This window comes from Peribacillus sp. SIMBA_075, from assembly GCF_046534585.1.
Genome location: NZ_JAWRYN010000029.1, coordinates 1 through 56490 on the forward strand (window position 1 = coordinate 1; position 56490 = coordinate 56490).

At 41.0% G+C, this 56490-nt stretch carries 71 protein-coding genes, 1 pseudogene and 2 other annotated features (1 of these 74 only partly in view); of the genes and pseudogenes, 2 read left to right on the plus strand and 70 right to left on the minus strand.

Going from position 1 to position 56490, the window contains the following annotated elements; translation table 11 throughout:
- Positions 1-327: 327 nt before the first annotated feature.
- Entirely contained in the window at positions 328-564 is a 237-nt protein-coding gene (locus SB775_RS18505) for a hypothetical protein (RefSeq protein ID WP_061440405.1), read from the minus strand.
- A 131-nt stretch (positions 565-695) separates the two neighbouring features.
- Between SB775_RS18505 and pdaB the strand changes: the two genes are divergently transcribed.
- On the plus strand, positions 696-1448 hold the full coding sequence (gene pdaB / locus SB775_RS18510) for a polysaccharide deacetylase family sporulation protein PdaB (protein WP_061440404.1): 753 nt from the start codon (positions 696-698) through the stop codon (positions 1446-1448).
- 89 nt (positions 1449-1537) lie between these two features.
- Here the strand turns inward: pdaB and SB775_RS18515 are convergent, their stop codons facing one another.
- The gene (locus SB775_RS18515) at positions 1538-2218 is read right to left on the minus strand and encodes a KinB-signaling pathway activation protein (RefSeq protein ID WP_061440403.1); all 681 of its coding nucleotides are present in this window, start codon (positions 2216-2218) and stop codon (positions 1538-1540) included.
- A 137-nt stretch (positions 2219-2355) separates the two neighbouring features.
- On the opposite strand from SB775_RS18515, the gene gerD reads away from it, so the two are divergent.
- Complete coding sequence (gene gerD / locus SB775_RS18520; protein ID WP_061440402.1) at positions 2356-2931, plus strand: spore germination lipoprotein GerD; 576 nt, start codon at positions 2356-2358, stop codon at positions 2929-2931.
- Between the two features lie 36 nt (positions 2932-2967).
- Here the strand turns inward: gerD and SB775_RS18525 are convergent, their stop codons facing one another.
- The 68 genes and pseudogenes from SB775_RS18525 to clpC all read right to left on the minus strand — a co-directional run.
- A complete protein-coding gene (locus tag SB775_RS18525) occupies positions 2968-4026 on the minus strand; it encodes a P-loop NTPase (RefSeq protein WP_410862727.1) in 1059 nt (352 codons plus the stop codon).
- Between the two features lie 144 nt (positions 4027-4170).
- Positions 4171-4887, minus strand: a complete 717-nt coding sequence (cwlD, locus tag SB775_RS18530) for an N-acetylmuramoyl-L-alanine amidase CwlD (protein ID WP_061440400.1) — start codon at positions 4885-4887, stop codon at positions 4171-4173.
- 82 nt (positions 4888-4969) lie between these two features.
- On the minus strand, positions 4970-5395 hold the full coding sequence (locus SB775_RS18535; protein ID WP_061440399.1) for a DUF2521 family protein: 426 nt from the start codon (positions 5393-5395) through the stop codon (positions 4970-4972).
- 828 nt (positions 5396-6223) lie between these two features.
- Positions 6224-6751 (minus strand): ECF transporter S component, encoded by a 528-nt coding sequence (locus SB775_RS18540; protein WP_089364075.1) that lies wholly within the window; start codon positions 6749-6751, stop codon positions 6224-6226.
- Between the two features lie 466 nt (positions 6752-7217).
- On the minus strand, positions 7218-7610 hold the full coding sequence (gene rpsI, locus SB775_RS18545) for a 30S ribosomal protein S9 (RefSeq protein ID WP_034304957.1): 393 nt from the start codon (positions 7608-7610) through the stop codon (positions 7218-7220).
- 20 nt (positions 7611-7630) lie between these two features.
- Positions 7631-8068, minus strand: a complete 438-nt coding sequence (gene rplM / locus SB775_RS18550) for a 50S ribosomal protein L13 (protein ID WP_034304960.1) — start codon at positions 8066-8068, stop codon at positions 7631-7633.
- 267 nt (positions 8069-8335) lie between these two features.
- Positions 8336-9076 carry a tRNA pseudouridine(38-40) synthase TruA gene (gene truA / locus SB775_RS18555; RefSeq protein WP_284469081.1) on the minus strand — a complete coding sequence of 247 codons (741 nt, stop codon included), beginning with the start codon at positions 9074-9076 and terminating at the stop codon, positions 8336-8338.
- 14 nt (positions 9077-9090) lie between these two features.
- Entirely contained in the window at positions 9091-9888 is a 798-nt protein-coding gene (locus SB775_RS18560) for an energy-coupling factor transporter transmembrane component T family protein (protein WP_089364073.1), read from the minus strand.
- Positions 9888-10754: an energy-coupling factor ABC transporter ATP-binding protein gene (locus SB775_RS18565; RefSeq protein ID WP_089364072.1), complete on the minus strand. Its 867-nt coding sequence runs from the start codon at positions 10752-10754 to the stop codon at positions 9888-9890. The genes SB775_RS18560 and SB775_RS18565 overlap by 1 nt, the downstream gene beginning before the upstream one ends.
- Positions 10730-11569: an energy-coupling factor ABC transporter ATP-binding protein gene (locus SB775_RS18570; RefSeq protein ID WP_410862729.1), complete on the minus strand. Its 840-nt coding sequence runs from the start codon at positions 11567-11569 to the stop codon at positions 10730-10732. The genes SB775_RS18565 and SB775_RS18570 overlap by 25 nt, the downstream gene beginning before the upstream one ends.
- 367 nt (positions 11570-11936) lie before the next feature.
- Positions 11937-12299: a 50S ribosomal protein L17 gene (gene rplQ / locus SB775_RS18575; RefSeq protein ID WP_061440393.1), complete on the minus strand. Its 363-nt coding sequence runs from the start codon at positions 12297-12299 to the stop codon at positions 11937-11939.
- Between the two features lie 83 nt (positions 12300-12382).
- Positions 12383-13327 (minus strand): DNA-directed RNA polymerase subunit alpha, encoded by a 945-nt coding sequence (locus tag SB775_RS18580; RefSeq protein ID WP_053349049.1) that lies wholly within the window; start codon positions 13325-13327, stop codon positions 12383-12385.
- A gap of 177 nt (positions 13328-13504) precedes the next feature.
- Positions 13505-13894, minus strand: coding sequence for a 30S ribosomal protein S11 (gene rpsK, locus SB775_RS18585; protein ID WP_028390438.1), 390 nt, complete (start codon positions 13892-13894; stop codon positions 13505-13507).
- 22 nt (positions 13895-13916) lie between these two features.
- Complete coding sequence (rpsM, locus tag SB775_RS18590) at positions 13917-14282, minus strand: 30S ribosomal protein S13 (protein WP_057915228.1); 366 nt, start codon at positions 14280-14282, stop codon at positions 13917-13919.
- A gap of 22 nt (positions 14283-14304) precedes the next feature.
- Positions 14305-14418, minus strand: a complete 114-nt coding sequence (rpmJ, locus tag SB775_RS18595) for a 50S ribosomal protein L36 (RefSeq protein ID WP_003156543.1) — start codon at positions 14416-14418, stop codon at positions 14305-14307.
- Positions 14419-14458: 40 nt separating this feature from the next.
- A complete protein-coding gene (gene infA / locus SB775_RS18600; protein ID WP_028390440.1) occupies positions 14459-14677 on the minus strand; it encodes a translation initiation factor IF-1 in 219 nt (72 codons plus the stop codon).
- A 42-nt stretch (positions 14678-14719) separates the two neighbouring features.
- Positions 14720-15171, minus strand: a pseudogene (locus SB775_RS18605) (M24 family metallopeptidase); the annotation flags it as partial.
- Between the two features lie 71 nt (positions 15172-15242).
- Positions 15243-15896 (minus strand): adenylate kinase, encoded by a 654-nt coding sequence (locus SB775_RS18610; RefSeq protein ID WP_061440392.1) that lies wholly within the window; start codon positions 15894-15896, stop codon positions 15243-15245.
- Positions 15897-15954: 58 nt separating this feature from the next.
- The gene (gene secY, locus SB775_RS18615; protein WP_061440391.1) at positions 15955-17250 is read right to left on the minus strand and encodes a preprotein translocase subunit SecY; all 1296 of its coding nucleotides are present in this window, start codon (positions 17248-17250) and stop codon (positions 15955-15957) included.
- Entirely contained in the window at positions 17250-17690 is a 441-nt protein-coding gene (gene rplO, locus SB775_RS18620; RefSeq protein WP_034304982.1) for a 50S ribosomal protein L15, read from the minus strand. The genes secY and rplO overlap by 1 nt, the downstream gene beginning before the upstream one ends.
- A 32-nt stretch (positions 17691-17722) precedes the next feature.
- Positions 17723-17905, minus strand: a complete 183-nt coding sequence (gene rpmD / locus SB775_RS18625; RefSeq protein ID WP_057915223.1) for a 50S ribosomal protein L30 — start codon at positions 17903-17905, stop codon at positions 17723-17725.
- A 16-nt stretch (positions 17906-17921) separates the two neighbouring features.
- Positions 17922-18422, minus strand: a complete 501-nt coding sequence (gene rpsE, locus SB775_RS18630) for a 30S ribosomal protein S5 (protein ID WP_034304987.1) — start codon at positions 18420-18422, stop codon at positions 17922-17924.
- A 22-nt stretch (positions 18423-18444) separates the two neighbouring features.
- The gene (rplR, locus tag SB775_RS18635) at positions 18445-18807 is read right to left on the minus strand and encodes a 50S ribosomal protein L18 (RefSeq protein ID WP_061440390.1); all 363 of its coding nucleotides are present in this window, start codon (positions 18805-18807) and stop codon (positions 18445-18447) included.
- Between the two features lie 32 nt (positions 18808-18839).
- Complete coding sequence (gene rplF / locus SB775_RS18640) at positions 18840-19376, minus strand: 50S ribosomal protein L6 (RefSeq protein ID WP_061440389.1); 537 nt, start codon at positions 19374-19376, stop codon at positions 18840-18842.
- Between the two features lie 30 nt (positions 19377-19406).
- A complete protein-coding gene (gene rpsH, locus SB775_RS18645) occupies positions 19407-19805 on the minus strand; it encodes a 30S ribosomal protein S8 (protein WP_061440388.1) in 399 nt (132 codons plus the stop codon).
- A 30-nt stretch (positions 19806-19835) separates the two neighbouring features.
- Entirely contained in the window at positions 19836-20021 is a 186-nt protein-coding gene (locus SB775_RS18650) for a type Z 30S ribosomal protein S14 (protein ID WP_034304998.1), read from the minus strand.
- A gap of 25 nt (positions 20022-20046) precedes the next feature.
- Positions 20047-20586 carry a 50S ribosomal protein L5 gene (gene rplE, locus SB775_RS18655; RefSeq protein WP_048677889.1) on the minus strand — a complete coding sequence of 180 codons (540 nt, stop codon included), beginning with the start codon at positions 20584-20586 and terminating at the stop codon, positions 20047-20049.
- Positions 20587-20615: 29 nt separating this feature from the next.
- Positions 20616-20927, minus strand: a complete 312-nt coding sequence (rplX, locus tag SB775_RS18660; RefSeq protein WP_061440387.1) for a 50S ribosomal protein L24 — start codon at positions 20925-20927, stop codon at positions 20616-20618.
- Positions 20928-20970: 43 nt separating this feature from the next.
- Positions 20971-21339: a 50S ribosomal protein L14 gene (gene rplN / locus SB775_RS18665; RefSeq protein ID WP_061440386.1), complete on the minus strand. Its 369-nt coding sequence runs from the start codon at positions 21337-21339 to the stop codon at positions 20971-20973.
- Positions 21340-21380: 41 nt separating this feature from the next.
- A complete protein-coding gene (rpsQ, locus tag SB775_RS18670; RefSeq protein WP_034305007.1) occupies positions 21381-21644 on the minus strand; it encodes a 30S ribosomal protein S17 in 264 nt (87 codons plus the stop codon).
- A gap of 18 nt (positions 21645-21662) precedes the next feature.
- The gene (rpmC, locus tag SB775_RS18675; protein WP_034305010.1) at positions 21663-21866 is read right to left on the minus strand and encodes a 50S ribosomal protein L29; all 204 of its coding nucleotides are present in this window, start codon (positions 21864-21866) and stop codon (positions 21663-21665) included.
- On the minus strand, positions 21856-22290 hold the full coding sequence (gene rplP, locus SB775_RS18680) for a 50S ribosomal protein L16 (RefSeq protein ID WP_053349061.1): 435 nt from the start codon (positions 22288-22290) through the stop codon (positions 21856-21858). The genes rpmC and rplP overlap by 11 nt, the downstream gene beginning before the upstream one ends.
- 1 nt (position 22291) lies before the next feature.
- Positions 22292-22948 carry a 30S ribosomal protein S3 gene (gene rpsC / locus SB775_RS18685; protein ID WP_061440385.1) on the minus strand — a complete coding sequence of 219 codons (657 nt, stop codon included), beginning with the start codon at positions 22946-22948 and terminating at the stop codon, positions 22292-22294.
- A gap of 3 nt (positions 22949-22951) precedes the next feature.
- Positions 22952-23293, minus strand: a complete 342-nt coding sequence (gene rplV / locus SB775_RS18690; RefSeq protein WP_061440384.1) for a 50S ribosomal protein L22 — start codon at positions 23291-23293, stop codon at positions 22952-22954.
- Between the two features lie 17 nt (positions 23294-23310).
- Positions 23311-23589, minus strand: coding sequence for a 30S ribosomal protein S19 (gene rpsS, locus SB775_RS18695; RefSeq protein WP_034305018.1), 279 nt, complete (start codon positions 23587-23589; stop codon positions 23311-23313).
- A gap of 60 nt (positions 23590-23649) precedes the next feature.
- A complete protein-coding gene (rplB, locus tag SB775_RS18700) occupies positions 23650-24480 on the minus strand; it encodes a 50S ribosomal protein L2 (protein WP_061440383.1) in 831 nt (276 codons plus the stop codon).
- A 26-nt stretch (positions 24481-24506) separates the two neighbouring features.
- Complete coding sequence (rplW, locus tag SB775_RS18705) at positions 24507-24791, minus strand: 50S ribosomal protein L23 (protein ID WP_034305023.1); 285 nt, start codon at positions 24789-24791, stop codon at positions 24507-24509.
- Positions 24791-25414 carry a 50S ribosomal protein L4 gene (gene rplD, locus SB775_RS18710; protein ID WP_061141104.1) on the minus strand — a complete coding sequence of 208 codons (624 nt, stop codon included), beginning with the start codon at positions 25412-25414 and terminating at the stop codon, positions 24791-24793. Before rplD ends, rplW begins: the two co-directional genes overlap by 1 nt.
- Before the next feature lie 25 nt (positions 25415-25439).
- Positions 25440-26069 (minus strand): 50S ribosomal protein L3, encoded by a 630-nt coding sequence (gene rplC / locus SB775_RS18715; RefSeq protein WP_061440382.1) that lies wholly within the window; start codon positions 26067-26069, stop codon positions 25440-25442.
- Positions 26070-26109: 40 nt separating this feature from the next.
- Positions 26110-26418 carry a 30S ribosomal protein S10 gene (rpsJ, locus tag SB775_RS18720; RefSeq protein WP_019244375.1) on the minus strand — a complete coding sequence of 103 codons (309 nt, stop codon included), beginning with the start codon at positions 26416-26418 and terminating at the stop codon, positions 26110-26112.
- A gap of 419 nt (positions 26419-26837) precedes the next feature.
- Positions 26838-28025 (minus strand): elongation factor Tu, encoded by a 1188-nt coding sequence (gene tuf, locus SB775_RS18725; protein WP_061440381.1) that lies wholly within the window; start codon positions 28023-28025, stop codon positions 26838-26840.
- 120 nt (positions 28026-28145) lie between these two features.
- Positions 28146-30224, minus strand: a complete 2079-nt coding sequence (gene fusA / locus SB775_RS18730; RefSeq protein WP_061440380.1) for an elongation factor G — start codon at positions 30222-30224, stop codon at positions 28146-28148.
- A 44-nt stretch (positions 30225-30268) separates the two neighbouring features.
- The gene (gene rpsG / locus SB775_RS18735; RefSeq protein WP_048677878.1) at positions 30269-30739 is read right to left on the minus strand and encodes a 30S ribosomal protein S7; all 471 of its coding nucleotides are present in this window, start codon (positions 30737-30739) and stop codon (positions 30269-30271) included.
- Between the two features lie 41 nt (positions 30740-30780).
- Positions 30781-31203 carry a 30S ribosomal protein S12 gene (gene rpsL, locus SB775_RS18740; RefSeq protein ID WP_061440379.1) on the minus strand — a complete coding sequence of 141 codons (423 nt, stop codon included), beginning with the start codon at positions 31201-31203 and terminating at the stop codon, positions 30781-30783.
- Between the two features lie 104 nt (positions 31204-31307).
- The gene (locus tag SB775_RS18745; RefSeq protein WP_034305040.1) at positions 31308-31556 is read right to left on the minus strand and encodes a 50S ribosomal protein L7ae-like protein; all 249 of its coding nucleotides are present in this window, start codon (positions 31554-31556) and stop codon (positions 31308-31310) included.
- A 286-nt stretch (positions 31557-31842) separates the two neighbouring features.
- Positions 31843-35442, minus strand: coding sequence for a DNA-directed RNA polymerase subunit beta' (gene rpoC, locus SB775_RS18750; RefSeq protein WP_061440378.1), 3600 nt, complete (start codon positions 35440-35442; stop codon positions 31843-31845).
- A gap of 184 nt (positions 35443-35626) precedes the next feature.
- On the minus strand, positions 35627-39196 hold the full coding sequence (gene rpoB, locus SB775_RS18755) for a DNA-directed RNA polymerase subunit beta (RefSeq protein ID WP_061440377.1): 3570 nt from the start codon (positions 39194-39196) through the stop codon (positions 35627-35629).
- A 238-nt stretch (positions 39197-39434) separates the two neighbouring features.
- A complete protein-coding gene (locus tag SB775_RS18760; RefSeq protein ID WP_410862743.1) occupies positions 39435-40040 on the minus strand; it encodes a class I SAM-dependent methyltransferase in 606 nt (201 codons plus the stop codon).
- A 189-nt stretch (positions 40041-40229) separates the two neighbouring features.
- Positions 40230-40589, minus strand: coding sequence for a 50S ribosomal protein L7/L12 (gene rplL, locus SB775_RS18765; protein WP_053349071.1), 360 nt, complete (start codon positions 40587-40589; stop codon positions 40230-40232).
- 62 nt (positions 40590-40651) lie between these two features.
- Positions 40652-41152 (minus strand): 50S ribosomal protein L10, encoded by a 501-nt coding sequence (gene rplJ / locus SB775_RS18770; protein WP_061440376.1) that lies wholly within the window; start codon positions 41150-41152, stop codon positions 40652-40654.
- Between the two features lie 39 nt (positions 41153-41191).
- Positions 41192-41342: a sequence feature (ribosomal protein L10 leader region), on the minus strand.
- Positions 41343-41388: 46 nt separating this feature from the next.
- On the minus strand, positions 41389-42084 hold the full coding sequence (rplA, locus tag SB775_RS18775; protein ID WP_061440375.1) for a 50S ribosomal protein L1: 696 nt from the start codon (positions 42082-42084) through the stop codon (positions 41389-41391).
- Positions 42085-42188: 104 nt separating this feature from the next.
- On the minus strand, positions 42189-42614 hold the full coding sequence (rplK, locus tag SB775_RS18780; protein WP_034305057.1) for a 50S ribosomal protein L11: 426 nt from the start codon (positions 42612-42614) through the stop codon (positions 42189-42191).
- Between the two features lie 174 nt (positions 42615-42788).
- Positions 42789-43322, minus strand: coding sequence for a transcription termination/antitermination protein NusG (gene nusG, locus SB775_RS18785; protein ID WP_061440374.1), 534 nt, complete (start codon positions 43320-43322; stop codon positions 42789-42791).
- A 258-nt stretch (positions 43323-43580) separates the two neighbouring features.
- Positions 43581-43763 (minus strand): preprotein translocase subunit SecE, encoded by a 183-nt coding sequence (secE, locus tag SB775_RS18790; protein ID WP_061440373.1) that lies wholly within the window; start codon positions 43761-43763, stop codon positions 43581-43583.
- Positions 43764-43813: 50 nt separating this feature from the next.
- On the minus strand, positions 43814-43963 hold the full coding sequence (gene rpmG, locus SB775_RS18795) for a 50S ribosomal protein L33 (protein WP_081108654.1): 150 nt from the start codon (positions 43961-43963) through the stop codon (positions 43814-43816).
- A gap of 185 nt (positions 43964-44148) precedes the next feature.
- Complete coding sequence (sigH, locus tag SB775_RS18800) at positions 44149-44781, minus strand: RNA polymerase sporulation sigma factor SigH (protein ID WP_089364078.1); 633 nt, start codon at positions 44779-44781, stop codon at positions 44149-44151.
- Between the two features lie 85 nt (positions 44782-44866).
- Positions 44867-45376 carry an NYN domain-containing protein gene (locus SB775_RS18805; RefSeq protein ID WP_061440371.1) on the minus strand — a complete coding sequence of 170 codons (510 nt, stop codon included), beginning with the start codon at positions 45374-45376 and terminating at the stop codon, positions 44867-44869.
- Positions 45377-45380: 4 nt separating this feature from the next.
- The gene (rlmB, locus tag SB775_RS18810; RefSeq protein ID WP_061440370.1) at positions 45381-46124 is read right to left on the minus strand and encodes a 23S rRNA (guanosine(2251)-2'-O)-methyltransferase RlmB; all 744 of its coding nucleotides are present in this window, start codon (positions 46122-46124) and stop codon (positions 45381-45383) included.
- Positions 46121-46543, minus strand: coding sequence for a Mini-ribonuclease 3 (locus SB775_RS18815; RefSeq protein ID WP_034305071.1), 423 nt, complete (start codon positions 46541-46543; stop codon positions 46121-46123). Before SB775_RS18815 ends, rlmB begins: the two co-directional genes overlap by 4 nt.
- Before the next feature lie 3 nt (positions 46544-46546).
- On the minus strand, positions 46547-47944 hold the full coding sequence (gene cysS, locus SB775_RS18820; protein ID WP_089364071.1) for a cysteine--tRNA ligase: 1398 nt from the start codon (positions 47942-47944) through the stop codon (positions 46547-46549).
- A 1-nt stretch (position 47945) separates the two neighbouring features.
- The gene (gene cysE, locus SB775_RS18825; RefSeq protein ID WP_089364070.1) at positions 47946-48596 is read right to left on the minus strand and encodes a serine O-acetyltransferase; all 651 of its coding nucleotides are present in this window, start codon (positions 48594-48596) and stop codon (positions 47946-47948) included.
- A gap of 80 nt (positions 48597-48676) precedes the next feature.
- Positions 48677-48926: a binding site (T-box leader), on the minus strand.
- 42 nt (positions 48927-48968) lie between these two features.
- Positions 48969-50426, minus strand: coding sequence for a glutamate--tRNA ligase (gene gltX, locus SB775_RS18830; RefSeq protein WP_061440366.1), 1458 nt, complete (start codon positions 50424-50426; stop codon positions 48969-48971).
- A gap of 90 nt (positions 50427-50516) precedes the next feature.
- A complete protein-coding gene (gene ispF, locus SB775_RS18835; RefSeq protein ID WP_089364067.1) occupies positions 50517-50996 on the minus strand; it encodes a 2-C-methyl-D-erythritol 2,4-cyclodiphosphate synthase in 480 nt (159 codons plus the stop codon).
- A gap of 17 nt (positions 50997-51013) precedes the next feature.
- A complete protein-coding gene (gene ispD, locus SB775_RS18840; protein WP_410862740.1) occupies positions 51014-51697 on the minus strand; it encodes a 2-C-methyl-D-erythritol 4-phosphate cytidylyltransferase in 684 nt (227 codons plus the stop codon).
- A 21-nt stretch (positions 51698-51718) separates the two neighbouring features.
- On the minus strand, positions 51719-52798 hold the full coding sequence (locus SB775_RS18845) for a PIN/TRAM domain-containing protein (protein WP_061440363.1): 1080 nt from the start codon (positions 52796-52798) through the stop codon (positions 51719-51721).
- Positions 52799-53023: 225 nt separating this feature from the next.
- Positions 53024-54097, minus strand: a complete 1074-nt coding sequence (gene disA, locus SB775_RS18850; RefSeq protein ID WP_061440362.1) for a DNA integrity scanning diadenylate cyclase DisA — start codon at positions 54095-54097, stop codon at positions 53024-53026.
- A gap of 2 nt (positions 54098-54099) precedes the next feature.
- Complete coding sequence (gene radA / locus SB775_RS18855; protein ID WP_089364065.1) at positions 54100-55488, minus strand: DNA repair protein RadA; 1389 nt, start codon at positions 55486-55488, stop codon at positions 54100-54102.
- Positions 55489-55693: 205 nt separating this feature from the next.
- Positions 55694-56490, minus strand: the final stretch of a protein-coding gene (gene clpC / locus SB775_RS18860; RefSeq protein WP_061440358.1) for an ATP-dependent protease ATP-binding subunit ClpC. 1645 nt of this gene lie beyond the right edge of the window; the window shows 797 of its 2442 coding nt (coding positions 1646-2442); its start codon lies beyond the right edge, outside the window — the gene reads right to left on this strand; it ends in the stop codon at positions 55694-55696.

Genomic DNA, 56490 nt, shown 5'->3' on the forward strand with positions numbered 1-56490 from the left:
GGCACGCCGCCAGCGTTCGTCCTGAGCCAGGATCAAACTCTCCGAAGAAATGTTTGACTTGCTCATTTTGCTTTTTTGATAGTGTGTGCTCACTTAAAATTTAACGTTGGCGCTTTGTTTTGTTCAGTTTTCAAAGAGCAATTTTTTCGCTATATCTCTTAGCGACTTTAATATCTTAACATCTTATTACCGCTTCGTCAATAACTTTTTTTGAAAAGTTTTTTCACTCTTTTTCAAAAGCATTACTACGTTGCAGCAACTTTTATAATATACCAGTGTATAAATTAATAGTCAATAGGTTTTTTGAATATAATTCACTTTTATATATCATGACTGATTTCCCTTGGTTAAGTTCGTTTTCACCCTCATATACATTAGGCATTCCTCCTCAGTGCTCACCCTTTTAAACAGTCTGAAAAGGATGTTATATTTCTCGTTTATTGCCCTTTTTACTAAGTGATCAATTCTGTCATCTTGCAAATCGAAAAGTATTTCATCCATCTCTCTTTTTAACAGGTACTCCAATTCCATCTTTTCTTTGTCATTAATCAATAAACCGAGCATGATTCACACCTCCATCAGACATCTTTCCCCATTCACACCCTTTTTATGAATTTTCAACTGATTTTTTGCATAACAATAATCCTCGCGCATAAATTTGAAGACAAGAGTCTTTTGGACAAGGGGATGGATTAATGAAATTTTTCATGGTGCTTCATGCAAAAAAAATCAAGTATTATTCGTTAATTTTACTTACGGCACTTTTTACCGCATGGTTCCTTTTTGTGCAAAACATTCTTCAAGCCCCTGTTTTTTCTACAGAAGATGGGCCAAAAGCGGTTTATAAAGGGGAACAGAATGTCGCGATTACGTTCAATATTGGCTGGGGTGATGAGAAAGCCGCCCCGATAATAGAAACATTAAAAAGGGAACAGATTAAATCAGCCACTTTTTTCCTTTCGGGATCTTGGGCTGAGCGCCATCCGGACATAGTAGAGAAAATTAGGAAAGAAGGATATGAAATCGGTATGCTTGGTTACGATTATAAGGATTATTCCGAAATGGAAGATCAAGAAATCATCCGAGATATATCTAAAGCTCAAGAAGCATTTAAAAAACTGAATGTAAAGAATATAGAACTTTTACGGGCGCCCACCGGTCACTTTGATAAACGCCTCTTAAAGATCAGTGAGAACTTCGGATATACTGTAGTCCATTGGAGCATCGATTCAAAGGATTGGACCAATCCAGGTGTTGACCAGATCGTTCAGAACATCAGTAAGACCAAAAAGGGTGATATAATCTTATTACATGCTTCAGACTCAGCAAAACAAACTAATAAGGCTTTGCCACAGTTACTAGGGGAACTACAATCAAAAAATTTAAACTTTGTTAACGTTTCTGAAATGATTTCCAATTCATCGGCAAACAGTGAGGAAATCCGCTGACTGAAAAAACTGCGTACTGATGGTCCTCATGAACCTTAGTACGCAGTTTTTATGTTGACTTCCTTATGTATGGCCCGACTTACAGTAGATTAGCTGCTGCCTTTACCTAATTCGCCAGCTTTCATTTCCTTTGCTCGAGTTTGCTTCCGTGCTTTTTTACTGGCCAATTCCTTTTGTGATCGTTCAATCAATTTGCTTAGAACCAAGAGTTGATAAGCATTGCAGACTATCAAAGGAAGCAGCATGAAGTAAAGCCAGCTTTCATCATTGGTACTTAGGACAGGTAACCACTCCAAAACTGTGACTACGACCATGAAGAATAAGGCTGGGATAAACGATTGTCTATTCGTTTGTTTCATTTTGAAATAAGCTGTTATCAGTGCTGCAGCCAAAACAACCAATGCTAACACGATATAGGAACTAATCCCCTCGCCTGAACCAAAATTAAGATATCGCAGGTAAACCAGGTCAAAAACAACAAAAAGGATAAGTACAATTTGAACGGCATTCCATAAAGAAGCGCTTTTAAATACTCCCAGGCCAAAACGATGGATCGTTAAATAGGCAAAAAAGCCAGCTTGACTTATGACACTAAAAATTAACCCAACACCGAATAACCAAATAAACGTGGATAGGATGGCGCTGGCTTCAAAAGAAGAGAAATAAGCCTCAAACTCACTCCATCGAGCCAAAAACCCTACAACTCCGCCCGTTACACCACCGATAAGCAATGTTGTTAAAAACAATTTAACTAAATTACGGCTGTTCATTGTTTTCCTCCATACATTTCTATTTAATTCCCCTAATTGTACCAACCAAATTTGGAAAAATCCACTTATTCCACCAAGGAATAATATCGCCGTTTGGAACCATATTAACAATAAGAAGGATGAAAGGGGCCCTGCGTATGAGAGTGGGAGTTGCTTTGCTTTTCACGTCATTCTTACTCGTTTGTTCCGGTTGTGCTCAAAATGGAGCAGGCGCAGATAAAATGGAGTATGAAGAGACAAAGAAAATGGTCGTCGATATCTTGAAGACAGATGATGGAAAAAAAGCCATCCAGGATATCATTTCCGATGATAAAACGAAAGCTGAACTTATAATGGACTCGGATGTCATTAAGAAATCCATTGAAGATATGGTCACTTCAGATAAAGGAAAGGAATTTTGGAAAAAGACATTTAATGATCCTGAATTCGCTTCCGCTTATGCTAAAGCTTTAGAAGACGAACATAAAAAGGTATTGAAGGATTTAACTGCTGATCCTCAGTATCGTGGAATGATCATGGATATATTGAAAGAACCGGATATGGAAAAAGAAATGAATAAATTATTAAAAACAAAGGAAATGCGTTCCGTCTATAAAGAGCTGATCATAGAAACCATGGAGAGTCCTCTCGTTCAAGCGAAAATGCAGGAGAGATTGGATAAAGCAGCTACTAAAGCGGTAGAGAAGGAAAATAAGGATAAAAAGGCAAAATAATAAAAAAAGGCTGATTCCATTGGAATCAGCCTTTTTTTATTGTAGCTTTTCAATGACCTTTTTAGCAATATCCTCGTAAATCCTACCGAGCCTATGATCTGCTGCGTAAATGGATGGAGCAAAGTCCTCTTCGTTCCAATCTGGCTGTTGTAACGGGAGTTGACCTAAGACTTCTGTTCGAAGCTCTTCTGCAAGCTTCGCTCCGCCGCCTTTTCCGAAAACATATTCTTTTTCACCGGTCGTTTTACTTTCGAAGAATGACATATTCTCAATAACACCAATGACTTCATGTTCTGTCTTGATGGCCATGGCACCAGCTCTTGCAGCAACGAAGGCAGCAGTCGGATGCGGTGTCGTAACGATGATTTCTTTACATGAAGGGAGCATCGTATGCACGTCCAATGCAACATCGCCTGTACCTGGTGGTAAGTCAAGGACTAAATAGTCCAATTCTCCCCATTCCACTTCATTAAAGAAACTGTTAAGCATTTTTCCCAGCATCGGCCCTCTCCAGATGATAGGCGCGTTATCTTCCACAAAAAAGCCCATTGAGATAACCTGAACGCCAAACCGTTCTACAGGAATGATTTTTTCCCCGCGGACGACTGGTCTTTTTGTTATCCCCATCATATCAGGTACACTGAATCCATAAATATCAGCGTCAACCAATCCGACCTTTTTACCCAAGCGAGCAAGTGAAGTGGCGAAATTCACTGAAATCGTAGATTTTCCCACTCCCCCTTTACCACTCGCAATCGCAATGAATTGTGTCTTGCTGTTAGGTCCAAGCAAGCCTTGGTCCGCTTCATCCTGCGGAATGCCTTCCCGGTGCTTGGCTAACTCATCTTCAGAAAGCTCCGTGAAACGAATCCCTACAGATTCCGCTCCGTTCGTTTTCAGCAAGTCCACCACTTCCGATTGCATTTGCATTTGCTCGGCAGTCCCCGTTTTCGCAATGGCAAGTTTAACGCTTATATGATTCTTTTCAGGTTTTATTTTGATTTCTATAATCCCATTTGTCTCTTCAAGGCTTTTATGTAGAAAAGGGTCTTTAAGATCCTTTAATAAATTCAGTACTTTCTCTTCTGTTAACAAGTCGAGCACCCCTTTGAATTCGTTTTATTTTCCCATTTTTCAGTATAACATATTACTGAAATAAAGCTTATTATCTGCCCTGTACGCGAAACCTGATTACTTCCCCATAGTAAAAAGGGCCTTGTACGTTACAAGACCCAGAAATCACTCTTCTTGCGTTAGTTTTTCCTCTGTAAAGTAACGTAAAATACCCATATAAATCGAACTGGCCACCTTTTCTTGATACCGATCACTGACTAGGCGCTCCCTTTCCTCCTTATTGGAAAGAAAACCAATTTCCACAAGAGCTCCCGGTTTCTTAGCACGATTCATCAAATATACATGATTTATTGTTTTTGCATCACGCTTTGTATTTTCAAGGTTTCTAATGATTTCAGTCTGAATGAATTTTGCTACCTGTTCATTTTCCTCAAACCTGTTTGTATAAAAGGTCTGGGCTCCTTTCGATGACGCTGAAGGAAAAGAATTCAAATGAATACTTAAGAATAAGTCCGCTTCCGAATCATTGATCATTTCAACCCGGTTCCGTAAGTCTTCCTGTTTTCGCTGGCGGATCCCTTTTGTCTTTCCCTGTGCCAAATCCTCATCCTTCTCACGGGTCATGATGACAAGGGCACCCTGTTCCTGTAAATAGTCCCGAACCTTTAATGAAACGGAAAGGGCAATTTCCTTCTCCATTACCTCTTGTACATTTGCCCCGCCGTCCATTCCCCCATGACCGGCATCCAGCACGATTACCTTACCTGCCAACGGAAGGTTCCAGGAGTCCCAAGAATCATCTTCAACAAATTTAAAAGTTACAATTAAAAAAAGGACAAACAATCCCATAGCGATTCCTGTATATTTCAGCTTTCTACGCATGACCGTTCCCCTTCCATGATTCCTATACTAAAAGGTATGGGACAAACCATGGAATTAGAACAAGGTATGGGATTTTTGCCTTCTAATGCAGTTTCATTTTATATCGTTTTTCACCAGTCTTAAAGCCGTCCTGCCACCACTCTCCCACAAACCCTTCACAGCAATAAAACAACCCTTCATCGAAAGCGTTATTCGCTGTAACTTCTCTCCAATACAAAATAAAGTTAAAAAGAGTATCGGTCAAAAACTTCTCTTCCTTCCAACACCTGGCCCTTACATCTTCTTCTGACTCACCGTAATAGCCAAACTTACTATAGTTCGCTCCTAATAAATAAGCCTCGATGGCAACATCGAAGTAGCCTTCCTCCAAGACATCCATGAAATCCTGTCCAAAGTAACGCTGAATCCTTCCCTTCATATCGTCGATAGAAAGATCCCTGAGCAATCTACGTTCGAACTTCAATTGCCTTTCCCTTTGCATCTCCTGTAAACCTAATATCACAGCCATATTTCACCTCCGGGGCAATTCCCCATTTCCCAAATTATTTCCTAAGACATAATTTAGTTTTTGCGTTCTATTTTGAACCATTCATTTATTCTATTGGCAAAATATAATGAGAATAAGTTCATCAGCCGTAGCATGGGTGAATGGAAGTAAATGAAGAAGGCACATGGAACTCGATTTAATATAGAGTCTCTTCTTTAAGAAACGTTGTTAAAAGGCAGAACGCATATTCGAGTGATAAAAGTCTGTTTACAAGGACTTGGAATAAAGATAAACCTTTGAGGAGGATCCAGTTGTTTTTTAAAAATGAATCGCTACGCGATCCTACGAACGCACCGCTTGAGTAAACAGGAATATGATTGCATCTTCGGAGGTTTACTCGTTGTTTTCCCCACTTACATGCCAATCATTTGGACCTAAGAAACTTGGAATTATCCCCCGATAACTCGCCACTCAGGCTGCTACCCGAGGCTGTCCGTGCCGACTCGGGCAGCTCACCACGCATGCCTCTTCAGGACATTGATTCAATATGTAAATATTCTTATCTGTACTTCTTTCTTGAACTTTAAGCGAATGTAATGATTTTGTTTTCTCTTTCAATCCCCTTAAAAAAAACTCGATTAGGATGAAAAAGGACATCCATGGTAAACGGATGTCCTTCTTTCACATGATATAACATATTGCAATAGCGGTCATAATCACTGCTTATTTAGCAGCGGGGGTGAAATTCAAAGCGTTAGTTCACTCATCAAAAAGGCACTTTTTTGAGGTCACAAACAACGTATTCCAACTCCAAGAATGGTTTGAAATAGTTTCCGCAAATTCCACTGCCTATATCTGACCAGCTCTTTTCATTAAGCGTCCTGCAAGGGGCACTACAATTATACCCGCTAATACGACCTGCATTACGTTTCCGAGGATAGAGCCGAATGGCTGTATCCAGTTACCGTAAAGGATAACTTCGGCAAAATAGTAGCCCACGACTTTTACAATCAATGCAACGACAACGGCAAGTGTATATACAAGTTCTCTTTTTCCGGGTACCTTCTCGGATATGAGGCCAGCTAAAAAGCCCATTGCACCTACGATGATGAATGTAAACGGTGCCCATGCTGCCCAAGGAGAGATAAGATCGGAGAAGGCCATTCCGATTGCGCCTGCTATCGCTCCTGTTTTTTTGCCATATACCAAAGCTGCTATAAAAAGGGGAACGTTACCAAGATGGATTAGGCCTCCGTTACCCATTATTGGGAGCTTGATGTTGATCATTGTCGCTACAAGGGTTAATGCGATGAATAGCGCATTGATGACCAAGGCTTTTGTTTTAGTCATTTCAATTGGTGAGAATGTTGAATTCATATGAGGTCCTCTTTCTTTTTTTAAGTACTATCATACTTCTTATCAGAAACTTAATAAATATGGATTTTACAAATAAATCTTTATCATATAAATAAACTCCCGTGATTTAAAAGGAACACACCATTACGATCCCGGCATTTCATTTGGGCTAGGATGGTAAAAGCCGATAAGAGAGGTATAAAGCGTTAATTACCTTTGATTCTCCCCTTAAGCCTCTATTTATTCTTGGATTCAGACATCCCATGATTCTTACCTTATTGAAGCCGGAGTAAGGTTAAAGAAGATGGGGCGATACTAGGGACATTCATATGACAATGATCATACATAAACATGTAACAGATACTAGAGAGCAAAAACCTTCTAAATCCCAAAAGGTCCATGGAGCTATGGTGTGGTCAAAAGCTTTCTTTTCATAAAAAAGACTCCCAACCAAAATGGTTGAGAGCCTTTCGAAACGAAAATAGAATTAACGTTTTGAGAACTGAGGTGCACGACGTGCGCCTTTAAGACCGTATTTTTTACGCTCTTTCATACGTGGGTCACGAGTTAGTAAACCAGCAGTTTTAAGAGATGGACGGTATTCTGGATCAACTTGAAGTAATGCACGGGCGATACCGTGACGGATTGCTCCAGCTTGACCAGTGTATCCACCACCGCTAACGTTTACTAGAACGTCGTAATTTCCAGTAGTTTCTGTAGCAACTAGTGGTTGGTTAACAACTTCACGTAATGCTGCGAAAGGAATATATTCATTAATGTCACGACCGTTAATAACGATGCGACCTTCGCCTGGTACTAAACGTACACGAGCTACTGAGCTCTTACGGCGACCAGTACCATAATATTGAACTTGTGCCAAGATAGTAACCTCCTTAGTAATTATCCGCGTAATTCGTATACTTCTGGTTGTTGAGCAGCGTGTGGGTGCTCAGCTCCAGCGTATACGTGTAATTTTTTGTAGATTTGACGACCAAGAGAATTCTTTGGAAGCATACCTTTGATAGCAAGTTCAAGCATTCTCTCAGGGTAGTTTGTACGCATTTCAAGAGCAGTTCTAGTTTTAAGACCGCCTGGATGCATAGTGTGACGGTAATAAATTTTGTCAGTCAATTTTTTACCAGTCAAGTGGATTTTTTCAACATTGATTAGAATTACATGATCACCAGTGTCAATGTTAGGTGTAAAAGTTGGTTTATGTTTACCACGTAAGATGGATGCTACTTCAGTAGAAAGGCGACCCAAAGTTTTGCCTTCAGCGTCAATCACATACCATTTACGTTCTACTTCATTAGCTTTCGCCATAAATGTCGTACGCATGGTTAACCTCCTAAAAAACTTTTTAATTTTTTATATTTATTTTCAATCACAATAAACTTCCGGGGCTTATCGTGGGATTAAAATACATACCATATTATATTAACTTCTCCCAGATTCATTGTCAAGGGAATGTTACACTAGGATAAGTTGTCTATAAAACACTCTTTGCAACTCCATGAAAAGGTCAGTATGGCATCAAACCGCTCCATTACTGATTTCATCCTGTTTGCCAGTTGTAAAAAAACTGGTATCACTTCGAAAATATTTTTATTTGTAAAATACTTTCCATAAATACAAGCCTTGGGCAGGTGCTGTTTTCCCTGCAAAACTGCGGTCCTTTTTGTCCAATATCCCGATCATATCCCGGGGTTCCATCTTACCGCTGCCGACTTCCAGGAGCGTCCCAACCAAGATCCGCACCATATTATACAAAAACCCTTCCCCAACGAAGCGAAAAACCATGAAGCCATCGCTCTCTTCAAAGTCAATTTCTTGGATGGTTCGAACCTTATCGACCACTTCCGTTTTTGCCGAACAAAAACTTGTAAAGTCATGAGTCCCTACCAAATAGGAAATTGCTTCCTTAATCGCCTTCCCATCTAATGGATAGGGGTAATGATAGGCGTAATTCCGCTTAAACGGATCTCGTAATTTGGATCGGGCTATGATATAACGGTACTCTTTCCCAGTCGTATGGAACCTGGCATGAAAATCATCAGGCACGATATCGACTTCCAAAACGATAATATCGGTCGGAAGAAGGGCGCTGAACGCCTTTACCCAATTTTCAGTAGGAAATGTAAGGGGTGATTCAAAGTGAATCACCTGCCCCTTTGCATGAACCCCTGAATCTGTCCTGCCTGAAGCAGTGACCTTTATAATTGTGCCTTTGTGCATTTGGGCTAAGACTGCCTCAAATTCACTTTGGATGGTCCGTTTCTCAGGCTGCACCTGATAACCAGCGAAGTCCGTGCCGTCATAAGCGATCACACATTTATATTTTGGCATAGTACTCTTCCTTATTATGAACGTAATAAAAATAACATGACCGTAAGAAGACCTATTGAGACCATCAAAAGGCTATCACTCGTCTTCCAGTCCAATTGGCGGTATTTCGTGCGGCCTTCCCCACCACGGTATCCTCTTGATTCCATGGCAGTCGCCAATTCTTCTGCCCGTTTGAACGAACTCACAAATAAAGGAACAAGCAGCGGTACAATCGATTTAACCCTGTCCTTTATAGGACCTGATGAAAAGTCAACTCCCCTTGCCGTTTGAGCCTTCATGATTTTTTCTGTTTCCTCCATCAGCGTTGGAATGAATCGAAGGGCAATGGACATCATCAATGCTAGTTCATGTACAGGCATTTTCCACTTTTTCAAGGGTCCCAACAGCTCTTCCATCCCATCTGTAATGGATATTGGGGTTGTCGTCAAAGTTAATAAAGACGTAACAAGGATTAGTAAAGTAAATCTTACGGATATGAACAAACCTTGAATCAAACCGCCTTCATAGATTTCGAACCAACCGTATTCAAAAAGCAATTCCCCTTCTTTCGTAAACAATATATGGAGAAGGAATGTAAATACGATTAAGAAAAAAATAGGTTTTAACCCATTATAAAGATAGCGAAGCGGTATCTTCGAAAGGCTAATCAACAGGATGGTGAAAACCGCAAGTAAACCATAAGAAACGACATTATTCGCCAAGAAGATGACACAAACAAACAGGAACACAAGGAGCAATTTAGCCCTTGGGTCCATCTTGTGTATCAGGGAGTCTGCAGGGACATAACGCCCGATAATCATTTTATCCAGCATCAGCGGTTCCCCCGTTTCATGGCTTTATCTATTTCTACAGCTAAATCACCGATATTAAGACATGGATGATCAAACCGAACCCCAAGTTCCTTCTGGAGCTTGAGCTGAAAACGGACCGTATCAGGTACATCCAGGCCAAGCTCCAGAAGTTGTTCTGGCTCGGAGAAAATTTCCTGGGGAGTTCCCTTTTTGAACACCGTACCCTGGTGCATGATAATGATGTCATCCGCGTACTTGGCTGCATCCTCCATGCTATGTGTCACCAGAATTGTAGAAATGCCCCTAACTTTATGCAAATCATAAAACATATCCATGATTTCTTTGCGTCCTCGTGGGTCCAGTCCCGCTGTGGGCTCATCCAGTACCAATACTTCCGGCTCCATGGCAAGTACCCCGGCAATAGCCACCCTTCGCATTTGACCACCGGATAAGTCGAATGGAGATTTTTCAAGAACTTCCTCACTCAACCCCACTTGGGCGATAGCTTTCCTGGCCAGTTTCTTTGCATCGATTTCAGAAACCCCAAAATTCATAGGTCCGAAACATATATCCTTTTCAACCGTTTCATCAAACAGTTGATGTTCCGGAAACTGAAAAACAATTCCAACCTTTTGTCTAATCGACCGTAATGCCTTTTCTTTTCGTCCAGCCTCAATCGTCCGATCACCAATGAAGACCCTGCCCTTCGTCGGTTTTAAAAGAGCATTCAAATGCTGCAGTAGCGTCGATTTTCCGGACCCTGTATGCCCGATGATTGCGGTATAGGTTCCAGGCTCCATTGAAATATTGACATCATGAAGGGCTAGATGTTCAAAAGGAGTATTCACCTGATAGCGGTATTCTACATCATCGAGTGTAATTCGCATAAATCCTTCACCAACTCTTCCTCTGTCAAATGCCCATCAACCACACGAACACCATTTTTTTGTAACTCTTTGGTTAGTTTCACTGAAAAGGGAATATCCAGACCAAGGGCAATTAATTCTTCCTCTAATTCAAAAATACCCTGAGGCGGTCCTTCACGATATAACCGACCTTGGTTCATGACTATCATTCGATCAGCTTTCGCAGCTTCCTCAAGATCATGGGTGATCGATATGACGGTAATCTCGTTTTCCTGTTTTAATTCCCTAACTGTTTCAAGCACTTCTTCACGGCCTCTTGGGTCAAGCATTGAGGTTGCTTCATCTAAGATGATTATGTCTGGCTGCAAGGCTATTACACCTGCTATGGCCACTCTCTGCTTTTGACCGCCGGATAGATGGTGCGGCTCTTGATTAAGAAAGGCATTCATTTTAACCTTATTTAACGCACCATGAACACGCTCCACCATAACCTGCTGAGAAACACCGGCGTTTTCTAAACCAAAAGCCACATCATCCTGAACTGTAGTGCCTACAAACTGATTATCTGGGTTTTGAAAAACCATGCCAATTTTCTGGCGTACATCCCAAACGGTTTCTTCTGTCAGAAGTTGACCATTAATCGTAATGGTACCTGAATTAGGGAACTGAAGACCATTCAGTAACTTCGCTAATGTCGACTTGCCAGAACCATTATGTCCGACAATCGCAAGCCACTCCCCCTGATGAATATCAAAAGAAACATCATCCAAAGCGTTTCGAGACTGACCCTCATATTTGTAAATAATATTATTTAAAGAAACCAGCTTCTTCCCCATGTGGCCCTCCTCATCCTCGACTGCACTCGTCTAATCTGAACTCTGCTCTATCAACATAAACATAGTAGTATTTCTTCTGAAAATATAAAAAAACGCTGCACCCCTTCCACCGAAAGAATTTTCGGTAAATTAAGAGCAGCTTACAGCGGGCCTGTTACGAAAAACAGGTTATCTTATAATCGCTTATTAAAAAAAGCGGGAAGGGATGCTTGAGCTAGACGTGAAGGCTCCCTGTATAAACAGGTTCCGCCAGCCATCGTAACACTCAATGCGAATTTCTAAAAAACAGAATTTCTATTTAAAAAAAGAAAAAGGGCATAGAACAAGTGAGTATATTCATTTGTCCCGCCCTTTTTCATCGTTGTTATTAAACTAATTCAATAACCACGACTGGTGCACCGTCACCGCGGCGTGGACCAACTTTCATGATACGAGTGTATCCACCTTGACGTTCTTCATAACGTGGAGCCACGTCACTGAATAGTTTTTGAAGGGCATCTGTGCCTTTCTCAGCGTCAGCGATTTCGTTACGGATGAATGATGCAGCTTGACGGCGTGCATGCAAGTCACCACGTTTACCAAGAGTGATCATTTTATCTACTACAGAACGTAATTCTTTTGCACGTGCTTCAGTAGTTTCAATGCGCTCATGGATAATAAGATCCGTAGCTAAATCACGAAGTAATGCTTTACGTTGTGCGCTAGTGCGTCCTAACTTTCTGTAACCCATTAGAGATTCCCTCCTTTGTTGAAGTTCTATATTGTGTGTCTAAAACAAGGCTCACAACATAATGGATTGATTCCGCCATGTTATCAGTCGTCTTTACGAAGACCTAAGCCTAATTCTTCTAGTTTCGCTTTCACTTCTTCAAGTGATTTACGGCCTAGATTACGTACTTTCATCATATCTTCTTCCGTTTTATGAGCTAGCTCTTGAACGGTATTGATTCCAGCACGCTTCAAGCAGTTGTAAGAACGAACAGAAAGGTCTAATTCTTCGATCGTCATCTCAAGAACTTTTTCTTTTTGATCTTCTTCTTTTTCAACCATGATTTCAGCATTTTGAGCTTCATCGGTTAACCCAACGAAAATATTTAAATGCTCTGTTAAAATCTTAGCTCCAAGTGCTACCGCTTCTTGCGGACCCGTACTGCCATCAGTCCAAACATCGAACGTTAACTTGTCAAAGTTAGACAACTGTCCAACACGTGTATTTTCAACTTGGAAAGATACGCGTGAAACCGGAGTGTAAAGAGCATCGATTGGAATTACACCAATTGGCTGGTCTTCTCTCTTGTTTTGAACAGCAGGAGTGTAGCCGCGGCCGCGACGTGCAGATAAACGCATACGCATATGACCGTTTTTACCAATTGTAGCAATATATAAATCCGGATTAAGAATTTCTACATCACTATCATGAGTGATATCAGCAGCCGTGATGACTCCGTCACCTTGAACGTCAATTTCCAGCGTCTTCTCTTCATCAGAGTAAATCTTAAGAGCTAGTTTTTTCACATTAAGAATGATAGATGTTACATCTTCCACGACGCCTTCAATTGTTGAGAACTCATGTAGCACTCCATCAATTTGTATAGCTGTGACAGCAGCACCTGGGAGTGAGGATAAAAGGATACGACGTAAGGAGTTACCCAATGTAGTACCATACCCACGCTCTAGTGGCTCTACGACGAATTTACCGAATTTGGTATCGTCGTTGATTTCAACCGTTTCGATTTTTGGTTTTTCTATTTCGATCATCAATAAACCCTCCTTCAAAACGTCAAAACCCCGGCAAGTAAACTAAGTCACTTAAACCGAAATTCCCCATGTATACGTTCCCGCTGTGCGCAACAACTGAAAATTAATCTTCTGTAAGAACGCAAACTCAGTATTATATCCCATTATTGACAGGAATACAAAATCTATACAGAAAAATTAAACACGGCGACGTTTTGGTGGACGGCATCCGTTATGTGGAACTGGAGTTACATCTTTAATTGCAGTTACTTCTAGGCCAGCAGCTTGAAGTGCACGAATAGCAGCCTCACGTCCAGCACCAGGTCCTTTAACTGTAACTTCAAGAGTTTTCATACCATGTTCAATTGATGTTTTAGCAGCTGTTTCAGCAGCCATTTGTGCAGCGAATGGAGTGGATTTACGAGATCCACGGAATCCTAGAGCTCCAGCACTTGACCAAGAAATAGCATTACCATGAGAGTCAGTGATCGTAACGATAGTGTTATTGAATGTTGAACGAATATGTGCAATACCAGTTTCTATATTCTTTTTCACACGACGTTTACGTGTATTAGTTTTACGTGCCATGAAAAGTAACCTCCTTTACTAATTATTTTTTCTTGTTAGCTACAGTACGACGAGGTCCTTTACGCGTACGAGCATTGTTTTTTGTATTTTGACCGCGAACAGGAAGACCACGACGGTGACGTAAACCACGGTAAGAACCGATTTCCATTAAACGTTTGATGTTTAGGGAGATTTCACGACGAAGGTCGCCTTCTACTTTAAGCTTGTCAATGATATCACGAATTTTATTCAATTCGTCTTCCGTTAAGTCACGAACGCGAGTTTCTTCAGAAACGCCTGCTTCTGCAAGAACTTTCATCGCGGTTTGTTTTCCAATACCATATATATATGTTAATGAGATAACAATACGTTTGTCACGGGGAATATCTACTCCAGCAATACGTGCCATGCTTGAGTGCACCTCCTTCTATTTAGCCTTGTTTTTGTTTATGTTTAGGGTTTTCGCAAATAACCATAACTTTACCTTTTCTGCGGATAACTTTACACTTTTCGCAGATTGGTTTGACTGATGGTCTGACTTTCATTGCTATCTAACCTCCTTATACAGATCGGAGCGTAACCGGATTATTTGAACCGGTATGTGATTCTGCCGCGAGTTAGATCATACGGGGAAAGCTCAACCGTAACTTTATCTCCAGGCAAAATGCGAATAAAGTGCATACGAATTTTACCGGATACATGAGCTAAAACAGTATGACCATTTTCTAATTCTACCTTAAACATTGCATTTGGCAAAGTCTCTTGTACTGTGCCTTCTACTTCAATTACATCATCTTTCGCCATTAAAGTGATTCTCCCTTCTCTATGCGTGAACCTATTAAAGGTACACATCTTTCCGTCAACATTACTACAGTCCAATTATCCTCATAAGTCTTACAATTCTGCATCAAGTATTCACCATTTTGTAGAACCAGGCTTTAACTGAGGACCTTTATCAGTTGGACCGAAATGAGGATTTTATGGGTCCTCATGTAAGTCTTGACCGATTCCGTGACCGACATACTCTCGAAATAGAGAAGCAATTAGTCTCGACATAGGTTTGAATAGCATGGGAGATGTTTGAAAGGCGCACGCCTGACATAGCTTCTTTCAACCCTCTATATCACGACTCTTTAGGAATCCCAATAGAGTCACTGCATTTCTTCATCAATTTTGCCGACCGGATATGTCCATGAAGATCACTTAGAAAGTAATCGCCCAATTCAGGGAATACCAAGTACAAGAACCTGATTAATAAATGTGCGAATGCTCTCGCGAAATCCATTATACCCTTTGTATTAAAGGAATGCACCAAGTTTAACTAGTAAGTTGTAAAAATGGTTTGAATTTCATAAATCAATACGAATGATTAATTTTGCAAAGCACCAAGTAACACATCAATATCTTCAAATACCTTATTAATATCTTGCTGTCCGTTAATGTTGACCAAGTATCCTTTTTCTCCGTAGAAATCAAGAAGTGGTTTGGTTTGTTTCAAATTCACATCTAAGCGATTTTGAACCGTTTCTTCATTATCATCAGCACGTTGATATAATTCTCCGCCGCAGCGGTCGCATACATCATCTTTAGCGGGAGGATTGAATACAAGATGATATGTCGCACCACATGATTTGCAAATACGACGTCCTGTCAATCTTTCCATTAAGATGCTTTTATCAACATCGATATTAATGACAAAATTCATTTTTCGATCTAAATCAGTAAGAATGCTTTCAAGTGCTTCTGCCTGTGCCACAGTACGTGGAAAACCATCAAGCAAAAATCCTTTTAGGCAGTCTTCCTTGCTTAATCTTTCACGTACAATGCCAATGGTAACTTCATCTGGTACCAATTCGCCTTTGTCCATGAATGATTTTGCCTTTAGACCTAATTCTGTTCCATCTTTGATAGCTGTTCGGAACATATCTCCAGTAGAAATATGAGGGATATTATATTTTTCTACGATTTGTTCAGCTTGAGTGCCCTTACCAGCACCAGGCAGACCCATTAACACTAGATTCAATTTTCTTCCCCCTCAAACTCTATAATGGGTAAAGGGAACAAGGCGTTCCCAAAACTCATTACTTTATAAAGCCTTTATAGTGTCTCTTCACAAGTTGTGATTCAAGCTGCTTCATCGTATCAAGGGCAACCCCCACTACGATTAGCAAACTAGTACCACCAATCTGTGCAGATTGAGGTAAATCAGCAATCTTAATGAAGAATACCGGTAAAACGGCAATGATGGCTAAGAATATAGAGCCTACAAACGTCAAACGGTATAAAACACGTGTTAAATATTCTTGTGTACTCTTACCTGGACGAATCCCCGGCACATAGCCACCTTGCTTTTTCAAATTCTCAGCCATTTGTTCAGGGTTAACCTGAATGAATGCATAAAAATACGCAAAAGCAATGATAAGAGCGACATAAATGATCATACCAATTGGATTGGTATAAGCAAGATTTTCTGTTATCCAACTAGTAACACTGTTCTTTCCAAAGAAAGATGCGATTGTAGTAGGAGTGATAAGAAATGCCATTGCAAAGATTACCGGAATAACCCCTGCAGCATTTACTTTCAATGGTAAATGTGTAGACTGGCCACCCATTTGTGTACGACCTACCGCAGCACGTTTGGCATACTGAATAGGAATTTTACGTAATGCCTGCTGAATGAAGATGACAGCAACCACGATTGCTAATACTGCTAATACAATGAGGATAATCGTTATAATTCGTAAGAATAATTGATCGCCAGCATTTTGAAATTGTTGGGCGTATATTTGATTTGCCGTTGTTGGCAAACTAGCTACGATACCAGCAAAGATTATGATGGAAATCCCATTACCCACACCCTTAGCAGTGATCAGCTCCCCTAACCACAAAAGAAAAGCTGTTCCTGCCGTTAAGACAGTCGCAATAAGCAAGTATGTTGCAATTCCAGGATTTTCAATCAACTGGCCACCTGACATATTATTGAACCCATAAGACATGCCCAAAGCTTGGATAAATCCTAGGATAATAGTGAAGTAACGCGTGAATTGAGCTAATTTACGGCGCCCTGCTTCCCCTTGTTTAGACCATTCAGTGAACTTAGGTACAACATCCATCTGTAATAGTTGAACGATGATAGATGCCGTGATATATGGCATGATACCCATCGCTAATATGGAGAAGTTTTTTAGTGCTCCGCCGCCAAAGGTATTTAAAAGACCTATGACGCTCAGCTGGTCCTGTTCAGCGAGAAAACCGGCATTCACATGCGGTACAGGTATAAATGTACCGATGCGATAGACGATTAACATTAGAAGGGTAAAAATAATCTTATTCCTTATTTCACCCACGCGCATAAAATTGGAGATCGTGCGAAACATTAGATCACCTCTGTATTACCGCCAGCAGCTTCGATAGCTTCTTTAGCAGTAGACGAGAATTTGTGAGCTTTAACAGTAAGCTTTTTCTCAATGCTTCCTTTTGCAAGAATTTTGATTCCTGCTTTTTCTTTACTAACAACTCCAGTCTCAAGTAAAAGAGCTGGTGTTACTTCAGTACCGTCTTCGAAAAGATTTAACGTATCAAGATTCACGATAGCATAGTCTTTACGGTTGATGTTGGTAAATCCACGTTTAGGTAAACGTCTGAATAGAGGAGTTTGTCCCCCTTCAAATCCAAGACGCACACCGCCGCCGGAGCGAGCGTTTTGTCCTTTATGTCCTTTACCTGCTGTTTTACCGTTACCAGATCCAATACCGCGACCTTTACGTTTACGTTCTTTACGAGAACCTTCTGCAGCTTTTAACTCATGAAGTTTCATGTTGGCACCTCCTTGTTAAGTTAAAAATTATTTTATTGTTCTTTTACAGTAACAAGATGAGCAACTTTGGTAATCATACCGCGAATCGCAGGGTTATCTTCATGAATAACCGTTTGATGCATTTTGCGTAAACCCAAAGTGTTAACTGTAACACGTTGATCTTCAGGACGACCAATCAAGCTGCGAGTGAGGGTAATTTCTAATTTATTAGCCATAATTCGATTTCCCTCCTTATCCTAACAGTTCTTGTACTGATTTTCCACGTAACTTAGCTACGTCTTCAGCACGTTTCAATTGCTTCAATCCTTCAATTGTTGCGCGAACCATATTAATAGGTGTATTAGTACCTAGTGATTTAGACAAGATATCGCTAACTCCGCCTAATTCTAGTACCGCACGAACAGGACCACCAGCAATTACTCCTGTACCTTCAGAAGCTGGTTTCAATAGAATGTGACCTGCGCCATAGCGACCGTTCACAAGGTGAGGAATTGTAGTTCCAACCATTGGTACAGTAATTAGATTTTTCTTAGCGTCCTCAATAGCTTTACGGATAGCATCCGGAACTTCTTGAGCTTTACCAGTACCAAATCCAACATGACCATTTTTATCACCAACAACAACTAGTGCAGTGAAACGGAAACGACGTCCGCCTTTAACAACTTTAGCTACACGATTTACTGTAACTACGCGTTCTTCAAGTTCTAATTTATTAGGATCAATGCTACGCATCTGTTATGTCCCTCCTTATCCATTAAAATTCTAAGCCGTTTTCACGAGCAGCGTCAGCCAATGCTTTAACACGACCATGGAAGAGGTAACCACCGCGGTCAAATACCACAGCTTTGAAACCTTTTTCAACAGCACGTTTCGCAATAAGTTCGCCAACTTTTTGAGCTGCTTCAGCATTGCTACTAGCTTCGATACTGATCTCTTTATCAAGAGTTGAAGCACTTGCTAATGTTACGCCTTGTGCATCGTCAATTAATTGTGCGTAAATGTGTTTGTTTGAACGAAACACATTTAAACGAGGACGAGCTTCTGTTCCAGAAAGCTTAGCACGTACACGCGCATGTCTTTTCTGACGAGTAGCATTTTTATCAAGCTTCGTAATCATTTACGTCACTCCTTTCGTTTACTTATGCGGCATTACTTACCAGTTTTACCTTCTTTACGACGAACGAATTCGCCTTCGTAACGGATCCCTTTACCTTTATACGGTTCAGGTGGGCGAACATCACGGATATTAGCTGCTAGAGCTCCTACACGTTCTTTGTTTGCACCTTTGATGATTACTTTTGTATTAGAAGGAACTTCGACTTCAACGCCAGCTTCTGGTTCTATTTCTACAGGGTGAGAATATCCTACGTTAAGGATAAGCTTAGTACCTTGCTTTTGTGCACGGTACCCAACCCCAATAAGTTCAAGTGATTTTACAAAACCTGTTGATACACCTTCAACCATGTTAGAGATAAGTGCGCGAGTAGTTCCGTGTAAAGAACGGTGAGCCTTCTCGTCAGACGGACGTGTAACAGTTAACACGTTCTCTTCAACAACGATTGTAAGGTCAGGACTGAATGATCTAGTTAATTCACCTTTAGGACCTTTAACAGTTACTTCACTTCCGTTAACAGTAACCGTTACGCCTGTAGGGATTTCAATAGGTTTTTTACCTATACGAGACATATTGTGCACCTCCATTCTTGTGAAAATGTATTACCAAACGTATGCTAAAACTTCTCCGCCAGCTTGTTTAGAGCGAGCTTCCTTGTCTGTTAAAACTCCGTGAGAAGTAGAAACAATTGCGATACCTAAACCGTTTAGAACGCGTGGTACCTCTCCAGTTTTTGCATATACACGCAAACCAGGTTTGCTGATACGTTTTAGACCAGTGATAACACGTTCGTTGTTTGCACCGTATTTTAAGAAGATACGGATGATACCTTGTTTGTTGTCTTCGATTAATTCAAAGTCACGTACGAAGCCTTCACGCTTTAAGATCTCAGCAATTTCCTTTTTGATCTTTGAAGCAGGAACTTCTAGTTTTTCGTGACGAACCATATTCGCATTACGGATGCGAGTAAGCATATCTGCAATAGGATCTGTCATGACCATTATATTTTACCTCCTTCCCAAACTCGGGTTTTACCAGCTAGCTTTTTTAACGCCAGGAATTTGTCCTTTATATGCAAGTTCGCGGAAACAAATACGACAAAGTTTAAATTTACGTAATACAGAATGTGGACGTCCGCAACGTTCGCAACGTGTATATTCTTGTACTTTAAACTTCTGTTCGCGTTTTTGCTTTACGATCATAGACTTTTTAGCCACGATTTCGCCTCCCTTTATTTAGAGATTACTTTTGGAACGGCATTCCAACTTGAGTAAGTAGTTCACGAGCTTCTTCGTCAGTGTTGGCAGTCGTTACGATAACGATATCCATACCACGAACTTTGCTCACTTTATCGTAATCAATCTCAGGGAAGATAAGTTGTTCTTTAACACCTAATGTATAGTTCCCACGTCCGTCAAAGGATTTCTTTGAAACGCCGCGGAAATCACGTACACGTGGTAAAGATACAGATACTAGCTTATCAAGGAATTGATACATACGTTCTCCACGTAATGTAACCTTCGCTCCGATAGGCATACCTTCACGCAAACGGAAGCCTGCGATTGATTTTTTAGCTTTTGTTATAACTGGTTTTTGACCAGTGATCAATGTAAGTTCTTCAACAGCTGTATCTAAAGCTTTTGAGTTAGATACTGCGTCACCCACACCCATGTTAATAACGATTTTCTCAATGTTTGGTACTTGCATTACTGATTGATAGTTGAATTTACCCATCAATGACGGTGTAATTTCACTTTTGAATTTTTCTTTAAGGCGGCTCATTGCTTAGTGTACCTCCCTTCATTTATGACTTATTTATCTAAAGATTCACCTGATATTTTAGCTACGCGTACTTTTTTACCATTTTCGATCTTATATCCAACACGAGTCGGTTTACCTGATTTAGGATCAAGTGGCATTACATTGGATACGTGAATAGCAGCTTCTCTGCTGATAATTCCACCTTGTGGATTAATTTGAGATGGCTTGGAATGCTTTTTCACGATGTTAATTCCTTCAACAAGCACACGATTTTGTTTCGGATATGCTTCAAGAATTGTTCCTTGTTTGCCTTTGTCCTTACCAGAGATGACTACGACTTTGTCACCTTTTTTAACATGCATTAGCTTGGCACCTCCTTGAAAGGCTTTATACAAATTTTACATATTATAGAACTTCTGGAGCTAGAGAAACGATCTTCATGAAACTATTGTCACGTAATTCACGAGCAACAGGTCCAAAAATACGAGTTCCACGTGGGCTCTTATCGTCACGGATAATTACACATGCGTTTTCATCAAAACGAATGTAAGAACCGTCAGGACGACGCATACCACGTTTTGTACGGACAACAACAGCCTTAACGACTTCACCTTTTTTAACAACGCCTCCTGGTGTTGCCTGTTTAACTGTACAAACGATGACATCACCAATGTTTGCAGTTTTACGGCCAGAACCACCTAGGACTTTAATTGTTAGCACTTCACGAGCACCTGAATTGTCAGCGACTTTTAAACGAGATTCTTGTTGAATCATGTACGGTACCTCCCTTCGGAATTAGCTTAATCCGAACTATATTAAATGATTACTGCTTTTTCTACTACTTCTACAAGACGGAAGCGCTTTGTAGCTGAAAGTGGACGAGTTTCCATGATACGTACTACGTCGCCTGCTTTAGCTTCGTTTAGCTCGTCATGAGCTTTTAACTTTTTAGAGTATTTCACGCGTTTACCGTATAAAGAATGCTTTTTATAGGTTTCTACAACAACTGTTACTGTTTTATCCATTTTATCGGATACTACGCGGCCAGTGTAGATTTTGCGTTGGTTGCGTTCGCTCATTCTGCAAACCTCCATTCATTATCGATTAGTGACACCGATCTCTCTTTGACGAACAACTGTTTTCATACGAGCAATCGATTTGCGAACTTCACGGATGCGAGCTGTATTTTCAAGTTGTCCAGTAGCTAACTGGAAACGAAGATTAAATAGTTCTTCTTTAAGAGATTTTAGTTTTTGTTCAATTTCAGCAGTGGTTAGATCTTTGATTTCATTAGCTTTCATTTGTTTCACCACCAATTTCCTCTCTTTTTACAAACTTGCATTTGATTGGAAGTTTGTGTGCTGCAAGGCGCAATGCTTCTCTTGCCACCTCTTCAGATACACCAGAGATTTCAAACAATACTTTGCCCGGTTTAACTACTGCTACCCAACCTTCAGGAGCACCTTTACCGGAACCCATCCGTACTTCAAGCGGCTTAGCTGTGTAAGGTTTGCTTGGGAAAATTTTGATCCAAACTTTTCCTCCACGTTTCATATAACGAGTCATCGCAATACGAGCTGCTTCGATTTGGCGGTTAGTGATCCAGGAAGCTTCTTGAGCTTGAAGTCCAAATTCTCCAAAATGAACTTCAGTGCCGCCCTTAGCCATCCCTCTCATCTTACCGCGGTGTTCACGACGGTATTTTACGCGTTTTGGCAATAACATATTATTTTCCTCCTTCCTCAGATTTCTTCTTAGTAGGAAGAACTTCTCCACGGTAGATCCAAACTTTCACGCCTAGCTTACCGTAAGTAGTATCTGCTTCAGCATGAGCATAATCTATGTCAGCACGAAGTGTGTGAAGTGGAACTGTTCCTTCGCTGTAATGTTCAGCACGAGCAATATCAGCACCGCCAAGACGACCAGAAACTTGAGTTTTGATTCCTTGTGCGCCAGAACGCATAGTACGTTGGATAGCTTGCTTTTGAGCACGACGGAATGAAACACGGTTTTCTAATTGACGAGCGATGTTTTCAGCAACCAATTTTGCGTCAAGATCTGCTCTTTTAATTTCAATGATATTGATATGAACTCTTTTGCCAGTTAACTGGTTCAAAGCTTTACGAAGTGCTTCAACTTCAGTACCGCCCTTACCGATAACCATTCCTGGTTTAGCAGTGTGAACAGATACATTGATACGGTTAGCTGCACGTTCGATTTCAACTTTGGATACAGAAGCATCATTTAAACGTTTCGCGATATACTCACGAACTTTAATGTCTTCATGCAAAAGAACTGCGTAGTCTTTATCAGCGTACCATTTGGATTCCCAATCACGGATGATCCCGATACGCAAACCGACTGGATTTACCTTTTGACCCACAGATTACCCCTCCTTCTTTTCTGATACAACGATTGTAATATGACTAGTACGTTTGTTTATTGCACTCGCACGACCTTGAGCGCGAGGACGGAAACGTTTTAATGTTGGTCCTTCGTTAACGTATGCCTCTGAAACGACTAGGTTATTAATATCCATTTCGTAGTTGTGTTCTGCATTTGCGATAGCAGATTTCAGAATTTTTTCTACGACTGGAGAAGCAGATTTTGGTGTTAAGCGAAGAATCGCCACTGCTTCACCTACTTGTTTTCCTCGAATTAAATCTGCGACTAAACGCACTTTACGAGGAGCAATACGAACTGTTCTAGCGACAGCTTTTGCTTGCATGAGATGCCCTCCTCTCATTAACGTCTTGTTTTCTTGTCATCACTTGCGTGACCTTTATAAGTGCGTGTAGGCGCGAATTCGCCTAGTTTGTGACCTACCATATCTTCTGTTACATAAACCGGCACATGCTTACGACCGTCATAAACAGCGATTGTATGTCCGATGAATTGCGGGAAGATTGTTGAGCGACGAGACCAAGTTTTTACTACCTGTTTCTTGTCAGCTTCATTTAATTTTTCAACTTTTACCAATAAATGATCATCAACAAAAGGCCCTTTTTTTAAGCTACGACCCATGCGAGTACCTCCCTTCGTGACTGTTCTACGGTTCTATATATGAACCGTAGGTCAATCCCGTTATTTTTTACGACGACGTACGATAAATTTATCGGATTTATTTTTCTTCTTACGAGTTTTGAATCCAAGAGTTGGTTTACCCCATGGAGACATTGGTGATTTACGTCCGATTGGAGCTTTACCTTCACCACCACCGTGTGGGTGATCGTTCGGGTTCATTACTGATCCACGAACTGTTGGGCGTTTACCTAACCAACGGTTACGGCCAGCTTTACCAATGTTGATAAGTTCATGTTGTTCATTACCAACTTGACCGATTGTAGCACGGCAAGTAGCAAGAATCATACGAACCTCACCTGAGTTTAAACGTACAAGTACATAACGACCTTCTTTACCAAGTACTTGAGCAGATGTTCCTGCTGAACGGACTAATTGTCCACCTTTTCCTGGTTTAAGTTCGATGTTATGAATTACTGTACCAACTGGGATGTTAATAAGAGGAAGTGCGTTACCCACTTTAATGTCAGCTTCTGGACCTGACATGATTTCCAAACCTACTTCTAGGTTTTTTGGAGCTAGGATATAACGTTTTTCTCCATCAACGTAATTAATTAATGCAATGTTTGCAGAACGATTTGGATCGTACTCAATAGTAGCAACGCGTCCTGGTATACCATCTTTATTCCGTTTGAAATCGATGATACGGTATTGACGCTTGTGGCCGCCACCTTGATGACGAACTGTTAACTTACCTTGGTTATTACGGCCGCCTTTGCTGTGTAAAGGAGCAAGTAATGATTTTTCCGGTTTGTCTGTAGTGATCTCAGCAAAATCGGAAGTTGTCATATTACGTCGACCGTTAGAGGTAGGTTTATACTTCTTAATCGCCATTTGTATTTCCCTCCTTCTCTAATGAATTAAGCCTCGAATAGCTCGATTTCTTTGCTGTCAGCAGTTAATTTAACAATTGCTTTACGGCGCTTGTTAGTATAGCCTGCGTGTTTGCCCATACGTTTGAATTTACCTTTGTAGTTCATGATGTTTACTTTCTCAACTTTAACGCCGAAAATTTCTTGAACAGCATCTTTAACTTGAGTTTTGTTAGCTCTAACATCAACTTCAAAAGTATATTTTTTTTCAGCCATTATGTCTGAAGAGCGTTCAGTGATTACGGGGCGCTTAATGATATCGCGTGCATCCATTATGCAAGCACCTCCTCTACTTTTTCGACAGCTGATTTAGTCAAGATCAATTTGTTGTGTGATACAACATCAAGAACATTAAGACCAACAGCTTCAACTACAGTAACACCAGGGATGTTACGTGCAGAAAGAGCAACTTTCTCATCTAATCCGTCAGTAACGATCAACGTTTTAGTATCAACAGAAAGGTTTTTAAGTACTGCTACAAATTCTTTTGTTTTTGGAGCTTCGAAAGACAAGCTTTCAAGTACCAAAATGTTCTCTTCCAATGCCTTTGCAGACAATGCAGATTTAATAGCTAAACGACGTACCTTTTTAGGTAGCTTGTAAGCGTAAGATCTTGGAGTTGGTCCAAAAACAACGCCACCGCCACGCCATTGTGGAGAACGGATAGAACCTTGACGCGCACGTCCAGTTCCTTTTTGTTTCCAAGGTTTACGTCCACCGCCTGCAACTTCAGAACGGTTTTTAACTTTATGAGTTCCTTGACGTAAGGAAGCTCGTTGCATAATGATTGCTTCAAATAATACATGATTATTAGGTTCGATACCAAAGATGGATTCATTCAGTTCGATGTCGCCAACTTGAGAACCTGTTTGGTTGAACAATGTAACTTTTGGCATTCTATTGCTCCTCCTTTCTCAGAAATTACTTTGCTTTAACAGCAGTTTTAACTTTGATCAATGCTTTTCTAGCACCAGGTACATTACCTTTGATCAATAGTAGGTTACGTTCAACATCAACTTTAACGATAGCTAAGTTTTGAACAGTAATTTGTTCCCCACCCATACGTCCTGGTAATAGTTTACCTTTGAATACGCGGTTTGGAGCTACAGGACCCATTGAACCTGGGCGACGGTGGTAACGAGAACCATGAGTCATCGGTCCGCGAGATTGTCCGTGACGTTTGATAGCGCCTTGGAAACCTTTACCTTTTGAAATTCCTGATACATCTACTAAATCGCCTTCTGCGAAAATACTAACATTGACTTCTTGACCGATCTCATATTCAGTAAGATCCGTTCCGCGGAATTCGCGAATGAAGCGCTTAGGAGTAGTATTTGCTTTTTCAACATGTCCCTTTTCAGGTTTGTTAGAAAGCTTTTCACGTTTGTTTTCAAAACCAACTTGAACTGCTTCATACCCATCAGTTTCAACAGTTTTCTTTTGAAGAACCACGTTATTAGCAGCCTCGATAACTGTTACCGGGATAAGTTCGCCGTTTTCAGCAAAAACTTGAGTCATACCGATTTTTCTTCCTAAGATTCCTTTGGTCATAAGTCACACCTCCTAGAGTAATTGTTCATATTTATATGAATTATAATTTGATTTCAATGTCAACGCCTGATGGTAAATCTAAACGCATCAATGAGTCAACTGTTTGTGGAGTTGGATTAACGATGTCGATTAGACGTTTATGCGTACGCATTTCGAATTGTTCACGAGAATCTTTGTATTTATGAACCGCACGTAGGATCGTGTATACCGATCTTTCAGTAGGTAATGGAATTGGACCAGATACAGCCGCACCAGAACGTTTTGCAGTTTCAACAATTTTCTCAGCAGACTGATCAAGAATTCTGTGATCATATGCTTTTAAACGGATACGAATTTTTTGTTTTGCCATAATTTTCCCTCCTTTTCGCCTATTTTGAAATAGACCTTCTCAATGGAAATTTCCCACACACTCGCCATGGCAAAGCGGCCGGGTGTGTCAGCAACCTTCCATATCATCGCAGTCAAAGACCAACATTGTCTATTATACATAAAGCACAAGTAGAATGCAAGTTAAACTTAGACTTTCTTGTGCAACACACTTTTATTATTATACATACTATCACAAGTATTTACAAGTACATTCTACACGGTCTTTCATATCCATTTTCTTCATTTGGTAAATCCACAACATTTTCTTTGGAATGCACTCAATTTCCAACGGATATTATAGAAGAAAAAATATAAAGTCCTTTAAAATAAAAAAAAGCAGATGGCGTCCCATCTGCTTTTCCCGGAAGGCGTCCCTTCCAATATTGTTTTATGAATCAATTACTCTGTGATTGTAGCAACTACGCCAGCGCCTACAGTACGTCCACCCTCACGGATAGAGAATTTAGTACCTTCTTCGATAGCGATTGGAGCGATAAGTTCTACAGTCATTTCGATGTTGTCTCCAGGCATAACCATTTCTACGCCTTCAGGAAGGTTACAAATACCAGTTACGTCAGTTGTACGGAAGTAGAACTGAGGACGGTAGTTTGTGAAGAATGGAGTGTGACGTCCACCTTCTTCTTTAGAAAGAACATAAACTTCAGCTTTGAACTTTGTGTGTGGAGTGATTGTACCTGGTTTAGCAAGTACTTGTCCACGTTGGATATCTTCACGGGATACACCACGAAGAAGTGCACCGATGTTGTCACCAGCTTCAGCATAGTCAAGAAGTTTACGGAACATTTCAACACCTGTTACAGTTGTTGGTTTAGACTCTTCGTTGAAACCGATGATGTCAACAACGTCACCGACTTTAACTTGTCCACGCTCAACACGACCAGTAGCAACTGTACCACGACCAGTGATAGAGAATACATCCTCAACTGGCATCATGAAAGGTTTTTCAGTGTCACGAGTTGGTTCTGGGATATACTCATCAACAGCTGTCATTAATTCATGAATTTTTTCTTCCCATTCAGCTTCTCCTTGAAGAGCTTTTAGTGCAGATCCTTTGATAACTGGAATGTCATCGCCAGGGAATTCGTATTCAGATAGTAGATCACGGATTTCCATTTCTACTAATTCAAGAAGTTCTTCGTCATCAACCATGTCGCATTTGTTCATGAATACCACTAGGAATGGTACACCTACTTGACGAGAAAGAAGGATGTGCTCACGAGTTTGTGGCATTGGGCCATCAGCAGCAGATACTACTAGGATTCCGCCATCCATTTGTGCAGCACCAGTGATCATGTTTTTAACATAGTCAGCATGTCCTGGGCAGTCAACGTGTGCATAGTGACGAGTAGCTGTTTCGTACTCAACGTGTGCAGTAGAGATTGTGATACCACGTTCTCTTTCTTCTGGAGCACCATCGATTTGGTCATAAGCGCGAGCTTCTGCTCCACCAGTTTTAGCAAGTACAGTTGTGATTGCAGCAGTTAGAGTTGTTTTACCATGGTCAACGTGACCAATTGTTCCAACGTTAACGTGCGGTTTTGAACGATCAAATTTAGCTTTTCCCATTAGGAATTCCTCCTTAAAATTATAAATAAAAGATTAAGTATATAGGGCTGTGAAAGAAGACTAATTCTTCCATCACAGCTTACATAAGATAGTTATACTTTAATAAGAGATGAAAATCAATTATTCACCTTTATTTTTTTTGATGATTTCTTCAGAAATGCTCTTAGGTACTTCTTCATAATGATCGAAGTGCATAGAGAATGTTCCGCGTCCTTGTGTGTTAGAACGTAGAGACGTAGCATATCCGAACATTTCAGATAGTGGAACCATCGCTTTAACCATTTGCGTGTTACCGCGAGCTTCCATACCTTCTACACGACCACGGCGGGATGTAATATCTCCCATGATGTCGCCTAGATAATCTTCAGGAATAACTACTTCTACTTTCATGATTGGCTCAAGGATAACCGGTTTACATTTAGAAGCAGCATTTTTAAGTGCCATTGATGCAGCAATTTTAAATGCCATTTCGTTGGAGTCAACGTCATGGTAAGAACCGTCAAATAATTTTGCTTTGATGTCGACTAGCGGGTAACCAGCAAGTACACCACGGTCAAGTGAATCAACTAATCCAGCTTGTACAGCAGGGATATATTCACGTGGTACTACACCACCGACGATAGCATTTTCAAATTCGAATCCTTTACCTTCTTCGTTTGGACCAAATTCGATCCATACGTGTCCGAATTGTCCACGACCACCTGATTGGCGAACGAATTTACCTTCAACCTTAGCTGAACCACGGAAAGTTTCACGGTATGCTACCTGAGGAGCACCAACGTTTGCTTCCACTTTAAATTCACGACGCATACGGTCAACAAGGATGTCCAAGTGAAGTTCACCCATACCAGCGATAATCGTTTGACCAGTTTCTTGGTCAGTATGCGCACGGAATGTTGGATCTTCATCTTGTAGCTTTTGTAAAGCTTGGCCCATTTTGTCTTGGTCTGCTTTGGATTTTGGTTCAACTGAAAGTGAAATAACTGGCTCTGGGAATACCATAGACTCAAGAATTACTTGGTTCTTGTCGTCACATAGAGTATCACCAGTTGTAGTATCTTTCAATCCTACAGCTGCAGCAATATCTCCTGCGTATACAGTTGATATTTCTTCACGGCTGTTTGCGTGCATTTGAAGGATACGTCCAATACGTTCACGTTTACCTTTAGTTGAGTTGATTACATAAGAACCTGATTCTAATGTACCTGAGTACACACGGAAGAATGTAAGTTTACCAACGTAAGGATCCGTCATTACTTTAAACGCTAAAGCTGAGAACGGTTCAGAATCATCTGAGTGGCGTTCTACTTCGTCTTCTGTATCAGGAAGAGTACCTTTAATAGCTGGTACATCTAACGGAGATGGAAGGAAGTCGATAACGTTATCAAGCATTAATTGAACACCTTTGTTTTTGAAAGCTGATCCACAGATAACTGGGAAGAATTCAACGTTAACGGTTGCTGTACGAATAGCTGCTTTTAATTCAGCAATGCTGATTTCTTCGCCGCCAAGGTATTTTTCCATTAAGTCTTCATTAACTTCTGCTACTGCTTCAATTAACTTTTCACGGTATTCTTCAGCTAATTCCCGATGTTCTTCAGGAATTTCACCAACAGTGATATCAGTTCCTAGATCATTGGCATAGAAATGAGCTTTCATTTCAATAAGGTCAATGATTGCAGAGAATTGATCTTCAGCACCGATTGGTAACTGAACTGGATGAGCATTAGCTTGTAGACGATCGTGGATTGTTCCAACTGAGTAAAGGAAATCCGCACCGATTTTGTCCATTTTATTTACGAATACGACACGCGGTACACCATAAGTTGTAGCTTGGCGCCAAACAGTTTCAGTTTGAGGCTCAACACCTGATTGGGCATCAAGTACAGCTACAGCTCCATCAAGTACACGCAATGAACGTTCAACTTCAACTGTGAAGTCTACGTGTCCTGGTGTATCGATGATGTTTACACGGTGACCTTTCCACTGTGCAGTTGTTGCAGCGGATGTGATCGTGATTCCGCGTTCTTGTTCCTGTTCCATCCAGTCCATTTGTGAAGCACCTTCGTGTGTTTCACCAATTTTATGGATTTTACCAGTATAGTATAGAACACGTTCTGTTGTTGTCGTTTTACCAGCATCGATGTGAGCCATGATACCGATATTACGAGTGTTTGCTAAGGAGAACTCTCTTGCCATTTGTCTTTCTCCTTCCTTCTATAAGGATTTTATAGTGTTTGATCTTACCAGCGATAATGAGCGAATGCTTTGTTAGCTTCAGCCATTTTGTGTGTATCTTCACGTTTCTTAACTGCTGCTCCAGTATTGTTAGCAGCATCCATGATTTCATAAGCTAAACGCTCTTCCATCGTTTTTTCTCCACGAAGGCGAGAGTAGTTTACTAACCAACGAAGTCCTAGAGTCGATTTACGGTCTGGACGCACCTCAACTGGTACTTGGTAGTTAGCTCCACCCACACGGCGTGCTTTTACTTCTAATACAGGCATGATGTTTTTAAGTGCTTGATCGAAAACTTCGATCGGCTCATTGCCAGTACGTTCTTTGATTAAATCAAATGCAGAGTAAAGAATTTTTTGTGATTTACCTCTTTGTCCATCAACCATTAATTTGTTGATTAAGCGAGTCACAAGTTTTGAATTATAAATCGGATCTGGTAATACATCTCTTTTCGTTACAGGTCCTTTACGAGGCATTATATTTCCTCCTTTCAAGAAAGTTTAATTTTTGTTTGAGATTATTTTTTTGCTGCTTTCGGACGCTTAGTACCGTATTTAGAACGGCCTTGCATACGATTGTTAACTCCAGCAGTATCAAGAGCACCACGTACGATATGATAACGTACCCCTGGTAAATCTTTTACACGACCGCCACGGATAAGAACCACGCTGTGTTCTTGTAGGTTGTGACCGATACCTGGGATATAAGCTGTTACCTCGATACCGTTTGTTAAACGTACACGCGCATATTTACGTAACGCGGAGTTTGGTTTTTTCGGTGTCATAGTACCCACACGAGTGCAAACACCACGTTTTTGCGGAGATGATACGTTAGTTTGTGCTTTTTTAAAGCTGTTGTAGCCTTTGTTAAGTGCTGGAGATTTTGATTTAACCTCTTTAGACTCGCGTCCTTTACGCACTAATTGATTAATAGTAGGCATTACATTTTTCCTCCCTTCACGTTTTCATTTCTAGTACCACACATCCAGGTGGTTCATAAATGGGTAAAAACAAAGTCTTTGCAAATATAATTGCAAAAACATTTTTACTTTTTAATGGCAACAGTTGCTGCTCCGACATCAATACCACATGCTTTGCCAAGCATTCTCATCGAATCAACATATGTGATAGGAACATCCAATTCTTTAGCGGTCTCAACGACACGCCCAGTCAAGTATATATCTGCATCATCAGCGATGATAACTTCTTGAATTAAATTGTTTTTAAGAGCTCTAACTGCTTGTTTCGTCCCTATAATCACTGACTTTGCCTGTATTACTTTTTCATAAGACATGGTCCATATCCTCCAAAGTTACAGGGTAACATAGGAGCACCTTTGCTATAGTATCATTAATAGTCGGATACTGTCAACTTCTTTCAAAAAATAATTCTAGCAAAAGGTTTTCCTTACATAATTCCATTACTATTTTCACTATGTCTAAAGTGAATATATTGGTCCTCATACGGCTTCAGTCAGCCATGAGTAATAAGAGAGACCAGCTCAATAAATTCTGAGCCTTCAGCTCCAAGAATCCAGGAGTTCGGTTTTCAGTTTACTTATCGAGCTGGTCCTTTTTCTTTTAGTCCACTGTTACTGTATCGGCACTTTCATCACTTACAACGACCGGGTTTGCTTTTCTGTATCGAAGCATTCCTGTTCCTGCAGGGACTAGTTTACCGATGATGACATTCTCTTTAAGTCCTAGCAATTCATCACGTTTTCCTTTTATTGCTGCATCAGTCAAGACTCTAGTTGTTTCTTGGAATGAAGCGGCGGACAAGAAGGAATCCGTTTCTAGTGATGCTTTTGTGATACCTAGTAGTACAGGGCGTCCTGTAGCTGGTAATTTGTTAGTCAGCAATGCATCAGTGTTTGCTGTAGTAAACTGGTTAACATCCAATAATGTTCCTGGAAGCACTTCAGTTTCACCTGCATCAAGTACACGGACTTTACGCATCATTTGTCTAACCATTACCTCGATGTGTTTATCACCGATTTCAACCCCTTGCATCCGGTATACTTTTTGAACTTCATGAAGCAGGTATTCCTGCACAGTAAGTACATCTGTAACCTTCAGCAACTCTTTCGGATCGATAGAACCCTCTGTTAGCTCTTCACCGCGACGGACAGGAGTATCAACAGTTACTCTTAAGCGCGCTGTGTACGGTGCAGTATATGTGCGTGATTCAACTGCTCCTTGAACAACGATTTCCTGTTGTTTATCCCGAATTTCGTTAATCGAAACGACCGTTCCTTCGATTTCGGAAATGACAGCTTGACCTTTAGGGTTTCTCGCTTCAAATATTTCTTGGATACGAGGAAGACCTTGAGTGATATCGTCTCCAGCAACCCCACCAGTATGGAATGTACGCATCGTTAACTGTGTACCAGGTTCACCGATTGATTGAGCGGCAATAATACCGACTGCTTCGCCCACTTCAACTTCTTGACCGGTAGCCAGGTTGCGTCCATAACATTTTTTACATACACCATGGCTGGTGTTACATGTAAAGGCAGAACGGATCCACGCTGTTTCAATTCCAAGTGATTCAATATAGTTCGCAAGATCTTCAGTAATAAGGTCGTTTTCAGCCACGATTACTTCATTTGTTTCCGGATGTCTGATCGCTTTTCTTGCATAACGGCCAATTAGGCGCTCTTCAAGATGCTCAATTATTTCAGTACCCTCTCTCAAGGCTGAAATTTTCAAGCCGCGGTCCGTTCCACAATCGTCATCACGGATGATGACATCTTGGGCAACGTCAACAAGTCGACGAGTAAGGTAACCGGAATCGGCTGTTTTAAGTGCTGTATCGGCAAGACCTTTACGCGCACCATGTGTGGAGATGAAATACTCCAACACTGTTAAACCTTCACGGAAACTTGATTTGATCGGTAATTCAATGATACGTCCAGCCGGGTTGGCCATCAAACCACGCATACCAGCAAGCTGCGTAAAGTTAGAAGCATTACCACGGGCACCGGAGTCACTCATCATGAAGATCGGGTTGCGTCGGTCCAATGAGTCCATAAGTTTGGACTGGATGGTATCCTTGGCAGCACTCCAAATTGAGATAACACGATCATAACGCTCATCTTCTGTGATTAGACCACGTCTGAATTGTTTTAAGACGTTATCCACTTTTGTTTGAGCCTCAGAGATGATTTCTTGTTTTTCTTTTAAAACGACAATATCAGCCACACCAACGGTAATACCAGCTTTTGTCGAATATTTGAATCCAAGATCTTTCATCCGGTCAAGCATTTTGGATGTCTCAGTAATTTTAAACCGTTTAAAGACCTCCGCAATGATGTTTCCAAGAATTTTTTTCTTGAATGGATCAATAGCAGGCTGAGCCTTAATCAATTCAGGGATATTAGCGCCCTTTTCCACAAAATATTTCTCTGGAGTTTTCGTTTCCAGATTGTATCGTGTTGGTTCGTTAATATACGGGAATGATTTTGGTAAAATTTCATTGAAGATCAATTTACCGACAGTGGTAATTAGAAGTTGGCTGTTTTGCTCTTCAGTGAATGTTTCATTATTTAGTGAAGATGCATGTACGGCACAACGGGAATGCAAGTGTACATATCCGTTTTGGTATGCGAGTAATGCTTCACTTGTATCTTTAAAGATCATACCCTCACCGATAGCGCCTTCTCTTTCCAAAGTTAAGTAATAGTTACCTAATACCATATCTTGAGAAGGTGTAACGACAGGTTTACCATCTTTAGGGTTCAAAATGTTCTGTGCTGCAAGCATAAGCATACGTGCTTCGGCTTGGGCTTCAGAAGACAAAGGAACGTGTACCGCCATTTGGTCACCGTCAAAGTCAGCGTTGTAAGCTGTACACACGAGCGGATGCAAACGAATTGCGCGACCTTCAACCAACGTTGGTTCAAAAGCTTGGATACCAAGTCTATGAAGAGTCGGTGCACGGTTCAATAGTACTGGATGTTCTCTAATTACTTCTTCTAGCACATCCCAAATTTCAGGAGATAAACGTTCAATTTTACGTTTAGCAGATTTGATGTTATGCGCTAAACCTCTTTGAACAAGCTCCTTCATAACGAATGGTTTGAATAATTCAATCGCCATTTCTTTCGGAAGACCGCATTGGTACATCTTTAAGTTTGGTCCGACTACGATAACGGAACGACCAGAATAATCAACACGTTTACCAAGAAGGTTTTGACGGAAACGACCTTGTTTACCTTTTAACATGTGAGATAAAGATTTTAACGGACGGTTACCAGGTCCAGTTACCGGACGGCCGCGACGGCCATTATCGATAAGAGCATCGACAGCTTCTTGCAGCATACGCTTCTCGTTTTGAACGATAATGCTTGGCGCTCCAAGGTCAAGTAATCTTTTCAACCGATTATTACGGTTGATAACACGGCGATATAAATCATTTAAATCAGATGTGGCAAAACGTCCACCATCAAGTTGAACCATAGGACGAAGTTCCGGTGGAATGACCGGAAGCACGTCGAGGATCATCCATGATGGCTCATTTCCGGAGTTACGGAATGCTTCAAGAACTTCCAAGCGTTTGATTGCACGGGTTCTGCGTTGTCCTTGAGCTGTTTTAAGCTCCTCTTTCAACGACTCTACTTCCTTTTCCGTATCAATATCTTGTAAAAGTTTTTTAATAGCTTCCGCACCCATGGCAGCTTGGAACTTCTTACCGTATTTTTCACGGTATGTACGATATTCCTTTTCAGAAAGAAGCTGTTTCTTTTCTAAAGTTGTATCGCCTGTTTCAGTTACTACGTAAGATGCAAAGTAAATAACTTCTTCCAATGCCCGTGGAGACATGTCAAGAACAAGTCCCATACGGCTAGGGATTCCTTTAAAATACCATATGTGTGAAACCGGAGCTGCCAGCTCAATATGACCCATACGCTCACGACGTACCTTAGCACGAGTGACTTCAACGCCACAACGGTCACAGACTACACCTTTATAACGAACACGTTTATATTTTCCACAATGACATTCCCAGTCCTTTTGAGGACCAAAAATTCTCTCACAGAATAAACCGTCTTTTTCTGGCTTTAACGTACGATAGTTGATTGTTTCTGGTTTTTTAACTTCTCCATGGGACCAAGAACGAATCTTGTCTGGTGAAGCAAGACCAATTTTCATATACTCAAAATTATTAACGTCTAACAAGGGGCCTACCTCCCTTTTAATCTCCAGGTTTAACCCTTGATTGCCGTCAAGTATCAGGCAATCATACACCGGATGATGGTTGATTGAATCAATAAGGCTCTAACAAGGCAGCATGATCTTCAAAGAAACATCTTGCTGCCAGTCAGAGCGGGTAATATATAACTAAATATGTTTATATTTGATTTTATTCTTTGACAGGTGCCCCTACTTCGGAAGCAACCATATCTTTAGTTTCTGAATCAAGGCTTAACTTGTCTGCTTGGTTGGCTTCTTCTTCATCTTCCAAATCTCGCATTTCGATTTCACGATCTTCGGCATTAAGAATTTTAACATCCAATCCTAAACTTTGAAGTTCCTTAATCAATACTTTGAAGGACTCAGGAACACCTGGTTCAGGGACATTTTCACCTTTGACAATCGCTTCGTACGTTTTAACACGACCAACGACATCATCTGATTTAACGGTTAAGATTTCTTGTAATGTATAAGCAGCACCATAAGCTTCAAGTGCCCATACTTCCATCTCACCGAAACGCTGTCCACCAAATTGCGCTTTACCACCAAGTGGTTGCTGCGTAACAAGGGAGTAAGGTCCAGTTGAACGTGCATGAAGTTTATCGTCGACCATATGTGCCAGTTTGATCATATACATGACACCAACTGATACACGGTTGTCGAATGCTTCACCTGAACGGCCATCATAAAGGACAGTTTTTGCATCACGGGACATCCCGGCTTCTTCAATCGTACCCCAAACATCTTCCTCAGTAGCACCATCAAATACAGGAGATGCTACATGAATGCCAAGTGCGCGTGCAGCCATACCTAAGTGAAGCTCCAACACCTGACCGATGTTCATACGTGAAGGTACACCCAATGGGTTTAACATGATGTCGACTGGAGTGCCATCTGGTAAATAAGGCATATCTTCCTCAGGAAGGATCCTGGAGATTACCCCTTTATTACCATGTCGTCCAGCCATTTTATCGCCTTCATGGATTTTACGTTTTTGTACAATATATACACGTGCAAGTTGGTTTACACCAGGAGGAAGTTCATCGCCATCTTCTCTGTTAAATACTTTAACATCAAGAACGATTCCACCGCCGCCGTGAGGTACACGAAGTGATGTATCTCTTACTTCACGTGCTTTTTCACCGAAGATTGCATGTAATAAACGTTCCTCAGCAGTCAATTCCGTTACACCTTTAGGAGTGACTTTACCAACTAAAAGGTCTCCGTCTTTTACTTCTGCACCAACACGGATAATTCCGCGCTCATCAAGATTACGAAGCGCATCTTCCCCTACATTAGGGATATCACGGGTGATTTCTTCAGGCCCTAATTTTGTATCGCGTGATTCAGATTCATATTCTTCAATATGAATAGAAGTGTACACATCATCTTTAACCAATCGTTCGCTCATGATGATGGCATCTTCATAGTTATATCCATCCCATGTCATGAAGGCAACCAATACGTTACGTCCAAGTGCTAACTCACCTTTTTCCATTGAAGGACCATCAGCAAGAATCTCACCTTTTACAACGTTGTCGCCAACACTTACGATAGGGCGTTGATTATAGCACGTTCCTTGGTTAGAACGAATGAATTTTAATAGACGGTATTTATCAAGATTTCCTTTTACTTGCTGTCCGTCAACTTCACTTACCCTACGTACCCATACTTCACGTGATTCAACGTGTTCTACGATACCAGGGTGTTTACAGATGACAGCAGCACCGGAGTCTTTCGCTGAAACATATTCCATACCCGTTCCGACTCGAGGGGCTTCCGGTTGCAGCAAAGGCACTGCTTGACGTTGCATGTTCGCTCCCATAAGGGCACGGTTGGAGTCATCATTTTCCAAGAAAGGAATACATGCTGTCGCAGCAGATACAACCTGTTTAGGAGATACATCCATGTAATCTACGCGGTCACGCGGAACAACGGTATTTTCACCGCGGAAACGTGCAACAACGTCATTATCAAGGAATGACCCGTCATCTGATAGACGTACATTCGCTTGGGCAACTACATAATTGTCTTCCTCATCAGCTGTTAAGTAATCGATTTGGCTTGTAATTTTGCCTGTTTCGGGATCCACACGGCGATATGGTGTTTCAATGAAGCCATATGGGTTAACCTTAGCAAAACTGGATAATGAGTTAATCAAACCAATATTTGGTCCCTCAGGCGTTTCAATCGGACACATGCGGCCATAGTGGGAATAATGAACGTCACGTACTTCAAAGCCCGCACGCTCACGTGTCAAACCACCAGGTCCCAATGCAGATAGACGACGTTTATGCGTCAATTCAGCCAACGGGTTCGTTTGATCCATGAATTGGGAAAGCTGTGAGCTTCCAAAGAACTCTTTAATTGATGCAATTACTGGGCGAATGTTAATTAGTTGCTGCGGAGTAATTGTATTCGTATCCTGAATAGACATTCTTTCACGAACGACACGCTCCATACGGGATAAACCAATTCTAAATTGGTTTTGCAGCAATTCACCAACGGAACGCAGACGACGGTTACCTAAATGGTCAATGTCATCCGTGATTCCCACACCATGCAATAAGTTAAAGAAATAACTAATGGAAGAAATGATATCAGCTGGAGTAATGTTTTTGACCTGGTCGGTCACATAGGCATTACCGATGATATTGATTACTTTTTCGCCTTCAGCATCATTTGGTGCAAACACTTTAATAGGTTGAAGAAGGGTTTCTTCTTCTACTACACCACCTGATGGATGGAATGTTTTGAATCCGATTCCAGCTTCGATATGAGGCAGGATCCTATCAAGAGTCCGACGATCAAGCATTGTACCTTTTTCCACGATGATTTCTCCTGTTTCAGGATCAATCAAGGTCTCTGCAATACGCTGTCCGAATAAACGGTTCTTAATATGCAGTTTTTTGTTTATTTTATAACGACCTACATTTGCTAAATCATAACGTTTTGGATCAAAAAAGCGGGATACTAAAAGACTTTTCGCGTTATCGACAGTAGGTGGTTCACCTGGGCGTAGACGCTCATAGATTTCTAGCAATGCTTTATCTACACTCTCAGTGTTATCCTTTTCAAGAGTGTTGCGAAGGTATTCGTTGTCTCCAATCAAATCAATGATTTCTTGATCTGTTCCGAATCCAAGGGCACGCATCAATACCGTGATAGGCAATTTCCTGGTGCGATCGATTCGAACATACACAACATCCTTGGCGTCTGTTTCATATTCAAGCCATGCACCACGGTTAGGAATAACGGTCGCAGAGAATCCAAGCTTACCGTTTTTATCCATTTTCCCATTGTAGTAAACACTCGGTGAGCGCACTAATTGGGATACAATTACCCGTTCAGCACCATTGATTACAAATGTACCTGTTTCAGTCATCAGCGGGAAGTCGCCCATAAATACATCCTGGTCTTTCACTTCCCCTGTTTCTTTGTTAACAAGGCGCACTTTCACTCGAAGCGGTGCAGAATACGTAACATCGCGTTCTTTTGTTTCTTCTACAGAATACTTCGGCTCAGCTAAGCTGTAATCGATGAATTCTAACGATAAATTACCTGTAAAATCCTCAATAGGAGAAATATCCTGGAACATTTCCTTTAAACCTACATCTAGAAACCATTGATAAGAAGCTGTTTGAATTTCAATCAGATTCGGAAGATCCAAAACCTCACTGATTCTTGCATAACTTCTACGTTGGCGGTGTCGTCCATACTGAACAAGTTGACCTGTCAACTGATTCACCCCTTAAATCAAGCGTTATAAGGATCCAATTGCCTCGGAAAAGGAATCATTTCCATAGACAAAAAGAAAATGGTTTTTATTTTAAAAACCACTATTTCTCATAAAACGAACTATTATTTATATATTTTTCCCATATTATCCATTGGTTATACACCAATGGTATAAAAATTGCATAGTAACGGAATTATATATATGCATTTTATAATACTAACATAGCGAAAATTTAGAGTCAAACCTTTTTGGATAATAGTATATAGTAACCTTTTTTCTTAACGGGCACTTCAATATTTCCAAATAATTGCTCCATTTTATCCATAGCGGATGGAGCTCCTTGTTTTTTTTGAATGACAACCCATAATTCTCCACCAGCCACCAAACTACGATAGCCTTCTTCTAAAATTTCGTGGACTACACTTTTGCCTGCGCGAATGGGAGGGTTCGTAAGAATTGCCGCGAATTGATTGGAGCCAACTTTGTCAAAACGATCACTTGCGTAAATCTTTACATTTGTAATCCCATTAGAAGCGGCATTTTCTTTTGACAATTCAACTGCCCGGCTATTTATATCAATCATTTCTATCGTTCTATCGGGATAAGCTGCCGCAATCGATATTCCGATTGGTCCATAACCGCAACCAACATCAAGAATATCTCCTTCCACAGCTTCATCTAGGTTAAAACTTTCAACCAAAAGACGCGATCCGAAATCAACTTCTTTTTTCGAAAAAACACCATTATCACTTTTGAAGCGAAAGGTACGTCCCTTTAATGTAAAATCCCAAAATTTCGGATTGCTTACGACATCCGGTTTATGTGAGTAGTAATGCTCTGTCAGAGTCATCTCCCCCTATCAGAAAAGGAATATTGAAGATTTATTGAGAAGAGATTTGAAGAATGGATGCTTGCATGCCGGGATGTTTGACGAAATCCTTTTAATCAAACCATTAACGGCAAATTTCCGTCATTTTCTTTAAAATGAAGAAAAAAGCCCGCCAGTGATAGCGAGCTTTTTGTTTATGCAAGATTACTTAACTTCAACGCCAGCTCCAACTTCTTCAAGTTTAGCTTTAACTTCTTCAGCTTCTTCTTTAGAAGCGCCTTCTTTGATTGCTTTTGGAGTGTTGTCAACAAGTTCTTTTGCTTCTTTAAGTCCAAGACCTGTTACTTCACGTACAGCTTTGATAACTTTGATTTTTTGGTCTCCAGCAGATGTAAGGATTACATCAAACTCAGTTTGCTCTTCAGCAGCAGCGCCACCAGCAGCAGCTACAGCTACAGGTGCAGCAGCAGTTACGCCAAATTCTTCTTCGATTGCTTTTACAAGGTCGTTTAATTCTAAAACAGTCATGTTTTTAACTGCTTCTAAGATTTGATCTTTAGTCATTGTTATTTCCTCCTCGAAATGGTTGGTTTTTTTTGAATCAATAGGCTAAATAAGCGGTTAGCTTACGCGCCTTGTTCTTCTTTTTGATCTGCAACTGCTTTTGTAGCAAGAGCAAGTCCGCGCATAGGTGCTTGTAGCACGCTGAGTAACATTGAAAGTAGGCCTTCGCGTGAAGGTAGTTCTGCAAGAGCTTTAATTTCTTCTGCAGTTGCAACATTTCCTTCGATAACTCCAGCTTTGATTTCTAACGCTTCATGTTTTTTCGCAAAATCGTTAAGGATTTTTGCTGGCGCAATAACATCTTCATTTGAGAATGCAATTGCGTTTGGTCCTGTTAATGATTCGTTCAAAGTGCTAAGTTCAGCACTTTCAGCAGCACGACGAGTTAAAGAGTTTTTGTAAACCTTAAACTCAACGCCAGCTTCACGAAGTTGCTTACGAAGTTCTGTTAATTCAGCAACAGTCAATCCACGGTAGTCAACAACTACTGTTGATTGGCTTGCAGTTAATTTATCAGTAATCTCAGCAACGATTTTTTGCTTTTGTTCAATAATTGCGTTCATCCTTACACCTCCTGTAGATTTGCTTGAAAACATTTATACCGTTTCAAAGAAAAAGCCTTCATCTCTATTGCAGACATGAAGGCAGTAATTTCAAAAGTCATAGTCAAGGACTATTATTATCGAATTACCTCGGCAGGGAATTAAGCTCGAATGGAGCACCTACTGTCTACGGTACAAATGATATTCATTTATTCACAACAAAACTTATTATAACAATAATAGTTTTGGAATGTCAATTATTTATTGAAAGTAGAAGGATCAACTTTCACACCAGGGCCCATTGTAGTTGTTACAGAAACGTTTTTCATGTAAGTTCCTTTAGCAGCCGCAGGTTTAACTTTCATTAATGTATCATAGATAGTAGTGAAGTTTTCCACTAGTTTAGCATCCTCGAAAGATACTTTACCGATTGGAGCATGGATGTTTCCAGCTTTATCTACGCGGTATTCAACTTTACCAGCCTTGATTTCATTAACAGCTTTTGTTACGTCGAATGTTACTGTGCCAGTTTTAGGGTTAGGCATTAAACCTTTAGGTCCTAATACGCGGCCAAGTTTACCAACTTCACCCATCATGTCTGGAGTCGCAACGATTACATCGAATTCGAACCATCCTTGTTGGATTTTGTTGATGAAGTCAGATTCACCAACGTAGTCAGCACCAGCAGCTTCCGCTTCTTTTGCTTTTTCGCCTTTAGCGAATACTAATACGCGTTGAGTTTTACCAGTACCATTCGGTAGAACAACCGCTCCACGAATTTGTTGGTCAGCTTTCTTAGGGTCTACGCCTAAACGGAAAGCCACTTCAACAGTCGCATCGAATTTTGCGAAGTTTGCTTTTTTAGCAACTTCGATTGCTTCAGTTACAGCATAAGCCTTAGAAACTTCTACAAGCTTAGCTGCTTCAAGATACTTTTTACCTTTTTTCGCCATGATATAAATCCTCCTAAATTGTGGTTTTAACGGAATAACCTCCCACGAATAAAGGTTGCGAGTATCAATCGCAACCCCGTAGAAACAAATAGCAATTACATGGATCAGTCTTCGATGACAATACCCATGCTGCGAGCAGTACCTTCAACCATACGCATTGCAGCTTCAACGCTTGCAGCGTTTAGGTCAGGCATTTTAGTTTCAGCAATCTCGCGCACTTGATCACGCTTGACTGTAGCAACTTTATTACGGTTAGGTTCACCAGAACCAGACTCGATACCAGCTACTTTCTTAAGCAATACTGCAGCCGGTGGAGTTTTTGTAATGAATGTAAATGAACGGTCTTCAAATACCGTGATTTCAACAGGAATAATTAGACCAGCTTGATCTGCTGTACGAGCGTTGAACTCCTTACAGAATCCCATGATGTTTACACCAGCTTGACCTAATGCAGGACCGACTGGCGGTGCCGGATTCGCTTTACCAGCAGGAATTTGCAATTTAACCATTTTAATTACTTTTTTAGCCACGAGACACACCTCCTTATAAGTCCGTGATGTGGTAATAGGGGTATACCCTCCCACTCATCTTGAATTCTTTATATATTAATAAAGAATGCTTGTATCGTTGAGGCCTAAAAATTGAAACATACTGACCTTTGAAATTTTACCACTTTCAAAAGGTAATTTCAAGTTTTTTTCCGTTTATAATTTTTCCACTTGATTAAAATCAAGTTCAACCGGTGTATCACGGCCGAACATATTGACTAGGACCCTTACTTTACCTTTATCTTTATCAAGTTCTTCAATCGGCCCTGCAAAGGTTGCAAAAGGTCCTTCTTTGACTTGAACGGTTTCGCCGATTTCAAAATCAACTTCGAATTTACTTTCATCTACGCCCATTCGTTTAAGAACGACTTCAATTTCTTCCGGTAGCAACGCAGTCGGTTTTGACCCAGCTCCAGATGAACCTACGAAACCAGTTACACCAGGTGTATTCCGGACTACATACCAAGAATCATCCGTCATGATGATCTCAACTAATACATAACCTGGAAATACTTTCTTTTTGGTCACTTTCTTTTTGCCATCTTTCATTTCCGTTTCTTCTTCTTCTGGAACTACAACGCGAAAGATCTTATCTTCCATCCCCATAGTTTCCACACGTTTTTCCAAGTTAGCCTTAACTTTGTTCTCGTAACCTGAATAGGTGTGAACTACATACCAATTCTTTTCCATGTGTTAGGACTTTAAAGTCCTTCCCTCCCTGCAATCAATCATTTTCTTTATTAATCTTTATCTTTGAACGTTTTAGCCAAAAAGCCAATTCCGGCGTCATCCCGGCTTAACTAGAATATATTGTGATGATTCATATTGCAGCAGTGCTCGATTTGGAACTTCTTCACTTCATAAAAAAGACAAATTAAAAAACCCGTTTCCGGGCTTTTCTGCTGACACATATTATTCTATCACTATTATACCTTATTTTCGAATCTCTTATTCAATAACTAAGCGAATTAATTCGGAAATGCCCAAATCAACCACTGTAAAGAAAAAAGCCATAAACAATACAGTCGTTACTACCACGATTGTATATTTGGTAAGCTCCTTGCGTTTCGGCCAGCTTACTTTTTGCATTTCGCGAGCGACACCGCTGAAAAATTCGGTAAAACGTTTCATGAATGTACCTCCAAGCATTAGAAGCTTCTGTCAATCTATTTATAAAACGGTTATTTCGTTTCTTTATGAATCGAGTGTGAGTTGCACGTACTGCAAAATTTCTTGATTTCCAGGCGTTCGCCGCTTGTCGATTGTTTGCTCTCATAACTATAATTTCTTGAACCGCAATCAATGCAGGCAAGAACTATTTTTTTTCGCATTAGATACACCTATCCTATCTACTATATCCATAAAACCTTATCACGGCTGTCTTTTATTGTCAATATCAAAGCAGGTTTAGCCCATTATGGATACCGGAAATCAAAATATCGGTTTCTAACATAGTGAATAATAAACTACCATGTGGAGAAGGGACAGATGAAATTAAGCGGAAAAAGCGGAGGGATTATAAACTGATTTCCCTTACTTCCAGATAGCGCTCGAGCTTTCTTTTCACCCGCTGAAGGGCGTTGTCGATTGACTTAACATGCCGGTTCAACTCTTCCGAAATTTCTTGGTAGGTTTGTCCATCCAGGTAAAGAGCTAACACTTTTCTCTCAAGATCACTCAGGAGCTCAGCCATCTTTAATTCGATATCGTCAAACTCTTCTTGGTTGATGATCAGTTCTTCCGGGTCCAAAACTTTCGTACCCGATATAATATCCATTAGAGTTCGGTCCGATTCCTCATCATAAATGGGTTTGTCCAGGGAAACATAGGAATTGAGCGGAATATGTTTTTGACGTGTTGCTGTTTTGATAGCTGTAATGATCTGCCTCGTAATGCACAGTTCTGCAAATGCTTTAAAGGAAGATAACTTATCCCCTTTAAAATCACGGACGGCTTTATATAAACCAATCATACCTTCTTGCACGATGTCTTCCTTATCTGCACCAATTAAGAAATAAGTCCTTGCCTTTGCTCTAACAAAATTACGATACTTTTGGATCAAATAATCCAGCGCTTCACTGTCTCCAGTGTGTACCAACCTTATCAATTCATCATCCTCAAACTGCAGATACTTTTCGTTCAGTTTCATTCCGAATTTGAGACCCACATTATATCCCCCTGACCTGACTCAGATAGAAATATTATACAGCAGGTAAAATTTACCCGTCAATGGTTCAAATTTTACCCCGGCGCCATTTTTCGAAAATTTCTGCCACTTCTTCACTTAAAGGAATTTTAGCTGCAGGTTTTATCGTCGTTGTTTTTCTTACATCTTTCTTGATTTCCCCTTGAATTTCTTCCATTTCAATAAGCAATTCACGAGCAGATTTCCTTAGAGCCCCTTGACCAAAGATCACCCACTGTTCCGTGAAGTCAGAGGTTGCCACTTGAATTTGCGTTTTGACATTATTCAGTTCAATGGCCATCTTTTCTATTCTTTCATCGGCAGTCTCATTTTCTTTTGTAAAAATTACGTCAACTTTGTGATTTTTGAATATACGGGCAATTCCCTGAACGTATTGAGCATCAAATACGATAATTACGCGGTATCCGGTAAATGCTTGATATTCCGCCATCATTTCAATCAACCGGTCTCTTGCAGCAGCAAGATCCCTTTCTTTTAATTCTCTCAGTTCCGGCCAGGCTCCAATAATGTTATAACCGTCCACCAACAGAATATTCATCCCATCATTGCCCTAGGGGATTTCTTTTTCTATAAACCTCATACATCAATAAACCGGCTGCTACCGATGCATTTAACGATGTTACTTGTCCTGCCATAGGGAGACGGATGAGAAAATCACATTTATCCTTCATTAACCGGGCCATACCTTTTCCTTCACTACCGATAACAAGTCCAATAGGCATCTTTCCGTCCATGTTACGGTAATCATCGCTTCCTTTCGCATCGGTACCGACTATCCATACTCCACGCTCTTTCAACTCTTCGACTGCCCTTGCCAAATTTGTAACGCGAGCTACCGGAATATATTCGATTGCACCCGTCGAGGCTTTAGCCACAGTTGCCGTCAAGCCCACCGCTCTTCTTTTCGGAATGATGATTCCATGGGCCCCGACTGCATCAGCGGTCCTCATGATTGAACCTAAATTATGCGGATCTTCAACTTCATCAAGAATCATGAAAAAAGGTGCTTCATCCCGTTCAGCCGCTTTTGCAAATAAGTCATCCAATTCCACATATTCATATGCAGCCACTTGTGCGACAACACCTTGATGGATGCCTTCTGCCATTTGGTCAATTTTTTTCTTCGGTACGATTTGCACGAATACCTTCTTTTCCTTAGCCAGACCGATGAGTGGAAGCATCGAGCCTTTTTGTGAGCCCTCAGCTATCCAAATTTTATTAATGTCCCGTTCGGAGCGAAGAGCTTCCAATACGGGGTTTCTGCCAATGATATATTCTTCGCTCATGGGTTACTCCCCTTTTCTTCTTCAATGTATTCAATAGATTTTTTGATAAGTTCTTCCATTCTTTCTATCCGACCGGATAAATACAAAAATCCCATTAGTGCCTCAAAGGCTGTACTGTAACGATACGTTTGCACATCTGTATTCTTCGGTACAGTACCGGATTTTGCATTTCGGCCGCGCCGAACGACGGCGGATTCCTCTTCCGATAACCAATCTGACTCCAGGAAAAAATGGATAATTTTATTTTGAGCCTTAGCCGCTACAAAAGATGTAGCTTTTTTGTGAAGAAGATTGGGCTTGACCGCTCCTTTTTGAATGAGATGATGCCGGATATACGTTTCGTATACGGCATCACCTATATAAGCTAAAGCAAGACTGTTCAGCATTTTAGCATCTACCTTACTATCGTAATGAAGCATTAATTACCCTCTTTTCCATCTTGTACCTTGAGGGGTATCCTCTAATATGATGTTCATGTTTTTCAATCGATCACGAATTTCATCAGATAACCCAAAATTGCGGTCTTTCCGCGCTTGAATCCTCTGCTGGATCAAACCTTCAATTTCTTCATCCAAAAGCCCCTCTTCTTCAAGGGACAAACCTAGGACAGAAAATAAGATATTGAATTTTTCAAGGAACGCATCTATGACTTCCTTGTCTGTATTTTTCTCCATCAAGTAATAATTTGCCTGTTTGGAAAGTTCAAAGAGTATGGAAATTGCATTAGCAGTGTTAAAATCATCGTCCATTTCCTTAGTGAATTGTTCATGTAATTCATTAAGTTTCTCCAACCAAACATCATTATTATCAGTCAATCCGTCGCTTACTTGAAGACGATGCTTTAAGTTTTGATAAGATGTCCGTAACCGATCAAGAGACGCTTTTACATTTTCTAGCACTTCTTCACTATAATTGATGGGATGACGGTAATGAACGGATAACATGAAGAAGCGTAACACTTGTGGGTCATGCTTCTGAATGATGTCATGAACAAGAACGAAATTGCCTAAGGACTTAGACATTTTTTCATTCTCAATATTTATATACCCGTTATGCATCCAATAATTCGCAAAGGTCTTGCCTGTTAATGCTTCGGATTGTGCAATTTCATTTTCATGATGCGGGAAAGCTAGATCTTGACCTCCTGCATGAATATCGATTGTATCCCCCAAATACTTTTTGACCATTGCGGAGCACTCGATATGCCAGCCAGGACGCCCTCTCCCCCATGGGCTCTCCCAAGATATTTCATCATCCTTGGCCGCTTTCCAAAGGGCAAAATCAAGGGCATCTTGTTTTTTCTCCCCAATTTCAATACGGGCCCCCACTCGCAACTCATCGATGGACTGATGTGAAAGTTTTCCATACCCATCAAACTTACGAGTGCGGTAATACACATCCCCTTCAGATTCATAAGCGAATCCTTTCTCAATTAATGCCGAGATGAATTCAATGATTGCATCCATGTTCTCCATTACGGTTGGGTGAGCATCCGCTTTTTTGCAGCCCAATGCCGAAACGTCTTCAAAATAAGCCTTGATGAATCGCTCTGATATGGTTGGGACATCTTCCCCCAATTCTTTTGCCGCACGAATCAGCTTATCATCCACATCCGTAAAGTTCGAAACGAATTGCACATCATATCCACGGTAATCCAAATACCTACGAACGGTATCAAAAACGATTGCCGGTCTTGCATTCCCAATATGAATGTAATTGTAGACAGTGGGTCCACATACGTACATTTTCACCTTTCCTTCTTCAATTGGGACGAAGGTTTCCTTTTTTCTTGTAGCTGTGTTATATATTTTAATCGCCATATTATAGACTCCTTTCTTCCTGTTTCTGTTCAGCCAGCTTCGCTCTTAAGGACCTGATCTCGCTATCCAATTCCTTAAAGCGATCACTGATTGGATCAGGAAGATCACAATGATTTAGGTCTTTGTTGATTTTGATACCATCTTGAATGACCACTTTACCTGGAATGCCCACAACTGTTGAATTAGGTGGCACTTCCTTTAAAACGACTGATCCGGCACCGATTTTGGAGTTTTCACCAACAGTAATGGAACCCAGCACTTTTGCTCCTGTTGCAATCAACACATTATCCTTTATCGTAGGATGACGTTTTCCCTTTTCCTTTCCCGTCCCCCCTAGAGTTACCCCTTGAAAGACAGACACATTGTCACCAATTTCACAAGTTTCGCCAATGACGATCCCCATTCCGTGGTCAATGAAGAAACGACGGCCAATGGTGGCCCCTGGATGGATTTCAATTCCGGTAAAAAACCGACTGATTTGAGATATACTTCTCGCCAGGAAAAAGAACTTCTTCTTAAATAGTGCGTGAGCCATCCTATGGCTCCAAATAGCATGTAAACCCGCATACGTCAAAATGACTTCGAAATAACTGCGTGCAGCAGGATCTTGATCAAAAACCACTTCGATATCCTCTTTAAACATCTTTAACAAAATGATTCCCCCCTATGTCCCTTTTCCAACATCCCCTTTGAAGCTTTTAAAGCATATAAAAAAGCGTCTCTGTCCAAATAGACAGAGACGCTTTTAGCGCGGTTCCACTCTGTTTGGGATGTACGAAGCAGGTAAAGCTTTCCCCTGTTTTTTTCATCCCCAACTTTAATCCCTGTAACGGAGGACATTCCGCCTGTGCCTACTATAGGTTAGTTCAGCAAAGGACTCAAGGGTGCATTTCAGAAAACGAGAGGCTTGAACCACTTTCAGCAGGTTATGGTTCTCTCTAAAAAGCTTCGTTTGCTTACTTCTCCCCATCTACGCGTTCTTTTGTAAGATTATTAAATACTATATTACATTTTCGACAAATTGTTAATATAAAATACTCTGAATTCGCTGTTTAATTTTTTCTTTGCCCAGTAATGAAATCGCCTTAGGCAAGTCAGGGCCATGTGTTTGACCCGTGACGGCAGCCCTTATCGGCATGAATAATTTTTTCCCTTTATGCCCTGTGCTTTTTTGTACCGCTTTTATCGACTTCTTGATTTCGTCCGCTTTAAATTCTTCAAGCCCCTCGATTTCCTGAAGGAAAGCTTTCATGACTTCAGGTACCTGTTCTTCAGCCAACACTTCCTTAGCTTCTGGCTCGAACTCGACCTCATCCTTGAAAAACAGTTCAGATAGCTCAACTATTTCCGCTCCATAGCTCATCTGCTCTTGAAAAAGGGAAACCAGGCCGTGTACCCACTCTGCTTCTTCAGCAGTTAGTGTCTCCGAAACCTTCCCTGCTTTAATTAAGTGAGGCATTGACAATTCCACTGCACGATCGCTGTCCAATTGCTTCACGTATTGGTTATTCATCCATGTAAGCTTTTGCTTATCGAAAAGTGCAGGTGATTTAGACAATCGATCTGCATCGAAAAGATTAATGAACTCTTCTTTCGTGAAAATCTCTTCCTCCCCGACCGGAGACCATCCTAGTAACGTAATGAAATTGAATAAAGCTTCAGGTACATAACCAAGCTCTTCATATTGCTCAATGAATTGAATGATCGACTCATCACGTTTACTCAGTTTCTTCCTGCTTTCGTTTACAATCAGCGTCATATGTCCGAATACCGGCGGTTCCCATCCAAATGCTTCATAAATCATCAATTGTTTTGGAGTATTGGAGATATGGTCATCACCACGCAGGACATGGGAAATCTTCATCAAGTGATCATCGACTGCCACTGCAAAGTTATAGGTTGGGATTCCATCTTTTTTAACGATAACAAAATCACCAAAACCATCTGTTTCAAACGAAACGTCATCCTTAACCATATCTTTGAAAGTAAGGACTTTCCCCGCTGGAACGGCAAAGCGAATGCTTGGTTTTCTTCCTTCAGCCACCAGTTTCGCTTGCTCTTCTTCAGTTAAATGCTTGCACTTCCCTGAATATTTTGGCGTTTCGTTCCGTTCGACCTGTCCTTCTCGCTCTGCTTCAAGCTCTTCTTCCGTACAATAGCATTTATAAGCCAAACCCTTACCTAAAAGTTCTTGATATAATTCCTGATAAAGGTCGTTCCGTTCGGATTGACGATATGGACCGTATTCACCGCCAACATCAACACCTTCATCCCAGTCCATTCCAAGCCATTTCAAATATTTAAGCTGACTTTCCTCGCCGCCTTCAATATTCCTCTTTTGGTCGGTATCTTCAATGCGGATGATGAACTTCCCGCCTTTATTTCGTGCGTATAAATAATTAAATAAAGCCGTCCGTGCATTACCTATATGTAAATGTCCAGTAGGACTCGGTGCATAGCGAACTCGAATATCGCTGCTCATGATATATATAGACCTCCCAGTCGTTCTTTTCTATTGTTTATTTTATCATTTATATACATTGGGATAAAGGCATCCACTCTAAAAATGAATTTAGTTAGATTTAACTAATAAGACAACAGCCTGTGCCGCGATTCCTTCGCTTCTGCCTGTAAACCCAAGTTTCTCAGTAGTGGTCGCCTTTACATTAATTCTATCTATCGAGGCATCTAAAAGTTCTGCAATCCTGCCTCGCATCGCTTCAATATATGGTGCCATTTTCGGGCTTTGTGCAATGATTGTACAATCCGCATTGCCTAAGGTATATCCTTCTTTTTTTACAATCGCCCAAATATACTGCAGCAGTTTTGCCGAATCGGCATCCTTAAATTCAGGATCCGTATCCGGAAAATGCTTTCCGATATCCCCTGCACCAATTGCCCCCAAGCAAGCATCAGCAACAGTATGCAGAAGGACATCCGCATCAGAATGACCTAGCAAACCTTTCTCATTCGGAATAGTAATTCCGCCAATAATCAAAGGTCTTCCCTCAACAAGCTGATGAACGTCATATCCTTGTCCAATTCGAAACATATCATTCTCCCCAATCATCATTTTCCATGTTTTTTATGTAAAATCGCTTCTGCAAAATAAAGGTCTTCCTGAGTCGTAATTTTAATATTATCATAATTGCCCTCAATAATAACTACCTGTTCATTGATCCGTTCAAGCAAACTTGCATCGTCCGTCCCTAAAAATGCTTCAGCCTCCGCCTCTTCATACGCCCTTTTTAATATGGATACACGAAAAGCCTGTGGAGTTTGTACCGCCCACAAGCTTGATCGTTCCACCGTTTCCAATACCTTTTTGTTTGCCGCTTTTTTAATCGTATCCTTAACTGGCACTGCAATAACGGCACCTCCATGAAGGGAAGCGGAGGTAGTCAATTCACTGATTTGCCCTAGATCGATAAAAGGGCGAGCTCCGTCATGGACCAGGATGATTTCTTCTCCTGCATGTTGCAGCCCATTATAAACGCTTTGTTGGCGCTCCTTGCCGCCCATGACGAGTTTCTTGACCTTTTTAAGCCCATACTTTGATATCAATTGACTGAAATAATCCTTTTCTGCCGGGTTTATCGAAAGGATAATCCCCCGACAGTCAGAATCTTCTTCGAAGACACGTAGTGTATAAACAATAATCGGGATACCCGATAGTTCAATAAAAAGTTTATTCTTGCCCGCCTTCATTCTTTTTCCTTGTCCTGCTGCAGGTATCACTACTTCATAAAACATGACGGTTTCTCCTACTCTTCTTTATAATGCTTTTTCTAATAGTTTCGGTTTAGCGAATATCATACGACCTGCAGAGGTTTGCAGTACACTTGTGACAAGTACATCGATGCGTTTTCCAATATGGTCACGGCCACCCTCGACAACGATCATTGTACCATCGTCTAAATAAGCGATGCCCTGGTTCTGCTCTTTCCCGTCCTTAATGACCTGTACGTTCATCTCTTCCCCAGGAAGTACAACAGGTTTAACGGCATTGGCCAGGTCATTGATATTAAGGACCGCCACATTTTGAAACTCACATACTTTATTTAAATTGAAATCATTGGTAACGACCATTCCGCCCGATATTTTGGCAAGCTTCACCAGTTTACTGTCCACTTCCTGAATATCTTCAAAATCTCCCTCGTACATCTCCACCTTAATCGGAAGGTCTTTTTGAATCCGATTAAGGATATCCAAACCACGTCTTCCACGATTCCTTTTCAAGGCATCAGATGAATCGGCAATGTGCTGTAGTTCGTTTAATACGAATTGAGGGATGACTATGGTCCCCTCTAGAAATCCTGTCTGACAGATATCCGCAATTCTGCCGTCAATGATGACGCTTGTATCGAGAATCTTCAGCCGCTTGCTATAACCCTCTTCATCCTCTTCGCCTGCTTCACCCTCGGAATTCTTTTTCTTATTATTTTTCGTGAATAGATTCAATAGTTCATCCCGTTTTTTAAAGCCCACCTGGAAACCAAGATAACCAAATAAAAGCGTAAGGATGATCGGAACCACCTTGATGGCACTGAAGGCGGAGCCAACCAGGAACGCCGCAAGCAGCCCCACTAAAAGACCGACGCTGCCAAAGATTATGTCCGTAATTGGTATCTTAACAAGCTGTTCCTCCAGCCACTTCATAAAATAGATCACATGATCTACTGCCCAAAAAGTAATAAGATAAAAGATAATGGCACCCAACAGTACACTTACATAAGGATTGTTTATTAAAGCAATATCATCTGCATGTAAAACAATTAATAATTCTGGAATAAGTAACATTCCAAGTGTTCCGCCGACTATTAAGAAGCATGCTTGTATAATGCGTTTTAACATCCCTTTCACCTCCCTCTATTCATTATTGACCAATAAAATAAAATGAAACCTTCGAAAATTCGTTTTCATTATATACGTGAAATTCACCTAAGGAATTAGTGGATTTACAAATATGACTCCTTCTCTATTTCGTAATATTAGCCTAGCACCCTGAGTTTTGAGTGTCAAAAATAAACACTATTCATTTCAAGCTAATTCAGGAAAATTTTAATGGCAAGCTGCACATTACATCCTTCTATTTGTAACCAGTTGATTTTTTAAAATACGGAGCCCCTCTTTAATTTTATTGGCACGGACTTCGCCAATACCCTCTACATCGTCAAGGTTTTCAACCGTTGCTTTATTGACTTCGCTAAAGCTTCCGAACTGTTTCACTAAATTTTCGATGATCAAACCCGGCAAGCGTGGGATTTTATGAAGTATACGGTAACCACGGGGGTGTACTGACTCATCAAGATGTATGTATCCGTGATAGCCCAGCACCTTTAGAAGTATGCTTTCGTCCAGTTTTTCCTGCATCGCCAACTCTTGAAGCCGAGAAATGATTTCCTCAGGTTTTTCATCATTGCTGGAGGTATAATCCTTGATAAGCCACTTCCCTTCCGTTTCAATATCTGCCAGGATCTCATTCATCTGCAGACGGATCAATCTTCCTTCCGTGCCAAGCTCATTAAGATACGTTAATAGCTCCGCCTTGATTCTGAGTACCATTACATAACGGTGAAATACCTGCAAAAGGTCGGCATAGGTCACGATTTCCTCAAACTCCAGTGCTCCTAATACCGATATGCTCTGCTGTAGAACCACCTTGTATTTTTCCAAGGTTTGAATGGCTAAATTAGCCTTGGCGAGTATGACTCCTATATCTTTGAGGGCATACCGGAAATTGCCTTGATATAAAGTTATGACATTCCGACGTTGTGAGATTGCAATGACCAACGATTTGGTCTCCCTTGCTACACGTTCCGCTGTCCGATGCCGCATTCCCGTTTCTGTGGAAGGTGTACTATTATCGGGAACTAATTGGGCATTTGCGAAAATGATCGTATCGGCCTTTTCATTTAAAATGATGGCCCCGTCCATCTTCGCCAGCTCATACAATGTACTTGGGGTACAGTTACAGTTAATTTCGAAGCCGCCATCTACAATCGTTCGAACCTTCTCGTTATATCCGACCACTATCAAACCACCCGTATTTGCCCTCAGGACATTTTCAATACCCTCCCGAAGCGGGGTACCCGGAGCTACAATTTGCAGAATCTCCAGTTTTGTTTTCTCATACCCTTTTTTATCTGTCATACTTAACCCCCTAACACTTGTTGAAGAGCCTCTGAAACCGATGAAACACCAACGATCTTAATACCTTTTGGCGCAGTCCATCCCCCTATATTATTCGCCGGTATTATAACCCGCTCAAACCCTAGTTTTGCTGCTTCCTGTACCCTTTGCTCAATTCGTGACACCCTTCTTACCTCCCCTGTCAGCCCCACTTCACCAATGATGCAATCGGCAGGGTTTGTTGGTTTATCACGGAAGCTCGAGGCAATGCTGATTGCGACAGCGAGATCAATTGCCGGTTCATCCAGCTTGACACCACCAGCAACCTTTAAATACGCATCTTGATTTTGGAGCAACAGGCCCACCCTCTTTTCCAGAACAGCCATTAAGAGCGAAACCCGATTGTGGTCAATCCCTGTGGCCATCCGCCTTGGATTGCCAAAACTCGTAGGTGAAATCAATGCTTGAATTTCGACAAGCACTGGCCTTGTTCCTTCCATGGATGCAACGACTGTAGAACCAGACGCTCCTTGCGACCGTTCTTCAAGGAAAATTTCCGATGGATTCGCAACCTCTTCCAAGCCATGTTCTTTCATTTCAAAAATACCCATCTCATTCGTCGAACCAAAGCGGTTCTTGACCGCACGTATAATTCGATATGTATGGTGTCTTTCTCCCTCGAAATATAAAACGGTGTCTACCATATGCTCAAGCAGCCGAGGCCCTGCAATGGCACCTTCCTTTGTAACATGCCCGACGATAAAGATCGCAATCCCATTCGTTTTAGCAATACGCATGAGTGAGGCTGTGCACTCCCTCACTTGTGAAACGCTTCCCGGAGCAGATGTAACCTCCGAATGGTACACCGTTTGAATGGAGTCAATAATGACCAAATCCGGTTTCACCTCTGTAATCGCCTGTTGGATATAGTCCATATCGGTTTCAGCATAAACCAGTAGATTTTCTGACATGGTCCCAAGCCGATCCGCTCTCAACTTGGTCTGCTTGACTGATTCTTCGCCTGATATATAAAGCACTTTTTTCTGTTTATGCGCCAATTGGGAAGATACCTGCAATAGCAGGGTCGATTTACCGATACCCGGATCCCCCCCAATCAAAACAAGGGATCCCTGTACGATCCCGCCCCCAAGAGCACGATTCAATTCCATTAAATCCGTCTTAATCCGGGGTTCTTTTTCTGATTGAATAGTAGTTATGGGTGCTGCCTTCTCCCGCTCTCCGGAACCTCTGACCTCTGAATTGGTAAATGCACCTTTTCTAGCAGGTTTAACGATTTCAGTTTCCTCGACCATTTTGTTCCATTCACCGCACCCTGGGCATTTCCCCATCCATTTCGCTGACTCATATCCACAAGACTGACACATAAATTTGGTTTTCTTTTTTACAGCCATAAATTACTCCTCTTTCTTTGGAAAAAATACCTATATTAAGGATATTATACCTCCGTTTTATTTAAACCTTCTTAAGGCTAAGTTTTTTTAAAAAAATAACCACTTTAACTCTACCTTGTCCGACTTATACTCATTTCTACCTACGGATAAAAAACAGAGGTACACTGCAAAAAAATCTGCGTGTACCTCGAAGTTTAGAATCAGGTTATTCACTTATATTGACAGGCTCGCCTTGTCGGATTGCAAACTCATTATTCACAACATCCATCACGACCGTTTGCCCTTTTTTCACATTACCTTTAAGCAACTCTTCGGAGAGATAATCTTCTACATGCTTCTGAAGTGCCCTGCGGATTGGTCGTGCCCCATATTCAGGATCAAAACCTTCCGTAGCAATTTTTTCTCTAGCCGCATCTGTCAGCTCCAAGTAAATTTCCTGTTCTTTCAAACGGGTAGTAAGTTGATTCGACATCAATGTAACGATTTGTTTCAAATGGTCCTTCTCCAATGAGTGGAAAACGATAGTTTCGTCAATACGATTCAGGAATTCCGGACGGAATGCACGTTTGAGTTCTTCCATCACTTTCCCTTTCATATTCTTGTAGTCCTGGCCAGTATCCTGGATGTTAAAGCCGACATACTTATCAGTTTTTAAGGCAGACGCCCCTACATTCGATGTCATAATCAGAATGGTATTCCTGAAATCTACAGTACGCCCCTTGGAATCCGTCAGTCTCCCGTCTTCCAATACTTGCAGAAGAATATTGAAGACATCGGGATGTGCCTTTTCTATTTCATCAAGCAGAACGACGGAATATGGTTTCCTCCGCACCTTTTCCGTTAACTGCCCGCCTTCTTCATATCCAACATATCCTGGAGGTGATCCAACAAGACGTGAAGTCGAATGTTTCTCCATATATTCGGACATATCAATGCGGATCATAGCATCTTCATCACCAAAAATGGATTCAGCTAAAGCTCGGGCTAGCTCGGTTTTACCCA

Excerpts from the sequence above, each read along its gene's own strand:
- SB775_RS18505 (WP_061440405.1), bottom strand. The coding sequence starts at position 564 with ATGCTCGGTTTATTGATTAATGACAAAGAAAAGATGGAATTGGAGTAC.
- pdaB (WP_061440404.1), top strand. The coding sequence starts at position 696 with ATGAAATTTTTCATGGTGCTTCATGCAAAAAAAATCAAGTATTATTCG.
- SB775_RS18515 (WP_061440403.1), bottom strand. The coding sequence starts at position 2,218 with ATGAACAGCCGTAATTTAGTTAAATTGTTTTTAACAACATTGCTTATC.
- gerD (WP_061440402.1), top strand. The coding sequence starts at position 2,356 with ATGAGAGTGGGAGTTGCTTTGCTTTTCACGTCATTCTTACTCGTTTGT.
- cwlD (WP_061440400.1), bottom strand. The coding sequence starts at position 4,887 with ATGCGTAGAAAGCTGAAATATACAGGAATCGCTATGGGATTGTTTGTC.
- SB775_RS18535 (WP_061440399.1), bottom strand. The coding sequence starts at position 5,395 with ATGGCTGTGATATTAGGTTTACAGGAGATGCAAAGGGAAAGGCAATTG.
- SB775_RS18540 (WP_089364075.1), bottom strand. The coding sequence starts at position 6,751 with ATGAATTCAACATTCTCACCAATTGAAATGACTAAAACAAAAGCCTTG.
- rplM (WP_034304960.1), bottom strand. The coding sequence starts at position 8,068 with ATGCGTACGACATTTATGGCGAAAGCTAATGAAGTAGAACGTAAATGG.
- truA (WP_284469081.1), bottom strand. The coding sequence starts at position 9,076 with ATGCCAAAATATAAATGTGTGATCGCTTATGACGGCACGGACTTCGCT.
- SB775_RS18560 (WP_089364073.1), bottom strand. The coding sequence starts at position 9,888 with ATGCTGGATAAAATGATTATCGGGCGTTATGTCCCTGCAGACTCCCTG.
- SB775_RS18565 (WP_089364072.1), bottom strand. The coding sequence starts at position 10,754 with ATGCGAATTACACTCGATGATGTAGAATACCGCTATCAGGTGAATACT.
- SB775_RS18570 (WP_410862729.1), bottom strand. The coding sequence starts at position 11,569 with ATGGGGAAGAAGCTGGTTTCTTTAAATAATATTATTTACAAATATGAG.
- rplQ (WP_061440393.1), bottom strand. The coding sequence starts at position 12,299 with ATGGGTTACAGAAAGTTAGGACGCACTAGCGCACAACGTAAAGCATTA.
- SB775_RS18580 (WP_053349049.1), bottom strand. The coding sequence starts at position 13,327 with ATGATCGAAATAGAAAAACCAAAAATCGAAACGGTTGAAATCAACGAC.
- rpsK (WP_028390438.1), bottom strand. The coding sequence starts at position 13,894 with ATGGCACGTAAAACTAATACACGTAAACGTCGTGTGAAAAAGAATATA.
- rpsM (WP_057915228.1), bottom strand. The coding sequence starts at position 14,282 with ATGGCACGTATTGCTGGAGTAGATATTCCCCGTGACAAACGTATTGTT.
- rpmJ (WP_003156543.1), bottom strand. The coding sequence starts at position 14,418 with ATGAAAGTCAGACCATCAGTCAAACCAATCTGCGAAAAGTGTAAAGTT.
- infA (WP_028390440.1), bottom strand. The coding sequence starts at position 14,677 with ATGGCGAAAGATGATGTAATTGAAGTAGAAGGCACAGTACAAGAGACT.
- secY (WP_061440391.1), bottom strand. The coding sequence starts at position 17,250 with ATGTTTCGCACGATCTCCAATTTTATGCGCGTGGGTGAAATAAGGAAT.
- rplO (WP_034304982.1), bottom strand. The coding sequence starts at position 17,690 with ATGAAACTTCATGAGTTAAAAGCTGCAGAAGGTTCTCGTAAAGAACGT.
- rpmD (WP_057915223.1), bottom strand. The coding sequence starts at position 17,905 with ATGGCTAATAAATTAGAAATTACCCTCACTCGCAGCTTGATTGGTCGT.
- rpsE (WP_034304987.1), bottom strand. The coding sequence starts at position 18,422 with ATGCGTAGCATTGATCCTAATAAATTAGAACTTGAAGAACGCGTAGTT.
- rplR (WP_061440390.1), bottom strand. The coding sequence starts at position 18,807 with ATGATTACGAAGCTTGATAAAAATGCTACTCGTCAGAAAAGACATGCG.
- rplF (WP_061440389.1), bottom strand. The coding sequence starts at position 19,376 with ATGTCTCGTATAGGTAAAAAACCTATTGAAATCCCTACAGGCGTAACG.
- rpsH (WP_061440388.1), bottom strand. The coding sequence starts at position 19,805 with ATGGTCATGACAGATCCTATTGCAGATATGCTTACTCGCATCCGTAAT.
- rplE (WP_048677889.1), bottom strand. The coding sequence starts at position 20,586 with ATGAGCCGCCTTAAAGAAAAATTCAAAAGTGAAATTACACCGTCATTG.
- rplX (WP_061440387.1), bottom strand. The coding sequence starts at position 20,927 with ATGCATGTTAAAAAAGGTGACAAAGTCGTAGTCATCTCTGGTAAGGAC.
- rplN (WP_061440386.1), bottom strand. The coding sequence starts at position 21,339 with ATGATTCAACAAGAATCTCGTTTAAAAGTCGCTGACAATTCAGGTGCT.
- rpsQ (WP_034305007.1), bottom strand. The coding sequence starts at position 21,644 with ATGAGCGAACGCAACCAACGCAAAATCTACACTGGCCGCGTAGTATCC.
- rpmC (WP_034305010.1), bottom strand. The coding sequence starts at position 21,866 with ATGAAAGCTAATGAAATCAAAGATCTAACCACTGCTGAAATTGAACAA.
- rplP (WP_053349061.1), bottom strand. The coding sequence starts at position 22,290 with ATGTTATTGCCAAAACGCGTAAAATACCGTCGTGAACACCGCGGTAAG.
- rplV (WP_061440384.1), bottom strand. The coding sequence starts at position 23,293 with ATGCAAGCAAAAGCTGTCGCTAGAACAGTTCGTATTGCTCCTCGTAAA.
- rpsS (WP_034305018.1), bottom strand. The coding sequence starts at position 23,589 with ATGGGTCGTAGCTTAAAAAAAGGGCCTTTTGTTGATGATCATTTATTG.
- rplB (WP_061440383.1), bottom strand. The coding sequence starts at position 24,480 with ATGGCGATTAAGAAGTATAAACCTACCTCTAACGGTCGACGTAATATG.
- rplW (WP_034305023.1), bottom strand. The coding sequence starts at position 24,791 with ATGGATGCACGCGATATCATTAAGCGCCCCGTAATCACTGAACGCTCT.
- rplD (WP_061141104.1), bottom strand. The coding sequence starts at position 25,414 with ATGCCAAAAGTTACATTGTTCAACCAAACAGGTTCTCAAGTTGGCGAC.
- rplC (WP_061440382.1), bottom strand. The coding sequence starts at position 26,069 with ATGACCAAAGGAATCTTAGGAAGAAAAATCGGTATGACTCAAGTTTTT.
- rpsJ (WP_019244375.1), bottom strand. The coding sequence starts at position 26,418 with ATGGCAAAACAAAAAATTCGTATCCGTTTAAAAGCATATGATCACAGA.
- tuf (WP_061440381.1), bottom strand. The coding sequence starts at position 28,025 with ATGGGAAAAGCTAAATTTGATCGTTCAAAACCGCACGTTAACGTTGGA.
- fusA (WP_061440380.1), bottom strand. The coding sequence starts at position 30,224 with ATGGCAAGAGAGTTCTCCTTAGCAAACACTCGTAATATCGGTATCATG.
- rpsG (WP_048677878.1), bottom strand. The coding sequence starts at position 30,739 with ATGCCTCGTAAAGGACCTGTAACGAAAAGAGATGTATTACCAGATCCG.
- rpsL (WP_061440379.1), bottom strand. The coding sequence starts at position 31,203 with ATGCCTACTATTAATCAATTAGTGCGTAAAGGACGCGAGTCTAAAGAG.
- SB775_RS18745 (WP_034305040.1), bottom strand. The coding sequence starts at position 31,556 with ATGTCTTATGAAAAAGTAATACAGGCAAAGTCAGTGATTATAGGGACG.
- rplL (WP_053349071.1), bottom strand. The coding sequence starts at position 40,589 with ATGACTAAAGATCAAATCTTAGAAGCAGTTAAAAACATGACTGTTTTA.
- rplJ (WP_061440376.1), bottom strand. The coding sequence starts at position 41,152 with ATGAACGCAATTATTGAACAAAAGCAAAAAATCGTTGCTGAGATTACT.
- rplA (WP_061440375.1), bottom strand. The coding sequence starts at position 42,084 with ATGGCGAAAAAAGGTAAAAAGTATCTTGAAGCAGCTAAGCTTGTAGAA.
- nusG (WP_061440374.1), bottom strand. The coding sequence starts at position 43,322 with ATGGAAAAGAATTGGTATGTAGTTCACACCTATTCAGGTTACGAGAAC.
- secE (WP_061440373.1), bottom strand. The coding sequence starts at position 43,763 with ATGAAACGTTTTACCGAATTTTTCAGCGGTGTCGCTCGCGAAATGCAA.
- rpmG (WP_081108654.1), bottom strand. The coding sequence starts at position 43,963 with ATGCGAAAAAAAATAGTTCTTGCCTGCATTGATTGCGGTTCAAGAAAT.
- sigH (WP_089364078.1), bottom strand. The coding sequence starts at position 44,781 with ATGAAACTGAACGAAAAGTATCTGCAGTTTGAGGATGATGAATTGATA.
- SB775_RS18805 (WP_061440371.1), bottom strand. The coding sequence starts at position 45,376 with ATGAATATTCTGTTGGTGGACGGTTATAACATTATTGGAGCCTGGCCG.
- rlmB (WP_061440370.1), bottom strand. The coding sequence starts at position 46,124 with ATGAGCGAAGAATATATCATTGGCAGAAACCCCGTATTGGAAGCTCTT.
- SB775_RS18815 (WP_034305071.1), bottom strand. The coding sequence starts at position 46,543 with ATGCTTCATTACGATAGTAAGGTAGATGCTAAAATGCTGAACAGTCTT.
- cysS (WP_089364071.1), bottom strand. The coding sequence starts at position 47,944 with ATGGCGATTAAAATATATAACACAGCTACAAGAAAAAAGGAAACCTTC.
- gltX (WP_061440366.1), bottom strand. The coding sequence starts at position 50,426 with ATGAGCAGCGATATTCGAGTTCGCTATGCACCGAGTCCTACTGGACAT.
- ispF (WP_089364067.1), bottom strand. The coding sequence starts at position 50,996 with ATGTTTCGAATTGGACAAGGATATGACGTTCATCAGCTTGTTGAGGGA.
- ispD (WP_410862740.1), bottom strand. The coding sequence starts at position 51,697 with ATGTTTTATGAAGTAGTGATACCTGCAGCAGGACAAGGAAAAAGAATG.
- SB775_RS18845 (WP_061440363.1), bottom strand. The coding sequence starts at position 52,798 with ATGTTAAAACGCATTATACAAGCATGCTTCTTAATAGTCGGCGGAACA.
- disA (WP_061440362.1), bottom strand. The coding sequence starts at position 54,097 with ATGACAGATAAAAAAGGGTATGAGAAAACAAAACTGGAGATTCTGCAA.
- radA (WP_089364065.1), bottom strand. The coding sequence starts at position 55,488 with ATGGCTGTAAAAAAGAAAACCAAATTTATGTGTCAGTCTTGTGGATAT.